Annotated in this window: 57 protein-coding genes (2 of these 57 running past the window's edge); 48 read left to right on the top strand and 9 right to left on the bottom strand. The window is 31.7% G+C overall.

Annotated elements, in window-relative coordinates:
* From Q2T46_RS07900 to Q2T46_RS07855, 10 genes are all read left to right on the top strand, one after another.
* A protein-coding gene (locus Q2T46_RS07900; RefSeq protein WP_303263466.1) for a glycosyl hydrolase crosses the window boundary here: on the top strand, nt 1–875 show its end. The gene continues 3,355 nt to the left of window position 1, outside the view; only the last 875 of its 4,230 coding nucleotides appear in the window; its start codon lies off the left edge, out of view; its stop codon occupies nt 873–875.
* A 651-nt stretch (nt 876–1,526) separates the two neighbouring features.
* Nucleotides 1,527–2,834, top strand: coding sequence for an ABC transporter substrate-binding protein (locus Q2T46_RS07895; protein ID WP_013296702.1), 1,308 nt, complete (start codon nt 1,527–1,529; stop codon nt 2,832–2,834).
* Nucleotides 2,835–2,994: 160 nt separating this feature from the next.
* Nucleotides 2,995–3,903 (top strand): carbohydrate ABC transporter permease, encoded by a 909-nt coding sequence (locus Q2T46_RS07890; RefSeq protein ID WP_013296703.1) that lies wholly within the window; start codon nt 2,995–2,997, stop codon nt 3,901–3,903.
* Nucleotides 3,904–3,906: 3 nt separating this feature from the next.
* A complete protein-coding gene (locus Q2T46_RS07885) occupies nt 3,907–4,755 on the top strand; it encodes a carbohydrate ABC transporter permease (RefSeq protein WP_013296704.1) in 849 nt (282 codons plus the stop codon).
* Nucleotides 4,756–4,775: 20 nt separating this feature from the next.
* Complete coding sequence (locus tag Q2T46_RS07880; RefSeq protein WP_303263467.1) at nt 4,776–5,792, top strand: glycoside hydrolase family 130 protein; 1,017 nt, start codon at nt 4,776–4,778, stop codon at nt 5,790–5,792.
* An 11-nt stretch (nt 5,793–5,803) separates the two neighbouring features.
* Nucleotides 5,804–6,778, top strand: coding sequence for an alpha/beta fold hydrolase (locus tag Q2T46_RS07875; protein WP_303263469.1), 975 nt, complete (start codon nt 5,804–5,806; stop codon nt 6,776–6,778).
* A 179-nt stretch (nt 6,779–6,957) separates the two neighbouring features.
* Nucleotides 6,958–9,147 (top strand): alpha-galactosidase, encoded by a 2,190-nt coding sequence (locus Q2T46_RS07870; RefSeq protein WP_303263470.1) that lies wholly within the window; start codon nt 6,958–6,960, stop codon nt 9,145–9,147.
* Between the two features lie 190 nt (nt 9,148–9,337).
* Nucleotides 9,338–9,706, top strand: coding sequence for a GntR family transcriptional regulator (locus Q2T46_RS07865; protein ID WP_303263472.1), 369 nt, complete (start codon nt 9,338–9,340; stop codon nt 9,704–9,706).
* 62 nt (nt 9,707–9,768) lie between these two features.
* Nucleotides 9,769–10,635: a phenol-soluble modulin export ABC transporter ATP-binding protein PmtA gene (gene pmtA / locus Q2T46_RS07860; protein WP_303263473.1), complete on the top strand. Its 867-nt coding sequence runs from the start codon at nt 9,769–9,771 to the stop codon at nt 10,633–10,635.
* Nucleotides 10,628–11,281 (top strand): ABC-2 transporter permease, encoded by a 654-nt coding sequence (locus Q2T46_RS07855; RefSeq protein ID WP_303263475.1) that lies wholly within the window; start codon nt 10,628–10,630, stop codon nt 11,279–11,281. Before pmtA ends, Q2T46_RS07855 begins: the two co-directional genes overlap by 8 nt.
* Before the next feature lie 132 nt (nt 11,282–11,413).
* Here the strand turns inward: Q2T46_RS07855 and Q2T46_RS15565 are convergent, their stop codons facing one another.
* Nucleotides 11,414–11,479, bottom strand: a complete 66-nt coding sequence (locus Q2T46_RS15565; protein ID WP_398506773.1) for a putative holin-like toxin — start codon at nt 11,477–11,479, stop codon at nt 11,414–11,416.
* A gap of 248 nt (nt 11,480–11,727) precedes the next feature.
* On the opposite strand from Q2T46_RS15565, the gene Q2T46_RS07850 reads away from it, so the two are divergent.
* A complete protein-coding gene (locus Q2T46_RS07850) occupies nt 11,728–12,384 on the top strand; it encodes an HAD family phosphatase (protein WP_303263476.1) in 657 nt (218 codons plus the stop codon).
* A 72-nt stretch (nt 12,385–12,456) separates the two neighbouring features.
* Nucleotides 12,457–13,821 (top strand): B12-binding domain-containing radical SAM protein, encoded by a 1,365-nt coding sequence (locus Q2T46_RS07845; RefSeq protein ID WP_311062212.1) that lies wholly within the window; start codon nt 12,457–12,459, stop codon nt 13,819–13,821.
* 17 nt (nt 13,822–13,838) lie between these two features.
* Here Q2T46_RS07845 and asrC read toward each other — a convergent pair whose 3' ends face one another.
* From asrC to Q2T46_RS07825, 4 genes are all read right to left on the bottom strand, one after another.
* The gene (gene asrC, locus Q2T46_RS07840) at nt 13,839–14,828 is read right to left on the bottom strand and encodes a sulfite reductase subunit C (RefSeq protein WP_303263479.1); all 990 of its coding nucleotides are present in this window, start codon (nt 14,826–14,828) and stop codon (nt 13,839–13,841) included.
* 12 nt (nt 14,829–14,840) lie between these two features.
* Complete coding sequence (gene asrB / locus Q2T46_RS07835) at nt 14,841–15,632, bottom strand: anaerobic sulfite reductase subunit AsrB (protein ID WP_303263480.1); 792 nt, start codon at nt 15,630–15,632, stop codon at nt 14,841–14,843.
* Nucleotides 15,633–15,638: 6 nt separating this feature from the next.
* Nucleotides 15,639–16,649 (bottom strand): anaerobic sulfite reductase subunit AsrA, encoded by a 1,011-nt coding sequence (asrA, locus tag Q2T46_RS07830; protein ID WP_303263481.1) that lies wholly within the window; start codon nt 16,647–16,649, stop codon nt 15,639–15,641.
* Between the two features lie 130 nt (nt 16,650–16,779).
* Nucleotides 16,780–17,079: a YmaF family protein gene (locus tag Q2T46_RS07825; protein ID WP_253666847.1), complete on the bottom strand. Its 300-nt coding sequence runs from the start codon at nt 17,077–17,079 to the stop codon at nt 16,780–16,782.
* A gap of 188 nt (nt 17,080–17,267) precedes the next feature.
* Between Q2T46_RS07825 and Q2T46_RS07820 the strand changes: the two genes are divergently transcribed.
* The 21 genes from Q2T46_RS07820 to Q2T46_RS07720 all read left to right on the top strand — a co-directional run bounded on the left by Q2T46_RS07820 (nt 17,268) and on the right by Q2T46_RS07720 (nt 41,077).
* Entirely contained in the window at nt 17,268–17,495 is a 228-nt protein-coding gene (locus tag Q2T46_RS07820; protein WP_303263483.1) for a hypothetical protein, read from the top strand.
* A gap of 192 nt (nt 17,496–17,687) precedes the next feature.
* Complete coding sequence (locus Q2T46_RS07815) at nt 17,688–18,944, top strand: hypothetical protein (protein ID WP_045409338.1); 1,257 nt, start codon at nt 17,688–17,690, stop codon at nt 18,942–18,944.
* 162 nt (nt 18,945–19,106) lie between these two features.
* Nucleotides 19,107–19,577: a hypothetical protein gene (locus tag Q2T46_RS07810; protein WP_311062422.1), complete on the top strand. Its 471-nt coding sequence runs from the start codon at nt 19,107–19,109 to the stop codon at nt 19,575–19,577.
* Nucleotides 19,578–19,604: 27 nt separating this feature from the next.
* On the top strand, nt 19,605–19,976 hold the full coding sequence (locus Q2T46_RS07805) for a hypothetical protein (RefSeq protein ID WP_303263486.1): 372 nt from the start codon (nt 19,605–19,607) through the stop codon (nt 19,974–19,976).
* Between the two features lie 119 nt (nt 19,977–20,095).
* Entirely contained in the window at nt 20,096–20,719 is a 624-nt protein-coding gene (locus Q2T46_RS07800; protein ID WP_303263488.1) for a VanZ family protein, read from the top strand.
* A 58-nt stretch (nt 20,720–20,777) separates the two neighbouring features.
* Complete coding sequence (locus tag Q2T46_RS07795) at nt 20,778–21,335, top strand: copper amine oxidase N-terminal domain-containing protein (protein ID WP_303263489.1); 558 nt, start codon at nt 20,778–20,780, stop codon at nt 21,333–21,335.
* 276 nt (nt 21,336–21,611) lie between these two features.
* Nucleotides 21,612–22,046 (top strand): hypothetical protein, encoded by a 435-nt coding sequence (locus Q2T46_RS07790; RefSeq protein ID WP_303263490.1) that lies wholly within the window; start codon nt 21,612–21,614, stop codon nt 22,044–22,046.
* Between the two features lie 48 nt (nt 22,047–22,094).
* Nucleotides 22,095–22,913 (top strand): AsnC family protein, encoded by an 819-nt coding sequence (locus Q2T46_RS07785; protein WP_303263492.1) that lies wholly within the window; start codon nt 22,095–22,097, stop codon nt 22,911–22,913.
* Nucleotides 22,914–23,101: 188 nt separating this feature from the next.
* Complete coding sequence (locus Q2T46_RS07780) at nt 23,102–23,881, top strand: hypothetical protein (RefSeq protein ID WP_013296724.1); 780 nt, start codon at nt 23,102–23,104, stop codon at nt 23,879–23,881.
* Nucleotides 23,882–24,250: 369 nt separating this feature from the next.
* Complete coding sequence (locus tag Q2T46_RS07775) at nt 24,251–25,435, top strand: PD40 domain-containing protein (RefSeq protein WP_096230084.1); 1,185 nt, start codon at nt 24,251–24,253, stop codon at nt 25,433–25,435.
* Between the two features lie 62 nt (nt 25,436–25,497).
* Nucleotides 25,498–26,058, top strand: a complete 561-nt coding sequence (locus Q2T46_RS07770; protein WP_311062395.1) for a copper amine oxidase N-terminal domain-containing protein — start codon at nt 25,498–25,500, stop codon at nt 26,056–26,058.
* 276 nt (nt 26,059–26,334) lie between these two features.
* Nucleotides 26,335–26,769, top strand: a complete 435-nt coding sequence (locus tag Q2T46_RS07765) for a hypothetical protein (RefSeq protein WP_303263494.1) — start codon at nt 26,335–26,337, stop codon at nt 26,767–26,769.
* A 192-nt stretch (nt 26,770–26,961) separates the two neighbouring features.
* Nucleotides 26,962–27,657: an AsnC family protein gene (locus Q2T46_RS07760; RefSeq protein ID WP_303263495.1), complete on the top strand. Its 696-nt coding sequence runs from the start codon at nt 26,962–26,964 to the stop codon at nt 27,655–27,657.
* A 1,501-nt stretch (nt 27,658–29,158) separates the two neighbouring features.
* Complete coding sequence (locus Q2T46_RS07755; RefSeq protein WP_303263497.1) at nt 29,159–30,262, top strand: hypothetical protein; 1,104 nt, start codon at nt 29,159–29,161, stop codon at nt 30,260–30,262.
* Nucleotides 30,263–30,321: 59 nt separating this feature from the next.
* Nucleotides 30,322–31,311, top strand: coding sequence for a hypothetical protein (locus Q2T46_RS07750; protein WP_303263498.1), 990 nt, complete (start codon nt 30,322–30,324; stop codon nt 31,309–31,311).
* 288 nt (nt 31,312–31,599) lie between these two features.
* Nucleotides 31,600–32,511 (top strand): 4-hydroxy-tetrahydrodipicolinate synthase, encoded by a 912-nt coding sequence (dapA, locus tag Q2T46_RS07745; RefSeq protein ID WP_303263499.1) that lies wholly within the window; start codon nt 31,600–31,602, stop codon nt 32,509–32,511.
* 1,229 nt (nt 32,512–33,740) lie between these two features.
* Entirely contained in the window at nt 33,741–35,036 is a 1,296-nt protein-coding gene (locus Q2T46_RS07740; protein WP_303263500.1) for an IS110 family transposase, read from the top strand.
* Nucleotides 35,037–35,708: 672 nt separating this feature from the next.
* The gene (locus Q2T46_RS07735; RefSeq protein WP_303263502.1) at nt 35,709–36,953 is read left to right on the top strand and encodes an ATP-grasp domain-containing protein; all 1,245 of its coding nucleotides are present in this window, start codon (nt 35,709–35,711) and stop codon (nt 36,951–36,953) included.
* Between the two features lie 387 nt (nt 36,954–37,340).
* The gene (locus tag Q2T46_RS07730; RefSeq protein ID WP_311062394.1) at nt 37,341–39,179 is read left to right on the top strand and encodes a hypothetical protein; all 1,839 of its coding nucleotides are present in this window, start codon (nt 37,341–37,343) and stop codon (nt 39,177–39,179) included.
* 150 nt (nt 39,180–39,329) lie between these two features.
* Complete coding sequence (locus Q2T46_RS07725) at nt 39,330–39,548, top strand: hypothetical protein (protein ID WP_303263505.1); 219 nt, start codon at nt 39,330–39,332, stop codon at nt 39,546–39,548.
* Nucleotides 39,549–39,823: 275 nt separating this feature from the next.
* Nucleotides 39,824–41,077, top strand: a complete 1,254-nt coding sequence (locus tag Q2T46_RS07720) for an MFS transporter (RefSeq protein ID WP_303263506.1) — start codon at nt 39,824–39,826, stop codon at nt 41,075–41,077.
* A 271-nt stretch (nt 41,078–41,348) separates the two neighbouring features.
* Here Q2T46_RS07720 and Q2T46_RS07715 read toward each other — a convergent pair whose 3' ends face one another.
* Nucleotides 41,349–41,507 carry a hypothetical protein gene (locus Q2T46_RS07715; RefSeq protein ID WP_311062393.1) on the bottom strand — a complete coding sequence of 53 codons (159 nt, stop codon included), beginning with the start codon at nt 41,505–41,507 and terminating at the stop codon, nt 41,349–41,351.
* A gap of 80 nt (nt 41,508–41,587) precedes the next feature.
* Between Q2T46_RS07715 and Q2T46_RS07710 the strand changes: the two genes are divergently transcribed.
* The 6 genes from Q2T46_RS07710 (at nt 41,588) to Q2T46_RS07685 (ending at nt 45,799) form a co-directional block, all read left to right on the top strand.
* A complete protein-coding gene (locus Q2T46_RS07710) occupies nt 41,588–41,713 on the top strand; it encodes a hypothetical protein (protein WP_311062392.1) in 126 nt (41 codons plus the stop codon).
* A 435-nt stretch (nt 41,714–42,148) separates the two neighbouring features.
* Nucleotides 42,149–42,967, top strand: a complete 819-nt coding sequence (locus Q2T46_RS07705) for an AsnC family protein (protein ID WP_303263507.1) — start codon at nt 42,149–42,151, stop codon at nt 42,965–42,967.
* A gap of 214 nt (nt 42,968–43,181) precedes the next feature.
* On the top strand, nt 43,182–43,433 hold the full coding sequence (locus Q2T46_RS07700; protein ID WP_303263508.1) for a hypothetical protein: 252 nt from the start codon (nt 43,182–43,184) through the stop codon (nt 43,431–43,433).
* Between the two features lie 365 nt (nt 43,434–43,798).
* Nucleotides 43,799–44,233 carry a hypothetical protein gene (locus Q2T46_RS07695; protein WP_303263510.1) on the top strand — a complete coding sequence of 145 codons (435 nt, stop codon included), beginning with the start codon at nt 43,799–43,801 and terminating at the stop codon, nt 44,231–44,233.
* Nucleotides 44,234–44,416: 183 nt separating this feature from the next.
* On the top strand, nt 44,417–44,962 hold the full coding sequence (locus Q2T46_RS07690; RefSeq protein WP_303263511.1) for a hypothetical protein: 546 nt from the start codon (nt 44,417–44,419) through the stop codon (nt 44,960–44,962).
* Between the two features lie 270 nt (nt 44,963–45,232).
* Nucleotides 45,233–45,799, top strand: coding sequence for a hypothetical protein (locus Q2T46_RS07685; protein WP_303263512.1), 567 nt, complete (start codon nt 45,233–45,235; stop codon nt 45,797–45,799).
* A gap of 31 nt (nt 45,800–45,830) precedes the next feature.
* Here the strand turns inward: Q2T46_RS07685 and Q2T46_RS07680 are convergent, their stop codons facing one another.
* Entirely contained in the window at nt 45,831–46,130 is a 300-nt protein-coding gene (locus Q2T46_RS07680) for a nucleotidyltransferase domain-containing protein (protein WP_303263513.1), read from the bottom strand.
* Nucleotides 46,131–46,297: 167 nt separating this feature from the next.
* Nucleotides 46,298–46,708: an Hsp20/alpha crystallin family protein gene (locus Q2T46_RS07675; RefSeq protein ID WP_303263515.1), complete on the bottom strand. Its 411-nt coding sequence runs from the start codon at nt 46,706–46,708 to the stop codon at nt 46,298–46,300.
* Nucleotides 46,709–46,828: 120 nt separating this feature from the next.
* On the opposite strand from Q2T46_RS07675, the gene Q2T46_RS07670 reads away from it, so the two are divergent.
* Entirely contained in the window at nt 46,829–47,776 is a 948-nt protein-coding gene (locus Q2T46_RS07670; protein WP_303263516.1) for a CPBP family intramembrane glutamic endopeptidase, read from the top strand.
* 96 nt (nt 47,777–47,872) lie between these two features.
* Nucleotides 47,873–48,886 carry a LacI family DNA-binding transcriptional regulator gene (locus Q2T46_RS07665; protein ID WP_303263517.1) on the top strand — a complete coding sequence of 338 codons (1,014 nt, stop codon included), beginning with the start codon at nt 47,873–47,875 and terminating at the stop codon, nt 48,884–48,886.
* A gap of 20 nt (nt 48,887–48,906) precedes the next feature.
* Here Q2T46_RS07665 and murC read toward each other — a convergent pair whose 3' ends face one another.
* Nucleotides 48,907–50,304, bottom strand: coding sequence for a UDP-N-acetylmuramate--L-alanine ligase (murC, locus tag Q2T46_RS07660; protein ID WP_303263518.1), 1,398 nt, complete (start codon nt 50,302–50,304; stop codon nt 48,907–48,909).
* A gap of 157 nt (nt 50,305–50,461) precedes the next feature.
* Between murC and purR the strand changes: the two genes are divergently transcribed.
* From purR to Q2T46_RS07625, 7 genes are all read left to right on the top strand, one after another.
* Nucleotides 50,462–51,310 (top strand): pur operon repressor, encoded by an 849-nt coding sequence (purR, locus tag Q2T46_RS07655; protein WP_303263519.1) that lies wholly within the window; start codon nt 50,462–50,464, stop codon nt 51,308–51,310.
* Between the two features lie 163 nt (nt 51,311–51,473).
* The gene (gene spoVG, locus Q2T46_RS07650; RefSeq protein ID WP_013296747.1) at nt 51,474–51,755 is read left to right on the top strand and encodes a septation regulator SpoVG; all 282 of its coding nucleotides are present in this window, start codon (nt 51,474–51,476) and stop codon (nt 51,753–51,755) included.
* Nucleotides 51,756–51,863: 108 nt separating this feature from the next.
* On the top strand, nt 51,864–53,237 hold the full coding sequence (gene glmU / locus Q2T46_RS07645; RefSeq protein WP_303263521.1) for a bifunctional UDP-N-acetylglucosamine diphosphorylase/glucosamine-1-phosphate N-acetyltransferase GlmU: 1,374 nt from the start codon (nt 51,864–51,866) through the stop codon (nt 53,235–53,237).
* A 2-nt stretch (nt 53,238–53,239) separates the two neighbouring features.
* Nucleotides 53,240–54,190 carry a ribose-phosphate pyrophosphokinase gene (locus Q2T46_RS07640; protein WP_209454118.1) on the top strand — a complete coding sequence of 317 codons (951 nt, stop codon included), beginning with the start codon at nt 53,240–53,242 and terminating at the stop codon, nt 54,188–54,190.
* Nucleotides 54,191–54,291: 101 nt separating this feature from the next.
* Nucleotides 54,292–54,975 (top strand): response regulator transcription factor, encoded by a 684-nt coding sequence (locus tag Q2T46_RS07635; protein WP_013296750.1) that lies wholly within the window; start codon nt 54,292–54,294, stop codon nt 54,973–54,975.
* Nucleotide 54,976: 1 nt separating this feature from the next.
* Nucleotides 54,977–56,398 (top strand): HAMP domain-containing sensor histidine kinase, encoded by a 1,422-nt coding sequence (locus tag Q2T46_RS07630; protein ID WP_303263522.1) that lies wholly within the window; start codon nt 54,977–54,979, stop codon nt 56,396–56,398.
* Between the two features lie 239 nt (nt 56,399–56,637).
* Nucleotides 56,638–57,671: the 5' portion of a S1C family serine protease gene (locus tag Q2T46_RS07625; RefSeq protein ID WP_303263523.1), read on the top strand. The gene runs 325 nt beyond the window's last position; 1,034 of the gene's 1,359 nt are visible here — the first part of the coding sequence; it begins with the start codon at nt 56,638–56,640; its stop codon lies off the right edge, out of view.

Raw genomic sequence — 57,671 nt, 5'->3', positions numbered from 1 at the left:
ATAAGTTGGGTAGCTCTGGATATGCAGGAGTTACAAAGACTTTAGGTGGTGTTGATTGGTCGGGATATAATAAATTGAAGTTTTATCTAGTGCCAGATGGAAGCAATCAGAAATTAGTAATTCAAATAAAAGTAAATGGAATTTATTACGAGGCATATCCGTCTCTTTCAGATAGTACACCGCGTTGGGAAGAAATTGGATTTAACAGTTTTACGGTTGCACCATGGGACATACAGGATCAAGGTAAAGTCATAACAAAAGAAGATCTTAAAAATGTTCAAGAGTTTTCTATATACATTAATGATGCTGGAGGTCTCAAAAGTGGAACGCTTTACTTTGATGGCATACGAGCTATAAATGATGGTACCGGCGGAGTACCTAATGGTGGTTCTGGAACTAACAGTACTCCTGCTCAGCCTGGTGTGTTGTATGATTTTGAGGATGGAACAGATGGCTGGACTGTTGATCAAAATAATGCAAATGCGACAGCAACAGGTATTACAACTGATTTTGCAAGTAGTGGCACACATTCACTTACATCTAATTTTGATTTAAGCAAGACAGATGGTTTTGAAATTGATAAGGTTCAGGCAATTGATTTATCTGCAGTTAAAAAGATAAGTATTGATGTTAAATTATCAAATGGTACTGCGACTGCAGCACTTTATATAAAAACAGGATCTAACTGGACATGGTATGATAGTGGTTGGCAGCCAATTAACAGTGGTGGATTTACAACTCTATCAATTGATCTAGATCCATCAAAGATAAATAACCTTGAAAATGTGCAGTCAATAGGCGTGAAGATTGTACCTGATAGTGGACAAACTGGAAACAGCAATGTTTATTTGGATAATGTTGTAATATCAAATTAAAAGCTTATGAATTAAAAGGAGGGTTACGCAACTAATCCTCCTTTATTTACAATTATTCAAACATTACTTCTATAAAAATCACAACACAAGACATATAAAATTAGATTATAAAATAAAATTTATAACTATAAATAAAACTAAAGTAACGGTTAAATAATTTTAGCAGCTAATTGTATACGTTAAGAATTAAGAATACATGTAAATAAATGAAAATAATGATTTCGTATTGACATTTTGCTATAGTTATTTTATACTTTAATTAAGGTTAAAAATTAAGTCCAAATTGCATCGATATAGTGATAATTAAATATGAAGTAACTTTACAATATTAAAGAAAAGAGACAATTATGTGAAGCAATAAAGTGAATAATATGTGATTTTTAAGCTTATAATAGTTGATTGGGTATAATGTTGTAAATTGTAAGAGCGATTGGTTTGAATAATATTACAATTTTTGTGTTACTTTTAAAAAGACATTAAAAAAATATATTTAATATTTTTGTTTTATGTATTTAAAAATTTGTATAAAAGGTGATATAAACCTTTTTATAAAATTTTATTAAGCAAAGGAGGATTGAGAAAATATTTTATGTAAACATTTGATTATGTTCAAATCCAATCTAAAAATAAAATTTGGTGGGAGGAACGGCTATGAAAGCAAAAAAAGTGTTGTCACTGCTACTGGCTACCGCTGTAATATCTACTTCACTAGCAGGATGTGGCAATTCAAGCAATAACAGCAATAGCAATAGCAATAAGACAAGCAGTTCAAGTAATGAGCTAAAAGGGACTATTACTGTATTGACACACAGGACTGATATGACAGATACATTTAACAAATATGCTGATGAGTTCGAAAAATTGCATCCTGGGACTACAATAAAGTTTGAGAATCTAAATGATTATCAAAATGCAATTTCTACAAGAATGTCTACAGGTAATTATGGCGATGTTTTGATGATACCTGCTAATATAACTAAGGATAAATATAAAGACTTTTTTGCGCCTCTTGGGACAAGAGATGAGCTGTCAAAAACTTATAATTATCTTGACAATTTTGATGTAGATGGTACAATTTATGGCATTCCTACAGGTGCGAATGCGACAGGTTTTGTATACAATGCAAAGGTTTTAAAAGATGCCGGTGTAACAAGCCTTCCAACAACACCTGATGAATACATCAACATGCTAAAGGCAATAAAGGAAAAGACAGATGCTATCCCATATTATACAAATTATACATCTGAATGGGCTTTGACAAACTTCTCAAATGCGTTGCAGATCGGTATATCTGGTGATCCGGATTATATGAATAAAATGATTTATAATCCAAATGAATTTACAAAAGGTACTGCAACGTATACTTCATTAGATCTTCTCTATGAAGCAGTAAAGAATAAATTAGTAGAACAAGATCCTATGACATCTGATTGGGAATGGTCTAAGCAAGCTATGGCTGATGGTAAGATTGCTGTTATGTGCTTAGGCAGTTGGGCAATTGGACAGATTCAAGCAAAATCAAAGACACCTGATGATATAAAGTTTATGCCTGTTCCAGTTCGCCATGATGGTAAAGCAATAGTTCAAGTAGGACCTGATTATGGTATGGGCGTAAATGTTCACAGCAAAAATATAGCATTGGCGAAAGAATTTTTGAAATTTTTCATAACAAAATATCCACAAGATTCTAACATGTTTTCACCTATTGTAGGTGCAAAACTGCCTGACTATTTAAATGGTGCGACAGATATTGAATTAGTCGAAGCAAAACCTGGTACAACAAAACAAGCACAAGATTTAGATACAGTTCAGAAAACTTCTTTGATTAATTTAAATGATGGCAAGTGGATAAAGAAAATCATAGAGATTGGATTAGGTGTAAGTAATGAGACATTTGATCAATATATGTCAGAACTAAATTCAAAATGGGCACAAGGTGTTAATGCTGTTAAAAAGTAATTAAAATTAAAGCAATTTAAAAGTTGGTTTAGATATTATGTTTCATGTATATTTAAAGGTACATGAAGCATAATCTAAACCAAATTATTATAATAAAATATAAATTAATTATGTAATATCGCAATATTTATATAATCTTAAAGATTGAGAGGATGATTATATGGAAGCCAGCGTAAAAAGGAAGAAGTTTAGCATATCTTCTCTAACGTATAAACAACAGAAAATCCTTATTTCTATTACATTTTTATTTGTACCTGTATTGTTGCTTATATTATTTACTTATGTTCCATCAATATTTATGTTTGGTTACAGCTTTACCGATTGGGATGGTATTAGCCCTACGAAAAATTTTATTGGTTTAAGTAATTATAAATTAATATTTAGCAGTCCAGATTATTTTAGACCTTTTATTGTCAGCTTGTATTATATTATAGCTGCTTTTATACAGATTGCTTTAGCAGTATGTATTTCATACTTAATTAGCTTTAGATGCAGATTTGCAAATTTATTTAAAGGAGTTTATTTTTTCCCTTCTTTAATCAATAGTGTCGCAATAAGTTTTATATTTATATTTTTCTTTCAGCCAGGTTCTACACTTGATACGATTTTAAAATTGCTAGGATTAGGGCGATATATACACTTTTGGCTTCAGGATCCACATCTTATAAATGTATCACTGGCATTTGTTTCAGTGTGGCGATATATAGGATATGATATTGTAATGTTTTCGGCAGCTATGCAGTCGATTCCTACAGACATAATTGAAGCTGCAGAGGTTGACGGTGCGAATAGATTTCAACAATTTATTCATATTATAATACCTGGAATATCAACGATATTAAAATTGCTAGTGTTTCTTTCGATAACCGGTTCATTGGCTGCATTTGAAATTCCTTATATAATGACAGGTGGAGGAAATGGCAGTATGACATTTGTAATTCAAACAGTCAATTTTGCATTCCAAAACTACAGAGTTGGATTAGCATCTGCCTTAGCTGTTATCCTGCTTATAATAAGCATTTTGGTATTTGCCATTCAAAGAGTTGCTTTACAATCGAGGGGTGCGTAAAACATGATTATGAGAAAAATGAACATTAAAGATATTATTTTAATTACATTGAAATATGCTATACTAATATTGTTACTTTTTGTATTTATAGTGCCTGTATTAGTAGTTTTCTTTGCGGCATTTAAAACTAATGCTGAATATGCTTCTACAGGTGTATTGACATTACCTTCAAATTTTTTGAACTTCAAAAATTTTGTGGCGGCGTTTACTGAAGGACACATGCTGACAGGGTTTAAAAATACTATAATAATATTAATTTTTTCATTGGCTGGTTCTGTCCTTACAGGTTCAATGTCTGCTTTTGTGTTTAGCCGTTTTAAGTCTAAAATCAGCAAAGTTGCAAATGCTCTATTTTTGGTTGCAACAATGATTCCTATGATTTCTACCCAGGTTGCAACATTTCAGATTATAAATGCTTTAGGATTATTTAATACAAGACTTGCTCCAATAATTCTATATTGCGGTACAGATATTGTATCCATATACATTTTCCTTCAATTCATGGAGAATATTTCCGTATCATTGGATGAGTCTGCAATAATAGATGGTGCAAACTATTTTCAAGTATTTTTTAAAATTATTTTTCCATTAATAAGACCTGCAGTGGCAACCGTATTAATCACAAAGGGTGTGGCTATATACAACGACTTCTACATTCCATTTCTCTACACACCGGACCAAAGCCTACTTACAGTATCAACGGCACTATTTGCTTTTAAAGGTCCGTATGGTGCCCATTGGGAAATAATATCTGCAGGTGTAATTCTCATAATGATACCTACACTTATTATTTTTCTGGCGTTGCAAAAGCAGATCTACAATGGATTGGTTGTTGGATCTGTAAAAGAATAATTTAAAAGGAGAGATAGTTTATGAGTAAGATAATAGGAAGCAGTTTGAAGAACATTCCATGGCAGGATAAACCGAAGGGATTTAACGGCCCAATATGGCGCCACAGTGAAAATCCAATAATAAACCGCAATCCAGTGAATGGAGTAGCGAGGATTTTTAACAGTGCAGTTGTTCCTTATGAAGGTGCTTTTATCGGGGTATTTCGCGGTGAAACTATAAATGGAAGGCCCCACATATATTTGGGAAGAAGCCAGGATGGACTTCACTGGGAGTTTGATGAAGAAAAAATTAAATTCTTTGATGAAGACGGAAAACCGTATCAACCGCTATATGCATACGATCCAAGGCTTGTAAAAGTAGAGGATGCTTATTACATCATATGGTGCGGTGACTTCGATGGCGCATCAATTGGGCTTGCTAGGACAACTGATTTTAAGACATTTACGAGACTTGAGAATCCATTTTTGCCATTTAATAGGAATGCGGTTTTATTTCCACGGAGAATAAATGGCAAATACGTAATGCTGTCACGTCCCAGTGACAATGGACATACTCAATTTGGAGATATTATGCTAAGCCAAAGCCCTGATCTAAAATACTGGGGTGAACACAGGCTTGTCATGCAGAAAGGCGGCAATGGATGGTGGCAATCTGTTAAAATTGGATGCGGCCCTGCACCTATTGAGCTAGACGATGGATGGCTTATTTTCTACCACGGTGTTACAGGTACATGCAATGGCTTGGTTTATTCTATGAGTGCGGCGATATTGGATAAAGATAATCCTGCAAAAGTGTTGTACAGGGCAGGAAGTTTCATGCTGACACCTGAAGAATGGTATGAGGAAAGAGGATTTGTGCCAAATGTAGTATTTCCATGCGCTGCTTTATGTGATGCTGATACAGGTAGAATAGCCATATACTACGGTGCTGCTGATTCTTATGTAGCGGTTGCTTATACGACATTAGATGAGACTTTAAACTTTATAAAAGAGTACAATGAAATTTTGCCACTTGATGCAACAGATGGGAAAATATAGAGGTGTAGCCGATGAATAAGCTTTACGAGTGTCAAATAGAGCATTTAAAAGACTACAAAGGAATAGGAGATCCGCCTAAAGATTATGATGAATACTGGGCAAGAGCAAGAAAAGACCTCGAGAATGTGTCTTTAGAATATGAGCTTAAAAAAAGTGACTTTGTTTCAAGAAGTTGCGATGCATACGATTTATACTTTACCGGTGTTAGTGGAGCGAAAATACACTGCCAGTTTTTAAAGCCCAAGAGGATAGAGGGTAAGATACCTGCTGTTGTTATGTTTCATGGATATTGGAGTAACAGCGGCGAATGGAGTGGAAAACTTCCATATATCGCAGAAGGTTTTTGCGTGCTGGCGATGGATGTCAGGGGTCAAGGAGGCTTAAGTGTTGACAATGGCGTATACAAGGGAAATACGCAGAGTGGCCATATTATAAGGGGTTTAGAGAGCGACAATCCTGATGACCTTTTTTATAGAAATGTCTACTTAGATACGGCACAGTGTGTGAAAATCTTAAAGACAATGGATTTTGTGGATGAGAAAAATATTTTTGCTACAGGAGCATCCCAGGGTGGTGCACTTACTATCGCATGTGCCTCTTTAGTAGATGATTTGAAGGGGGCTGCTGCTATTTATCCATTTTTGTGTGATTTTCAAGGAATATATCAGAACAATTTTAAAAATCCCACTTATGAAGAGATTACGTGGTATTTTAGGCAGAGGGATCCAAATCATCTAAGAGAGGATTTCTTTTTTGAGCGGCTTGCATACATCGATATAAAGAATCGAGCAAAAAATGTTAAGTGTGATGTCCTCTGGATGACAGCTTTAATGGACAACGTGTGTCCGCCATTTTCACAGATGGCAGCATACAACAATATTACATCAAATAAAAGAATTGTGTTTTTTCCGGAGTACCAGCATGAATACCTTCTGTATTCAGGCGACATAATTCTTAAGTTCTTCTTAGAATTATTAGAATCATAGTGAAAGTATACATTTAAAGCAAAAGTTATGAAAAGATGCTCATATGCCTCACCGCACTGCGTTCGCCTAGTATATAACGAAAACGCAATTAATAGTTCACTTATGATAATATTTTTCAGGAATAATATTCAAGTAAATAAGCGTTGACAAATTTTTCAAATAAGTGGAGGATTTTTATTATGCCGATACATTATTATGAGAAGTCGAAGTCATTTAAGCTTGATGCTAAAGATACAAGTTATATAATGGCTGTCGTTGATGAAGAAAAGTTTTTAGGCCATGTCTATTTCGGAGAGAGGATTCCTGATGAAGATGTGAATTACCTTTTAAGATTGGATGAACCTCCTTATGTTCCTTCAAAGAATGGAAGAGACAGGATGTCGTTTTTAGATAGCTTTCCTACAGAATACCCTACAAGTGGCTTAGGGGATTTTAGAGAGCCATGTTTAAAGGTTCTGACAAAGTCAGGAGCTACTGCGTGTGGGATTTTTTACAAGTCTCATAAAATATATAAAGGCAAGCCAAAATTAAATGGCTTGCCATCAACGTTTGGCAATGAAGACGACTGTACTACGCTTGAAATAACGTGTATTGATAATCATTTAAATATGGAAGTTGTTTTGATTTATACTGTTTTTGAAGATTTAGATGTAATAACGAGAAGTGTAAAAGTGAAAAACTGCTCTGATGAAGATATCATATTGACAAGAGTGTTGTCTGCATGTGTTGATTTTGACCGAATTGACATGGATATGGTAACTTTGCATGGCTCGTGGGCCAGAGAATTTCATGTAAAGAGAAGGAAAGTTGAGCTTGGGAAACAAGCTGTTTCATCATATAGAGGTGAGACAAGTCATCAGGCAAATCCGTTTTTAGCTTTAATGGATAGAAATGCCACTGAAGATTTTGGTGAAGTTTATGGGTTTAACCTTGTCTATTCTGGCAATTTTTTAGCACAGGTAGAAGGATGTCAGTTTGATACAACTCGCGTTGTTATGGGTATAAATCCGTTTGATTTTGGATGGAAACTTGAACCTCAGGAGGAATTTGTGGCACCAGAAGTAGTGATGGTCTATTCAAACGAAGGCATTGGAAAAATGTCACGAACTTTTCACGATCTATACCGCAATCATCTTATACGAGGTGAATATAAAAATAAAAGAAGACCTGTCCTTATAAATAGCTGGGAAGCTGCATATTTTGACTTTGATACAGATAAGCTTTTAAGATTGGCAAGAGAAGCATCGAAGCTGGGGATTGAGATGCTTGTAATGGACGATGGCTGGTTTGGGAAGCGAAACAGTGATAATTGTTCTTTGGGTGATTGGGTCGTAAATGAAGAAAAGTTAAAAGGAGGGCTTAAATATTTAGTAGATGAAGTAAATAAACTTGGCATGAAGTTTGGGATATGGTTTGAGCCTGAGATGGTTTCGCCGGATTCTGACCTTTATAGGGCACATCCGGATTGGTGCATACACATAGATGGAAGAGAAGGTACACTGTGCCGCAATCAGTATGTACTGGATTTGTCCAGAAAGGAAGTCAGAGATTACGTATATGAAAGCGTAAGCAATATTTTACGCAGTGCAAACATAGAATATGTAAAGTGGGATATGAATAGGCAGCTTAGCGATGTCGGAAATTGTGTATTGCCACCCGATCGTCAGAGAGAAATATGGCACAGATATGTTTTAGGTGTATATGAGCTTATGGACAGGCTTACGACAGAATTTCCGCATATCCTTTTGGAAAATTGCTCTGGAGGAGGAGGGCGCTTTGACCCCGGAATGCTGTATTTCAGCCCTCAGATATGGCTTTCAGATGATACAGATGCGATTGAGAGGCTTAAAATCCAGCATGGTGCCTCATATGTATATCCTGTATCAACAATGGGTGCTCACATAAGCGACTGTCCAAACCACATTGTTGGAAGAATCACTCCTTTTGAGACGAGAGGACTTGTGGCATTGTCCGGGACTTTCGGATATGAATTGGATGTTACAAAGATATCTCAGGAAGACAAAGATATGATACCGAAGCAAATAGAGATGTACAAAAAGTACAATAATTTGATATTAAGCGGAGATTTATACCGGATAGGAAATCCATTTGAAAATATAGAGTTTGTATGCGTAGAGTATGTTTCGAAAGACAAGAATGAGGTACTTGTTATATACGTTCAAATCTTGAATAGGCCCAATTACCATAGCAGAAGAATCCGATTGAAGGGTCTTGAGAAAGATGCTTTTTATCGCAATGAAGAGACAGATGAAGTTTTTTCAGGAAGCGCTCTTATGAACGGTGGAATCCTCATAAAAGGATTGGAAGGAGACTTTAGAGGGAAATTGTTTCACTTTGTACGCGTATAAAAAATGTGATTTTGTAATATTAAATAAAATTTTACCGCTGTAATGGAATGTATTTTATATGCATTCCTTTTTTTATGATGTTTAAGTTTATAAATACATTAGATGTGATTGACATTGATGTTAATACTGTATATAATATGTATATACAGTATTAACTATATATAGTTAAAAGAAGGAGATTTGCATGTAAATGAATATTGTAATTTCAAATTCATCTGATGAACCAATATATGAGCAAATAAAAAGGCAGATTAAAAATTCAATCTTAAGTGGCGAACTTAAAGAAGGAGAATTGATGCCATCTATTAGAAATCTTGCAAAAGAACTTATGATAAGTGTTATAACGACAAAGAGAGCTTATGAAGATCTAGAAAAAGAAGGCTACATTGTTACAAAGCCTGGCAAGGGGTCGTATGTAGCTGCTCAAAATAAAGAATTTATGAGGGAGATGAGGTTAAAAATTGTAGAGGAGAAACTTTCTGAAGCTGTTGAAGCGGGTAAAGCTATTGATTTAAAGCTAGAAGAAATGGAAGAGATGCTAAGACTTTTATATGAGTAAAATTTATCTTACAGATTAAGATGAATAATGCATTTCTATTGTGGAGTTTTAGGAGGTATATGATGGAACCGATATTGGAGGTTAAAAATCTAAGAAAAAATTATAAAGATTTTAGCTTGAAAGATGTAAGTTTTAAACTTGATAGAGGATATATAATGGGATTTATAGGACAAAATGGCGCTGGCAAGAGCACCACTATAAAGCTTATAATGAACTTATTAAAAAGGGATGGCGGTGAAATAAAGATCTTTGGCAAAGATAATATAAAACATGAGATAGAAGTGAAAAATAAGATAGGTTTTGTGTACGACGAGTGTTATTTTTATGAAGAATTGACTGTTTTAGAGATGAAAGAAATAATTGCACCCTTTTATAAAGAATGGGATGATGATTTGTTTAATAAGTACATTAAAGAATTTGATATACCGCCCAAAAAGAAAATAAAAGATCTCTCAAAGGGAATGAAGATGAAGTTTTCACTGGCAATTGCTCTTTCTCATAATGCCGATTTATTGATAATGGATGAGCCTACGTCAGGACTTGATCCTGTTGTCCGCAGTGAAATTTTAGACATTCTTTCGGATACTATTCAGGATGAAAATAAAAGCGTGTTTTTTTCTACACATATAACATCAGATCTAGATAAGATAGCGGATTATATAATTTTAATTGATAATGGTGAAATAGTGCTTTCAGCAGCTAAAGATGATATCTTGGATAATTACGGTTTAGTTAAAGGCAGTAAAGAATTGATAGACAACGATATTAAGAAAAATTTTGTAGGTATAAATATAAATAAATATGGTTTTGAAGGCTTAGCATATAATAAAAACAAAGTGAAAAGGATTTTTGGTGAGAAAGTAGTAATCGAAAAACCAACATTAGAAGATATAATGCTTTATCATACCAGGAGGGATTTTAATGTATAGTTTATTGTTGAAAGATATATTAGTGCAGAAGAAGCAATTTTTATACGGCATATTGTTAGCAGCGATTTATTCATTTGCCTTCAGCAGCAATAATTTGGGTGGCGTGTTGACTGTTTTTGTATTTCCATACATTTTCGTGCTTACTGCAGCTTCCTATGAAGAGAAAAACAGATCCGAAATTGTTTTAGCCAGTCTTCCAATCAAGCGCTCCCTTTTAGTAATGGAAAAATACGTATCTGTTTTTTTGTTTGCTGCATTAGGTGCAATAGAATATATAATAGTAGTGGGTATTGGAAATTTGTTTCAGCTACCTATAAAGTTTTCTACATTGACTATCGAACCAGTTTTGATTTTTGGATTAGCTATGTATTACGGCATATACCTGCCTTTGTATTTTAAGTTCGGATACATTAAAACGAGGTGGGTAAATTTTGTGATGTTTTTTGGATTATTTTTTGGTGTTCCAAGTTTAGTAAGTGCCATAAACAAATATGGAATAAATTTTAAAATATTAAATCCTTTAATCACATTTTTTAAGAATCAATCAAATACAGCTGTGGCAAATGAACTGATTATAATGGCACTTCTCATTTACGCTCTTTCATATATGATTTCAGTGAAGATTTATAATTCACGTGAATTCTAAGGTTTAATTTAAAATTTTAGTTTATTTTTTTGAAAATTATGCTATAATAAAAATAAAGAGGCAGCCGTCCGCAAAATGCGGTTGCCCCAAAAGACGGTTTAAATTTTAACCGCTCTGGGTTCAGCAGGGCGGTTATTTCTTCCTCTTAAAATCGAGGATTGCTATAATTAACATTCCAAACATTATCATCAAAGACAAGCCTTAAATGTATTTATCATAGCAACCACCTCCTTATAAGGATAGTGGCAACTGCACCCTGCTTGTTCGACTACCTCAAGTATAATTATAACATATTTAGATATATCTAGTGTCTAAAATTTTTTTGCAATAGTAAAGCACATCATTTGTATCGAGGAAAACGACAGTAATTATATGAGGACTTCACAAGAGATTAGATAATATATATACTATATGTGTAGCAAATAAAGGGAGAAGGAGTGCTTAAAGTGTTTGAAGCAGTTATTTTTGATATGGATGGCGTATTAATCGACAGTGAACCGCTGCACTTAAAATTGGAGGAAGAAATTTTTAAAGAAATTGGTGCAAATGTATCTTTAGAAGAGCATAGTTCATTTGTGGGGACTACATCCCATTATATGTGGGAATACATTAAAACTAAGTACAATATACCTTATACAGTCGATAAACTAGTTGAGATGGACAGAAGAAGATATTTTGACTATATATTAAAACACGAAGATGCAGTAAAACCTATAGAAGGCGTAGATGAACTTGTAAAGGAATTGTACTCAAAAAAATTGAGACTTGCAGTTGCTTCATCATCCCCCATTGATGTAATAAAGCTTGTGGTAAAAAGGCTTCATCTTGAGGATTATTTCTGTGAACTGGTATCAGGCGATTTTGTAAAGAGAAGCAAACCATATCCTGATATTTTTCTTTATGCGGCAGAAAAACTTAATGTTGTACCTGAAAAATGCATTGTTATAGAGGACTCAAATAATGGTGTGATGGCAGCTAAAAGTGCTGGCATGAAAGTAATAGGTTTTATAAATCCTAATTCAGGTAATCAGGACATAAGTATGGCAGATATGGTCATACATTCATTTTCTGAATTGAACTACGAAAAATTGCAAAGTATATAAAGTTATGACATATATTTGGAGGATTTTTAAGATTTGTGTAGAAATATATATTTGTTGTGTATTGTTTAAACTTTGAAAGGAATTGATATAATGGAGCAGTATGATGTTTTTCTTATAAATCCTCCATCGTCAAATATGAAAGATAAATACGAACATTTAGGACTTGCATATATAGCAGCTTATCTTAGAAAAGAGCACATCAATGTAAAGATAATGGATATTCCACTATATGATTTATATCCTAATGACGTGATTTATGAGATTAAATCAGACAAGCCAAAATTAATTGGAGTAAGCATACCGTTTCAAGATAGCGCCAGTGAGGCTCTTGAATTCGTAAAAAGCATTAGAGAAGCAGGTTACAAAGGACATATTTCTATAGGCGGAATATACCCTACTTTTTCATACGATGAGATTTTGTCAGTATGTCCTCAAATTGATACTGTTGTTGTAGGTGAAGGGGAAATTACGTTTTTAGAGCTTGCTAGAAAAGTACTATCAGATGAAGACTGGAAAAATATATCAGGCATAGCATATAGAGATGATGGTACTTTAAGACTAAATGACAAAAGACCACTTATAGATGATTTGGATAGTATGCCATATCCTGAAAGAGATACACTTCCGATTGTAATCTTGAAGTCAGGCTTTGCGTCAATGCTTACATCGAGAGGATGCTATGGAAGATGCAGCTTTTGCAGTGTTGGACCATTTTTCTCTCAGTTTGGCCAAAAGTACAGGCAAAGAAGCGTAGAAAATGTCATTGACGAGATAAGAATACTATATGAAAAATACAATGTAAGAAATTTATTCTTCAATGATGCTGAGTTTATAGGTGGGAAAGGGAAAAATTACGAGAGAGTCTATAAATTGGCTGAAGAAATTATAAAAAGAGGCATGGATATTAATTTCAGCATACAATGCAGGGTAAACGATGTCGAACATGAACTTTTTACTATTCTTAAAAAAGCAGGATTGAGAAGGGTATTCTTAGGTATAGAATCAGGATCTCAAACAGTTCTTGACCGTTTTAAAAAAGATGTAAGCGTTGAGGACAATATAAAGGCTTTAAAGATTTTAAATGATTTAGATCTTTATATATCGATGGGATTTATCATGTTCGATCCGCATATAAATTTTAAAGAGCTTAGCGAAAACATTTCTTTTATAAATAATGCTGTAAAGTTGATAGGCAAGGAAAGGCTTGACTATTACCCTGTAAGCAAACTCTTGCCTTTAGCAGGCACAGAAGTTGAGCGGGAAATGAAAGAAGCTGGAAAGTATAAAGGTAATACATTGAACTATTCGTACGAATTTGATGACAAGACTATTGGATATATTTACAATTTATCACATAGTGTGTACAATTTAGTCGGGAATTTAAAATCAAGGTTTAAAGGAAATAGTGAAAGTAATACTAAATGGATAAAAAGATAAGCCATAAGTGGCTTATCTTAATCATATATTGTATTTCTTTCATATCTATAACCTGTGTAATCTATGTGGTTTGCGACTTTAGCTTTTTTAGGCAGTTTGACATCTTTTAATACCTCTTCTTTAAACTTTTTAAAGCCTTCTCTGTCAACAATATAGCCAACATGCTCTTTATCTAAGGTTTTGTCAATGTATTTATCAATAAAGTCGTACATGTTTTTTATTATTTTTAGTACGGATTCTTCGTCTGCCCACTCGATAAATGTCTGCGCCAGTCTTGGGTTTTTCTTGCCTGTTCTACCCATTATGACGATTCTGTAATATTTTTCACCTCTTGTCCAAGCAGATGTAGGACACTTTAATATGCATTCACCGCAACCAATGCATCTATTGGGATCTCTTACGACCTTGAAGTTTTCAAAAGTAAGCGCACCAGTTACTCTTCTTTTGCAATTTTTCACACACGCTTGACAGACGATACATCTTGATGGATCGTAAATTGGCTCAACCTGACCTATGATGCCTATATCTTGCATGTGGGCTTTTATGCAGTCATTTGGGCAACCTGTAACTGCAATTTTTACGTGATAGTCATTAGGGTATATTAGCTTTTCTATTTTTAACGCAAATGCTGTTGTATCGTAATTAGCAAATGGACATACGCGGTTTCCGATGCAGGCTGATACGTTTCTTGTACCTGCGGCGGGGTATCCTCCTTCTTCATCTTCTATTTGGACACCTTCATCTTTAAGCCCTCTTATAATAGGAGATATAAGCTCATTTATCTCGTCAATTTTCTCCATTGATATTCCTGGTATTTCAAAACCTTGACGTGTTGTAATGTGAACAGTTCCATTGCCGTACTTTTCAGCTATTTCTTTTATTATGTCGAGATACTTTATATTTAGATCTCCTCCGGGGACCCTTATTCTAAGAGCCGTTATGCCTCTTTGCTTTGTTACTCTATAAGCATTTTTCTTTAAAAGTTTTGTATCAATATCGAGAAGCATTATTTCACCCCTTTAATCGAGAAGTTGTTTAGATTTTGTGTAATTGAATACAGGACCTTCTAAGCAAACGTATGTTTCATTTATCTTGCAATGGCCACATTTTCCTATGCCACATGACATTTTTCTTTCGAAAGATACCCAAATATTTTCCTCTGGTATGCCGCGTTTTAAAAATTCAAGGCATGTAAATTTCATCATCATAGGCGGACCTACGACAATTACGATCGTATCATTTGGGTTTTCGATTTTTAATTCTGGTACAAATTTTGTGATTAGACCTGTATTTCCTGTCCATGTTTCATCTCCATTGTCAACGGTCAATAAAACATCAAAACTTTTTTCCCATTTTTTTATCTCATCTTCAAAAAGTATGTCTTTCGGGGATTTAAAACCTACCAAAATATTGAGGTTTTTTATTTCTTTAGGATTTCTGTTATACCTGTTTATTATGCTTTTGACTGGTGCGAGACCTGTACCGCCAGCGGCGATCACTACATTTTTATTTTTAAAATTTTCCACAGGGAAGCCGTGACCATATGGGCCTCTTATAAACAAGAAATCTCCCGGTTTTAATTCATGTATAGTGTCTGTTACAGTGCCTACTTTTCTTATGGTAAGTTCGATGTATTCATCAGTGTAATCGCTTATCGATATTGGAGCTTCACCGATTTTAGGTATAGATACTTGTAAAAACTGTCCATGTTGTGGCAAAATATCGGATTTTAGCCTAAAAGTATAATCGATATCTGTTTGAGGAATTATCGAAATAATTTCTGCTTTTCTTTGCATGTACACATTTGTCATTTTGATTCACCTCTCTACTGCATCAGTGACTTTTGATACGATTTTTATAAATGAAATGTACTCTGGGCATACATCGTCACACCTTCCGCATCCAATGCACATGGTTGTGCCGAAGCGCTTTTTATAGTCGTATATCTTGTGCATTACCTTAAATCTCATTCTCTCACCGTATTTTTGCCTGTAGCTGTGACCTCCTGCCACATCAGTAAATCCATCTATCATGCAGCTTGCCCATACCCGCCTTCTCTCTCCGCATTTGGGATTATCTTTGTAAAATATATCTTGCATTGAAAAGCAACTGCATGTGGGACACGACGCAGTACATCTTCCACAGGCTATGCATCTTTTTGTGTATTCGTCCCACAATTCATGATTAAATACATACTCTAGATTTTGAGATATTTTGTCTATATCAGGCAGTTTCACATCGATTTCATTTTTTTCTATAAATTCTGGAGCAAATTCCACTTCTTTGCCTGAAAAAGCATAGCTAAACTCGTCGTTTTTTACATCGCATGTTATTTTGTCATTGTCAAACCGGAAAAAGACATCATAATCTAAAAACTTGTTAGAACCTGTTGACACACAGAAACAAGTAGAAAAGCCTTTTGTGCATTCTATGACAAAGAACTTGACTTTATCTCTTAGTCTTTTGTAGTAATTATCTTCATAAGGACCATTTTTTAAAAAAATATTATCTAACTTTAGATATGAATTAGCATCACAGGGTCTTAAAAAAACAATGATTCTCTTATCGTCAATTTCAGGTTCTCTGTATTCATCTTCTGTAAAGTAAAATAGGGTCTGCGTTATAGGGTAAATCACCTCTTTTGGGGAATACCTTGATTTTTCGTTTAATTCTATATCTTTATATGAAGAGATTTCTCCGTATGTCACAAGGTCTGTGTCTGAAAATGCTCCTTTCCCCTTTAACCTTATAGGAGCAAATATTTTGTAATCTTTGCTTAATATTTTCAGGGCATCATCAAAACTTTTTACATCTAATTCAATACCCATTATATCACCTCGTATTACTGTTTTCATGTCTAATGGTTATTTATTTAACAAAATTTTATCATAAAATCGAAAATTTTTATGTGATATATCTCACAAATAATATAAAAACTCCCTCAAAAGAGGGAGTACATTAATTGTATATTTGCTTTGAAGTGCAATTGCTGTAATTATGATAGTGGTCTTTATCGTAAGATGTTCTGCTATCCATCTTATGAACGTGGCCATCTTTAGTCCTTATAGCAGGTCCTGTGTATCCATTTACATAGTGTTTATGATTTTTGGCTATAGACGTATACCCAGAGTAATAGTGTATATGGCTTGTGCCATATGGTATGGCATAGCTGGTACATCCTTTGTAATTGTGGTTGTGTTCTAGCACTGTATTTGTAGTGCCAAAATAATCATGGTAGTGTTTATCTCCATCTGACATAATATATACCTCCAAAATATATTGTTGTATTTTACATTATATGTTTGATGTTGATGTAGTGATAATATATACTAATAAATAATTTTGATATATCCCGCATAAAGATCCCCAGTATAAAAGAGCAGAGCATCACTCTAAAAAACATAGCAATTTACCTTGAAAATTGTATATCGTGTAGAAGTGAAAATATGTCTTTTGTAGGAGAAGAGATCGATGATACTGATAAGCTTATCCTATCATCATTAGTCCGAAATGGTGTAAGGAAAGCAATAATGGACGAAGTAGGCATATCTGACAGAGCATTGAGAAATCATCTAAATAAATTAGGCAAACTATTTGGAGAGAACAATGACATAAAAATAATAATGACAGCCATAAACATAGGCATCATAGACACACATGGCAATATATTATAGTAATGATGTGCCGGAATTCGGCACTTACTTCATAAAAAATGTGCCGAATTTCGTAACTTTCCAAATGTTGGGCTTGGAGTTATAATGTAGTCAAAAAGATGAATGGCCATTCGATTTTTAATAAAAAAGTAGTTAGCATACTGTTTTGGTACCTAGATAGTGTTACTAACTATAAAAGGGAGATGTTTAGAAATGAAAAGGTTCTTAGTTTCACTTCTACTGTGCTTGACATTAGTTTTTTCGACAACTGTTGGTTTTGCGGCAAGTAATAGTAACCAAGATTTGTCCGCTGATAATAACAAATTTTTGACGCAAGATGAAGTATTAAAATTGGCTGAATATGATTTAGCTACATATGTAATCCCTGAGTTAAATAATAATATAAAATTGCAAGTTGATCGATCATTAATAGAACTAAAAGATGTGAATGAAAACAAATATGTATATCTTCTATCAATACAGGACGAAGGCAGAAATATAGGTTATATGATAATTGATGCAAGAAAAAATGGTTATGGTGTTATAGAGAGGTCATTAAATAACAATGAATTTAGTTTAATACGAATGAATTTTTCTGAACTAAAAAGTGGGGATAGTATGTTATATATGTTTCCTTCATTATTTATAGTAAAAGAAAAAATTGGTGATAACATAAATTATAAACAAATAAAAGAAAATGGAGAAAAGAAAGATATAACAAATTTTATTAATGCTCGAAAAAACGATATAAAAGAGTCTATTAATGAATTATATAAAAATAGAAGCAATATAAGAATACCCACTTCGCTTAATGCAACATCCCAAAATGAAAGCGTATCAGTTTTAGACGAACCAAATTTTGTACCAGTATATGGATACGATGAAAATGTTGGATATGTTCATCAAATGTATGGAGGAAATCAAATATGGTTTTCTGAAAAATTAGGCCAAGATGAAGGATGTGGAACTGTCGCTGCTGCAAATATAGCATATTATCTTGCAAAGTACAGATATGGATATGAAAATCTATATAAATATTCAGATATAACAAAAGATAATTTTATTAAACATATGGAAGAAGTATATAAGTATGTTACACCAAGCACATCAGTTTTACCGGGTATACCTTCAAAAAGTGATCTAGTAATAAAATTTGAATCATTCGCTAAAAGTAGAGGAGTGAATCTCAAAGCTGATTTAAGTGATATTCCACATAGTATTGAGCCAGTATCAACGTATATTAAGGCTGGTTTAAGTAAAAACTCACCCGTAGCTTTTTTAATGAATTATAATTCAAAATATCCAGAATTTAATTTTCATTGGATGACAATAACTAAATATTTTAGAAATGTAACTACTGATGAGAGAGATATAGCAGTTTCATCATGGGCAACGAGATATTCATTAAATTTAAAATATATTTTAGATTATGATCAATATCTGAGTGTTGCTTTTGTATACTTTGAGTAATTGGTTTTTGATTCTGCTGCATAAACTCAATTTTTTATTTCTACCATATTATTTATAGGAATATTGAATAAAAATAGCCATTATATTATACTTGCAAAACATTATATTTTTTGGCAGCAGAATCTTTACTTAATTTTACATTAGTATATCATTTTGATAGAGGTGATTAAAATAAATAAAGATAAATTAATCTCGTTAATAGTATTAATAATTTTGTCTTTATCAATTTTAATTGTCATAAGTGCAAAATATATTATTAGTCATAGATATATATATAATGAAAATATCAATACAAGTGCCATAAAAGCATTAAAAGAAAAGTTAAATGAATCTAACTGTATTACCGAATATAAAATTTATTATTCCAGACCTTATTTATATTTTTCTATAATTATTGATTCAAGGTGTAAAAAAGAAGATGCATTAAATGTTTTACATATAATTAGATATTTTGCGATTAAAGAAGGTAATATGGAAGAATTAGAAGACAAATTTTATATACTGTCTATAGATGCCAGATTTTATAAAGATAAAAATATGAATAGCAAACCTATTTATTGGTTTTCTGGCAGTAGCAAAGATGGGTATAAAGTATGGTATGATGAAATTGAAAATGTGAAATTATTTGATTAAAGTATAAAATTATCGGGTGGTGATATAGTGAATTTTGTGGCAATATTAGTTATGTTACAAGGGGCCTTGTATATATTAGACTCAATTATAAGGATGTTTGAAAGAGTAAACTTTAAAATTGGCAGTAATGTCATACTAAGCACAAATTTTTATTTTATTGGTATTATATTTGGAGCTATATTTATTATATCTTCAATTGGGCTATTAAAGAAAAGGAAATATGGATATTTTTTAGCATTATATCTTTATGCAATATTGATTATTTACTATTTAATGGCTATAGCATATTTAATTATTAACCAGCAGTATTTTTTGGCATTTTACTGTATTGCTGTAATGGCTATTTTTTATATGATTATTAATTATGTCAGGAAGAATAAATCGGAGTTTACTAAATGATTATATATTTTTTAATACTCTAAAATTGCATTAATTTTAGCGAAATATGCAACAATGAACAATGACATGTCTATACAGTTTAAATAGACTAATTTAGGTATTGTGAGGAGTTGTTGTAATTGGGATTAGGTATAATGATAGACATTAAAACTATCATGCCGGTGATAGTTTTAATATATGGATGGCTAATTTTTTATATGTGGAGAAAGAAACAACGCAGTATTGGATATATATTATGTCTTTCGATATTTTTCATATATTTGCTCTCTGTAGCTCACTATACTTTATTTCCCATTCGATTGTTCCAACACAATGACTTGATTAAAGATGGAGTTGATTGGAAAAATGGTTTAAACTTTATTCCATTTCGTGAATTGACATATTCTTATCTTAATTCAGTACAAGTATGGGGAAATGTGATAATTACCATTCCTTTTGGTTTTGGACTGCCTTTTATAAGTAATGTCGATCTGAAATCAATTATATGGAAAGGAACCTTATTTTCTATTTCGATAGAGCTTCTACAGTTTTTAGAAAACATATTTTATTTATCTGGTTATGTTGCCAGAAGGGTTGATATTAACGATGTAATACTGAATGCCTTAGGAGTATTATTAGGTTACTGTTTATTTTGTATACTTTCTTGGCTTTATATTAAAAGCATACTGCCAAATGAAAAGGTGAAAGGAGTGTGGGATCATATTCATAAAGTTTTAATAAGAGAGAATTCTAGAAGTATATAATATTTGCCTTTACATGGGCTGGTTTGGATAATGTGATTAAAGAGGAGTTGGTGTGAGAATGAAATTTGTTTTTCTTAAACGTATTTTGTTTGTTGTTATTTTTGCTGTTGTATGTACAGGCTCCATCGCTTACGCTGTACAAGATGATGGAAAATCTGTAACCAAAGAAACTGTCCTTCCAACAGGATATTCTCAAGAAATGGACAATGGCATAATCATTTATAAAGATTCAGGTGGAGGCACTGTAATACATTTTCCTTATGTCCCGAAAATCAAGTTAAACGGGCAAGAGATAAAATTTACTAAGGAGCCATTTACTTTAATAGACGGCATTACATTAGTGCCGGCCCGTGAATTTTTTGAAAAATTAGGTGCAACAGTGAATTGGCATAATGGCAGTCAAACAATAACAGTAGAAAAAGGTAGTACGACTGTAGAGTTGACAATAGGATCAAAGGTAGCAAAAATAAATAAAAAGATCGCTGAACTTCCGGTGAATGTGAGATTAGTCGATAATTGCACATATATTCCACTAAGGTTTATAAGTGAAGCCTTTGGATATAAAGTCGATTATAAAGATGGTGTTATAACAGTAGATGCTGCTCAAGGTAATTAGATATAGTGCATATCTAAAATAAGCTGTTGACAAATGTAACTTACAAAATAAGGACAGAAAATGCTCTGTCCTTATTTTTTTATCTTGCAATTGAAGAAAAATTAAGAGCTAAAAATGCTTTTTTGTTCTCTAAAATGATATTTTCGTTCCTAAATTGATAATATTTAAATGAAATTTTGTATGCTGAAATTAATAAAAAATTTTTATAAAAACTGTAACGAATCCCATTTTAATTTGTTTTTATTTATGAAGGGAAAAAATTAGTGAGGTGATAGTATGTTTAAAAAATTTTTGTCTATTTTTGTGTTGACAATAATAATGATGACATTACTTTCAACCACTGGTTTTGCAGATGATGGCATTTCAAAAAAATTAGTGACAAGTCCAATAACGCCTAATTGGATAGCCATATCCCAGTTTACTAACACATTCGACATATCATCAATGGGAAAATCGACCGTCGACAGTGTATTATATGCTTTCAGCGTCGACAAAATCAGAATTGATGCGTATTTGCAACAGTACAAGAACGGAAACTGGGTGACAATCAAAAGCTGGTCAAACACATCGACAGATATTAGCTGCTCCATAAGTGAAATATGGTATGTAGAAGAAGGATATTATTACAGACTTGTCACGAAAGGTACAGTCTATAGAAATGGAGTTCAATTAGAGCAAGCCAATTATACAAGCGATGCACGCTGGTATTAAAAGACGATATTGCGATTAACGGAAAGATAAAATGATGGAGTGATATTGATGAACGATGACATGTTTATAAAAAGAGGAAATGGTAAGCTGACTGTGTCTTATGGGGAATCATTGCTTTTAAATATCAATCCTGACAAAAACTCTTTTGATAGAACAATCGATGATGATGCATTGTTAAAAAAGAAAAGAGAAAACAACTTTTTAATATTGTTGTTAAACAACTTTGTAAATCAATGTTACAGATACAGAATACTTATTGAAGAGGGATATTTCTTTATTCTGTGTGATAAAGACGGTTATGTGATTGAAATTATAGCTAATGACCAATTAAATGAAGATTTCAAAAAGCTGCAATTTAAAGAAGGCATAAGCCTAAGGCTTGAAGACAGTGGCACAAATGCAGTCAACATAGCCATGGAATACAAAAGCCTTGCACAGTTATACGGAAAAGACCATTATTGCGACTTGTTTAAGAACTGGTATTGCACTGCAATGCCTATTACAGATCATTATAGCAAAGAAATAGTTGCATATCTTGATATATCCCGCATAAAGATTCCCAGCATAAAAGAGCAGAGCATTACTCTAAAAAACATAGCAATTTACCTTGAAAAATGCATATCGTATAGAAGTGAAAATATGTCTTTCATAGGAGGAGAGATCGATGATACTGATAAGCTTATCTTGTCATCATTGGTCCGAAACGGAGTAAGGAAAGCAGTAATGGACGAAGTAGGCATATCTGATAGAGCATTGAGAAACCATCTAAATAAATTAGGCATATTGTTTGATGCAGACAATGATATAAAAATAATAATGGCAGCCATAAACATAGGCATCATAGACACACATGGCAATATATTGTAGAATGATGTGCCGAAATTCGGCACCTATTTCATAAAAAATGTGCCGAATTTCGGAACTTCCCAAATGTTGGACTTGGAGTTATAATGTAGTCAAACAGAATGGCCATTCGATGTTTAATAAAAATGTAGTTAGTATGCTGTTTTGGTACCGAAATAGTGTTACTAACTATAAAAAGGAGATGTATAGAAATGTTAAAAAGACGTATGTTAATTGTGTATATAATCAGCACAATGTTAGCTTTATCAATTGGAATTTCAGCGAAGGCATTTCAGAAAGAATCAATGGCATTAAATGATACACATTCTAAAATTAATATAGATACTGGTAGTTATAGAGAACTTGAAGATGGGATAAAAGTTTATACAGATACGTTGGGAGGAATAGTATTACATTTTGCGGGAACGAAAGAAATTACTAAAGAGGAAGTAGATAAAGGGAAAAAGATTCTAGAAAACCAGGACACTGAAAAAAGTGCAATGGAAAAAGATTTAGAGGTCAGAAAAAATAATCCTGACAACTATACAATGATTTCTGGAAACTATTATGATATTGAGTATTATCCAATTTATATTGGAACTTGGGGTAATGTAGATGTTTATGCTAGACATACAATAGGTACTAGATCAACATATAATGGTCAGGATTATTTGACATCCTATGGTGATGTTACATGGTATAATACGAGTGGATATAATGCATTACCATATAGAAATGGAAATGCAACTGTTCCAAATCAGAAAGTTGTTGATGTGGCTCAACCGGTACTTTTTAGTATTAGAGATTTAGGAACAAATAGAGCAAAAGAGATAACTCGAAATGATTTTGGACCTAACCAAGTTGGCATTGCAACAAGAAGAATTGCTGATCTTGATAAATATATTTTTAATGATTTGCATGGGAATACTAGTGATGGCGTTTTTTATAGTCGTACATTTGTACCGCTAACTAATTATAATCCAGAACCATGATGAATTATTATTAAAGATTAAGTAGCATAATTTAAAAATTAATGATTATATTTAGTTATAAACAGTATATAGTATGATGTACATTTAAAAAATTAATAGAAAGATTTGTTAAACTTATTTTCAAGAATGTTTATATTTGTTTAAATATGAATACGAAATTGTAAAATTGCTAGTATTTTTCTTATTTGACCAAACTTCGTGTCTAAATTTTATGTGAAAGGATAATGAAAATTCGAGATGGGTTTATGTTAACTTAGCTTAGACACGAAGTTTATGATCTTTAATAAATATAAAGTATATTTTTAATAAATTTTGACAAAACGAAAATAAATTATAATTATATCTTAAGATTAATATAGGGGAGTTTTTATGAGTGCAGGCGAACAATTAAAAAATAACCATGGGAAAAAATTTACAAGTTTAGTCATAATTATAATTGTAGTTTTTATTAGTTTTATCATTTGTTTATTTAACTATTCATATAAAAATCAATATAATGGATGGTTAACAGGCCTTATACCTGACAAGAAGGGCTCGGACCTTATAGTAGTTAACCCAATAAGTCATGATGTAAAGAAAATATTGACATTACCGGATATAGCTCCAGATCAATTTGGAGCAGTTAGTCCAAATGGTAAGTATGCAGCATACACACAAGTAGATCAGAAAAAAGGGATAACTTATATCAATATTATGGACTTAAATAAAAAAAATTATATAAAAAAGTACCTTGATGATGTATATGGAATGCAAGCTGTATTTTATTTATCTTGGTTTCCTGACAATCAAAATTTGTTACTAGTACGTATGACGCGTAATAAAGATTTGAATAGCAATCAAGAAATATGTATACTTAATATTAAAAACAATAAGCTAAAACATTTGGTAAGTGGAGGTGAATGGGATGGCGTTGGACTAACTGATGATAATAAAATTAAATATTATATGTCGCAGGAAGAATTAAATAAATTAATAATGAAATATGGTGGACCGAAGACTATTCCAATCGAGAAAGTTGGAACTAAGTTGTTTGTGAGATTTTCTAGCCCTTCGATATCTCCTGATGGTAGTAAAATAGTATATAGTGCGACATTGTATCGTAATCAAGCAGATGAGGGTGATCCTATTAGGCTTTGGCTTGCGTCAAGTATATGGATGATTGATCTTAAAGATGACAGTTTAAAAAGAATATACTCCGATCAAGAAGTATCAAATGGAAGTGCTATTGGTCACGTTACTTGGAGTTCTGATGGAAAGCGGCTGGTTTTTTATCGGTATAGAGGGTCAAACGGATCAAATGGCAGACTTGATTGCCTTGATTTGAAAAGTATAAAGGTTAAAACAATAGTACCTGTAACAGAAGAGAATTACACAAATATAAGTCCGCATTCTTTACCTAATAATAATATATCATTTATCTCGGTATCCAAGCAAGGCAGCCCAGAAAATGCTAAACAATATATTGTTAATTTGAAAACTGGAAGCATAAAAGATAATGAAATAAAATTTAATAAAAGAAGTATAATTATGTGGAATTTTACTGATTTGCATTGATAAGTAGTAAACATTTATTATAATTGATACATAAGTAAAAAGAAAGGAATGAATGATAAATGATGATGAAATTTGTTTTTCTTAAACGTATTTTGTTTGTTGCTATTTTTGCTGTTGTATGTACAGGCTCCATCGCTTATGCTGTACAAGATGATGGAAAATCTGTAACCAAAGAAACTGTCCTTCAATCAGGATATTCTCAAGAAATGGACAATGGCATAATCATTTATAAAGATTCAGGTGGAGGCACTGTAATACATTTTCCTTATGTCCCGAAAATCAAGTTAAACGGGCAAGAGATAAAATTTACTAAGGAGCCATTTACTTTAATAGACGGCATTACATTAGTACCGGCCCGTGAATTTTTTGAAAAATTAGGTGCAACAGTGAATTGGCATAATGACAGTCAAACAATAACAGTAGAAAAAGGCAGTACGACTGTAGAGTTGACAATAGGGTCAAAGGTAGCAAAAATAAATAAAAAGATCGCTGAACTTCCGGTGAATGTGAGATTAGTCGATAATTGCACATATATTCCACTAAGGTTTATAAGTGAAGCCTTTGGATATAAAGTCGATTATAAAGATGGTGTTATAACAGTAGATGCTGCTCAAGGTAATTAGATATAGTGCATATCTAAAATAAGCTGTTGACAAATGTAACTTACAAAATAAGGACAGAAAATGCTCTGTCCTTATTTTTTTATCTTGCAATTGAAGAAAAATTAAGAGCTAAAAATGCTTTTTTGTTCTCTAAAATGATATTTTCGTTCCTAAATTGATAATATTTAAATGAAATTTTGTATGCTGAAATTAATAAAAAATTTTTATAAAAACTGTAACGAATCCCATTTTAATTTGTTTTTATTTATGAAGGGAAAAAATTAGTGAGGTGATAGTATGTTTAAAAAATTTTTGTCTATTTTTGTGTTGACAATAATAATGATGACATTACTTTCAACCACTGGTTTTGCAGATGATGGCATTTCAAAAAAATTAGTGACAAGTCCAATAACGCCTAATTGGATAGCCATATCCCAGTTTACTAACACATTCGACATATCATCAATGGGAAAATCGACCGTCGACAGTGTATTATATGCTTTCAGCGTCGACAAAATCAGAATTGATGCGTATCTTCAACAGTACAAGAACGGAAACTGGGTGACAATTAAAAGCTGGTCCAATACATCAACAGATATTAGCTGCTCTATAAGTGAAATATGGTATGTAGAAGAAGGATATTATTACAGGCTTGTCACGAAGGGTACAGTCTATAGAAATGGAGTTCAATTAGAGCAAGCTAACTATACAAGTGATGCACATTGGTATTAAAAGAATAAGAATTATGTTCAATGATTTACGGAAAGATAAAAGGATGGAGTGATATTGATGAACAATGACGCATTTATAAGACGCATTTATAAAAAGAGGAAACGGGGAACTGATCGTGCCTTATGGGGAATCATTGCTTATAAATATCAATCCTGACAAAAACTCCTTTGATAGAACAACGATGATAATGCATTGTTAAAAAAGAGAAGAGATAATAACTTTTTAATATTGCTGTTAAACAACTTCGTAAATCAATGTTATAGGTACAGAGTACTTATTGAAGAAGGCTACTTCTTTATTCTGTGTGATAAAGACGGTTATGTGATTGAAATTATAGCTAATGCCCAATTAAATGAAGATTTCAAAAAGCTGCAATTTAAAGAAGGCATAAGCCTAAGGCTTGAAGACAGTGGCACAAATGCAGTCAACATAGCCATGGAATACAAAAGCCTTGCACAGTTATACGGAAAAGACCATTATTGCGACTTGTTTAAGAACTGGTATTGCACTGCAATGCCTATTACAGATCATTATAGCAAAGAAATAGTTGCATATCTTGATATATCCCGCATAAAGATTCCCAGCATAAAAGAGCAGAGCATTACTCTAAAAAACATAGCAATTTACCTTGAAAAATGCATATCGTATAGAAGCGAGAAGATGTCTGCCATAGAAGAAGAGATCGATGATACTGATAAGCATATCCTGTCATCATTGGTCCGAAACGGAGTAAGGAAAGCAGTAATGGACGATGTAGGCATATCTGACAGAGCATTGAGAAACCATCTAAATAAATTAGGCATACTATTTGATGCAGACAATGACATAAAAATAATTATGACAGCCATAAACATAGGCATTATAGACACACATGGCAATATATTATAAAGTGATGTTCCGAAAAACGGCACCTACTTCATAAAAAAATGTGCCGAATTTCGTAACTTCCCAAATGTTGGACTTGGAGTTATAATGTAGTCAAACAAATGAATGGCCATTCGATGTTTAATAAAAATGTAGTTAGTATGCTGTTTTGGTACCGAGATAGTAGTACTAACTAAAACTTTGCACTTATAAAAGTAGCTCTGTGCCTTGATAATTCAATATTGTTGGGTTATAAAATTTTGAAAAAAAATTTACCAACAACTACTTTACACACTTTTTTTACAGAAGGTATTGACAATTTATTTTAAATAATGTATCATTTACTATAAAAGTGTAAATAGTTAAGAATAGTGTGATTGTATTAAAAATGTGTTTTTTCTTTTACATATTGTGTAGTACTATAAAGAGTATTCTTGTTATAGCAATAATTGTCGTTTTGTAGCCGCGACGCTTTTTGATGTGTAAATAGCAATTACAAATTTCAAAGTGTTTATCCCATTTAACTAAGATTGTAGCACACTACACAAGCAGCGATTTTATGACATCTTGCTTTGGAAATCCTGGCAGATTTTTCTTGTCTTACTCCAATTATTAGTTAAAGTGAGTCCAGCCCATCAGCATAAGTGTTTCCCGAAAAAGCTTTCATATTTACACCGATTTCAGATATTATAGTAATAGTGAAAAAATATTTTTAAACGATGGAGCGGTTAGGATTAGATCGAGTTCTGTGGATAGGAGGTGGTGAGTACAAGAATCAGGTTTTTTAACGATGAAAATTTCTTAGCATAGAACCATGAAGTAAATATCCAATATAAAAGGATGTATCAAAGAGCTTGTTAATTATCTTTTGAGAATTTTTACCATAAGTATCAAAAATGATGTTGCCCAACTGTATGTTAGAAAGCATGGGACAATTTTGAAGTTTGTTCTTTTCATTAGACATAAAAGCAAATAAGCTTAAATCGATGACTCAATAAGTTGTCAAAATTGTCTATTATCAGCATGAGACATAAAGATAGCACAAATAGGTTGTGCTTAAACAGCTCAGAAGTCTATTTTTGTATTTTTCTTGTCAGTTTTTTACCACGAATAGCCTTCACACACCTAGGATGTACAGGTATGATGGTACATAAGCTTTATGATATATTAAACACGGAAATACAGTACTTCTTAATAGATTCTGTGTAAATAGTGTTATTGTCATTGTCAAAAAATTATTGTGACTGCTCTTTCAGACCTTTGTTTCAGGTGGAAAAGTAATGGCTTTTGTGGGTAGTAATGTTTTATTTGCTGGTTAAAACGATGCAAGAAATTAAAGGGTTTTGTGTACATCAATTCCATACCAGATTTTATACACAATTAGAAATACGATCATTACGCGCTGGCGCAGTAACCCGCTTACTTTTTCGTGATTTGTGTTTACTAGTATTTCGAAATTAGTTATAAATGGCATATTTTATTATGTTTTGAGCTTTGAACGAACCGGAGGGAATGATTATAAAAAATGAATGAATTAAATAATAAGCATTATGAATGTATCTATGAAATAATTTGTGTAAATCAACATGAAATGCCTAATGTAAATGTTGATAAACTTTATATCAAAGATCAGATATTAGATTATTTAAAGGAGAAAATTAACTATATTTTATTTATAGGAAATGAAAAAACGGAAATTGTGACAAAAAAACTTGGAATTTCAAATGGAAATGAAGATATTAATAAAAATTTAAAAGTATTAGATAAAATAGTACGTATATTATTTTCAAGAGATTTTAATTACCAATCAATGAAAAGCATAAAACATCATATAAATAGGGTTAATAATATAATTACTAGACATATTGTTAATTGTGAGCCAATACCTTTATATATTGACTTAGGAGGAGGATATCATGCTAGTACAGACATAGAACATGAAGGTTCTATAAGCTTTGATATAAATATTGGTGAAGTATTACTCCTATATCAAATAAAAAAATTATATAATAGAATAAAGATGATTTATTCTCCTGCAATAAAATTTACTATTGTCATAGATAATATTGTGGCTAATTTTGTTAATGATATTTCAATTGATAAAACCTTGTCTTATTGCAATAAACTTATGGAATTGATAAAAATACTTGGTATGGATGATATTGTAAATATGCTTATTGAATCAGAGCATTGCAACTGGATATTTGAATATAAAAAAAATGAATATAAGAAGAAAGATTTGGTTGAATTCAAAGAATATTTAAACGTAATGAGATTTTTGGGTAGAAATTGTAGTTTGGAGGAGGCGGTTGATAGAATTAGTAGATATGAATTTGCAATTAGAATATCAGATAATAAACTTAACCTTTTAATAGGTGATGAAATTAGGTTTGTTCAAAGGTCGAATAGTGGACAGTTAACGTTTCGTTCTTTCCCAGGAGGAGCAGCACGAATTCAATGTGGCTCAGTTGGATTTAGGGTAAATGAAAGGAATAAAATAGTACCAATTTTAATAACATATGAAAGTAGAGAAAAATATTGTTGTAAGCAGGTTTATATTGATTTAATGGATCTAATATATGAATTAAAAAATAATTATATAAAACAACATATAACGGTTAGTTTATAAAAACTTATTAACAGTAAATATAAAGTAAATGGGTGTGTTTATTATTAGGGGGTATTATAATGGAAACTTTTAAAACATCAAACGGAATCGAGTATCAATTTGTTCATGGATTAGAACAAGCAGAGGAAATAACTGATTTTAGACAAACGTCAAGTTGTTTTAATGCACATGAGGTAAATCCAGCAATTGGTTGTGATTTTCTTTGTAGATATTGTTCAATGTATTCTCAATATGATAAAGAAGAGCATGTACCAGTAAAGATTTACAGTGACTATCCAAATTACTTAAGAGATTATATAAAAAAACACAAGAATAAGGAAAATCTAATATTTAATTTTTCACCAAAGACTGATGCTTTTTCTTTATCCATGATAGAAAGTGGAATGACAGAAAATATATTAAAAATTTTCGATGAAGAAGGGGTAAAGTATTATATTCTAACTAAATCAGGATTACCTCCAAAAGAAATTCAGAATTTGCTTATTAAATCAAGAGATAAAAATCAGATTATAATTTCTTCAGGATTACCAAATGAAGAAATAGAAGCTGTATTAGAACCAGGTGCACCTCCTTCATCAAAAAGATTAGAATTTGCTAAGTTTTGTTCCCAAAGTGGTATTATGGTTACTGGAATTGTTGCTCCATATTTACCAATTGATGATGATAATGACTATGCATATAAGGTGTTTAATCGCTTCTTAAATTCAGGAATCAGACACGCTTCGGTTCAAGTGCTAAAACTTTCAGTAGAATGTTTAAATAGAATGTGCAAGTTATTGCCAAAATATGAACAAAGATTAAACCAATTATTTGACATTAATAACGCGAAGTCAATAGAGTGGAAACTGCCAGGAGGGAAGACAGTTATTAGATATTATGCAGATTCGTCTTATTTAGAAAAAGAACTTAAAAAACTAAAATTAATAGCTAAAAATATGAATATTACTGTAAGTACATGCAAAGAAGTTTGCATAAATATTAATGATGTTAATTATAATGCTGAGGCACAACAGAGAGGCTATAACTGTGTCGGCTTTACAAAATACTAATTAAATTCTGCGTATAGAGAAGCATTAAAATATTTTATATAGAGTAATCTCCTAATATTGAAGAAAAGGAATTTAAAATATAGCAATATAAACTTTGTAATAGGATCAAATTAAATTTATTTAGCATAATAAGTTAGTGTGATCTTAAATTTTAATAAGGTAATCCATTATGATTTATGCTTTATGTTAAAAAATGGATGATGGTTTACATACTAATATTTTTCTTTTAACGGTGAACTAAATTTTAATAATATATTAAAATAAAATTTAAAGAGGAGTGTGTAGTAATTGAATAATACTCATAAGTTGGAAGGCTTAGTTATTCCATGCATTACACCATTTACTGATGATTTGAGTAAAGTTGATTTTGAAAAGTTTGATAAATTGGTGGATTACTTGATAGAAGAACAATGCGCAGATGCAATAATTCCAATTGGAACAACTGGGGAATCGACATCATTATCACATCTTGAAAAGGAGTTAGTTATAGAAAGAGCAGTAAAACGAGCTAATAAAAGAGTACCTATTTTTGTTGGTGCTGGAGGTGCAAACTTGGATGAAACAATAAGTTTGACTAAATATGCTGAAAATATTGGAGCCGATGGTCTGTTAATAGTTGTTCCATATTATATTAGACCAGATCAGGAAGGTATTTATCAATTTTTTAAGGCGGTAGCCCAACATACAAATTTACCAATCATGATTTATAATATACCATCTAGGACAGCAGTTAATATGAGTATTGATACAATTATTAAGGTAGCAAATATTGACAATGTAATCGGTATAAAAGATTGTTTTAACGACATTACAAATACTTCCGAGATGATAAGGATATGTCGGAATGAATTAAAAAAAGAATTTTCTATCTTGACAGGTGAAGATACTAATATATTTATAAATCTATGCCTCGGAGGAAATGGTGCAGTTGCTGCAACAGGTCATGTTGTTGGTAAAAAAATAAAAGAGATGATAAATAAATATAAAGCTGGAGATATAATAGGTGCAAGAAAAATTCAATTTGACATATGTACACTTCAAAAGAGTATGTTTAAAGCTCCTAATCCTGCACCAATCAAAGCAGCATTGGATATATTAGGTCTAAATTTAGGAGGTAAAGTAAGATTGCCCTTAGTAGATATAAATGATGACATTAAAGAACTTATAAAGTCAGAGTTGCGTAAATTTTGTGATTTTTAATACATGAGGAAATTGTATAATTCAAAAATCGAATGCAATTGAACAACATATAGTGTTATAACTATAAATAAACGACAATATGTTGATATATTTTGATAAGAAAGTTAATTATGAAATTCGCTCACATAAATAGCTTATGGCAATAAATGTGCAAAGCTTACAGATAAAATTATTAATAAATAATGGCATTCTATTTTTAATAAAACTTAATTTAACTCGTGTAATAGATTATAAAATAAGAAAAATATACTAGAAAAATCCAGTATATTATGCTTCTTATCATTGAATCTTGAGTTACAACAAACAATGATTTAAAATTATTATATGCTGGATTTAAATAATATTATTTTATGAAGGTTATCGAAAATTTGAAAAACTATAGACTATAATATATATAATTTGCCGAACACAGAAGAGTTATAGCAAAGTAAATCTACAGAGAAGATAAGAATGGTAAATAGGGTAATTGATAACGAGGAATTTAAAAAGATATTATCCTACTCATTAATGAAGAAAATCTATCAGTAAATAAAGTAGCAAAGGATTTTGGAGTTAGTGATTGCATTAGTTCTTATGAAGTAAGGCTTCATTTAGCAATGGTAAAGAATATATTCGCGAAAGAGATTGTGTCAGATGGATGACAGATGAAAATAACCATGTATTAAAAGTTCTTGAAAATGTGGTATGCATCGTCATAAACTGTTTGACACTTGTATATTTAACATTGCACGAAATTAAGCAATAAGTATTTGAGCAACAATGTGAGAATTTTCAATGACGAACATGGAGTTTATAAAATATCTTTTAGAGAAAGTTATATCAAGACTTTAAATGGGTCTTATTACCATAAAAAGCATCAAGTGGCTTAATTCAAAATAGGAAATAAAAATAGAGGTAACTATAAAATTACGCCTCAAAATCTAACTATGAGTGTCTGATTTATTGAGAAAAGCTCATGATTAAGTGTTACTTGATAAAAGATTTAAATAATACGAATAATATTATTTTATTTATTACAAATTACAATAGTAAATAGATATATTTTTTATAAAATATTAAAACTGTATTAGAGTAATCTTGGAGACTAATTTCTATTAATTAAACTGTGACAAATGGAGCATTCCTGTAATAAAAAAATATAAGATTTGAAATAAAAAGTACCTCCTGATAAAATACAAGATGTCGATTGTTCATGAACACGACTCTCAAATAACAAGGAGGTACCTAATATGAAGTATAGCCAAAATTCAAAGATATTGCAAATAACAGAAAAGACATTAATTATAGGTGTAGACATTGCTAAAGAGACACACCACGCCAGAGCTTTTGATTTTAGAGGAATAGAATACGGTAAGCGTATTGAATTTAGCAATGACATTGATGGAATTGATGGAATGGAAAGATTCTTTAAATGGGCTGTAGAGATTATGAATAAAAACAACAAAGAGCATCTAATGGTTGGCATGGAACTAACAGGCCATTATTGGCTCTGCTTTGCGCAGTTTCTTAAAGATAAGAACCATAAGGTGGTACTGGTAAATCCATTCCACGTAAAAAGAAGTAAGGAATTTGATGATAACTCGCCAACTAAAAATGACAGGAAAGACCCTAAGACAATTGCAATGCTAGTTAAAGATGGAAGATATGTTGAACCTAATATACCTGAGGGTATATACAGTGAGCTTAGAATTGCAGTGGACATAAGGGAAATGCTTACAAAGGACTTAAATAAGATAAAGAACCGGGTTGCAAGATGGCTTGATATATACTTCCCTGAGTTTAATAAAGTTTTTGCAGATTGGGAAGGGAAAGCAGCACTGATAACATTAAAAGAATTTCCAACGCCTGCAAAGATATTAGGTATTGGAGCTGAGGAAATACTTGCAGCTTGGAAGAAGGAAGTTAATCGTGCTGTAGGTATAAAGAGGGCTTTAAAGCTTATAGAAGCTGCCAGTCGAAGTGTTGGTAAAAGGGATGGCATTGAGATGGCAGAGATAGAGATAAAAATTATACTTGAACAGTACGAAATGCTAGTAAAGCAATTTAAAAAAATAGAAAGCAAAATAGAAGAGCTTTTCATGCAAGTACCTGATGCTAGTGAAATGTTAGGTATAAAAGGTGTAGGAGTAATAACAGCAGCAACATTTATTGCTGAAGTTGGCGATATAACAAGATATGAGCATCCAAAGCAAATCCAGAAGCTTGCGGGTTACAATCTGGTCGAGAATAGTTCAGGGCAGCATAAAGGGCAAACCACCATAAGCAAAAGAGGAAGAAGGAGGCTAAGAAGTGCTCTATACAAAATGGTGATGCCAATACTTGCAAACAATAAAGAATTTCAGGAATTGCACAAATACTACACCACAAGAAAAGAAAACCCGCTTAAAAAGAAACAGTCCATGATAGTTTTATGCTGCAAGCTAATCAGAGTATTTTTTGCCATACTGAAAAAAGGAGTAAAATACAACGGAAATAAGATGTTAAGAGACATAAAAAGAGCAGAGAAGATTAGGAATGCTGCATAAATTGCACCGCCGTGGTGATGATACACCGCAGTCCCTCGTCAGTCAAGGGCAAGGACCACGTCTCAGCTTTGCTGTGTTTCGCTTCACAAAGCTGACCCTTGACAGCCTCGCTCCTACGATGGTTTGGATAATTAAGCGGTGCCAAAAATAAAGCAAATAAAGATTTAAAACTCAATTTAAAAATTCGAAGATTGACAAAGAGAGCCGGAATTGTCAGGTTGGTAATTTCACCATAAGGGCTTAAGACCCAGCAAGGGAGCATAACTGACATCCACTTCATGTAAGGCAGAACGAAGGAATTAAGGACAAAGATCCTGTGAGACATGGGAGGGTATGCCACATAAGCTTAAGTGGAATCCATAGGCCAAAATATGGAAAAAACAATAGAAGCTTATTTGGGTTACCTATCACATGTAAAATTCATGAATAAATAGCATTGATATACATGAGGGCTTATTTGAAGATCGCGAGAATCTGAGAATGAGTGAGATATTAAAAGAAAATCAAAGATTATAGAGGGAGGTGATAATAAAGAAAAAATTAATTGGGGATCTAAAAATGATTTTAGAACAAAATTTTGGGGAATAAAAGTAAGATAAATCTCCTTCCATTCAGATATATCGAATAACATAAGTTGGAATAAATAACTTATATTATATGAGGAGGATAAATATGACTAAAAAGAAGCTATTATTTATTCGTGGAGGTATTCATAAAGAATTTGCTTATAAGACTTTTTTTAGAAAAAATTATGAAATGATTATGATGGATACTCCTTCGTGCGATCAGCTTGCTATTGCTGATTATCCATATATTATTAGTAATAATAGAGATATTAATGAAATGTTTGATTTATCGTTAGAAATATATAGAACTAAAGGCTTTGATGGTGTTTGTACATTTATGAATAGCCCAGTAATTACAATTGGTATGCTAAGTGACTACTTTGGTTTCGATTATTTTAATGAAAAAATAGCAAGAATATTATGTAATAAATATGAAGTAAGAAAATTTTTAAAAAGTATTGGTGATGATTCTATTAAATTTTTTAAAATATGTAATTATGAAGATTTAGAAAAATGTGCTGATATATTAAATTATCCCTTTATATTAAAACCAACGGATAATGCATCTAGTAAAGGTGTAGTCATAGTAAAAAAGCCAGATGAACTAGAATCAAGTTATAAATTTTCATTAAATTCATCTTTTAATAAGGAATTAATTGCAGAAGAGTTTATATATGGGGATGAATATTGTGCAGAAGTGCTTATTTATAACTATCAACCTTATGTGGTTGCTATTTCGAAAAAATATGTAACAGCAGAAAAATACTGTATAGAACTTATAGATATTACGCCCGCGCCTATAACAGATGAATTAAGAATAAAAATAGCAAATTATATTAGTGATACGATAGCAAAATTTAAGATAGGTAATTGGATTTTACACATAGAGTTTAAAATTAATGATAATTACCAACCATTAATAATTGAGATAAATCCTAGAGCTGCTGGTGGAAATCTTATTGAATCGATTTACCATTTAAAAGGGCTAAATCTATACGACTATTTTTTTGATATTGTTTTAAAAAATGAAATTAATTTAGAAAAGTTAATAATGCAAATCCAAAAACCTTACACTAAATATTCATTATTTTATACTTTTATAAATCCAACTAAATCAGGCGTTATTAAGAAAATTGAAGGAATTGAGAATGTAAGAAACAAATTTATTAACGACTCAGAAAGGTTAATTTTATTTTATAATGAGGGTGATTTTTTGCCGGAGCCTACTTCAAATTTAGAATTTAGGGGAAGTTTATATCTTTTTGGAAATGATAGTAATTTTCTATTTGAACGTGCAAAAGAAATAGAGAATTTAATTCATTATGATTTTGAAAGAGGTTTATCGTTATGAATATAGAGTTATATAAAGTGCATAAAATGAATGATTTCTTTTTTAATTATATAGATAACCTATATGCTAATAATAATTTAATTGTTCCAATATATGAAGAAGTTATTCCTAGATACATAAAAAATATGCATCTAGTGAATACAAATATTGTTTTAAAGATGTTGATTTTTACAATACTATAGAATATGATATGAATTACATAGAAGCACTAGTATGTAAGTACAATAACTCATGTGATAGTTTTGATATTATTTGTTATTATAGTTCGAGAATAGGTGAATGTATTGAAGAGTTATTAGAAAGTTTTCTTTTGCTAAATATACAAATAGAAGGTTTATTTATGCTTTTAATAAAGCTAAATTATTTCAAACGTTAATAGACAATAGGGTGAAAAGCGCTTTAATTATACTTCCACTTGATGAATTTAATATTATTGAGCGATTTTTATTAAGGCTTGAGAATGAATATATTAATATTGGATATTTACCGTATTATGATAAATATACTATTAATTTTTTTATGTTAAAGTATCTTATGTATATAAATAATAATCAAGGTAACAATTCTATTATAATTAATAGAGTTGATCAAGATAATGATATTACATATTCAAATTTGCAGAATTGCTATTATTTTTCTAGAAAATTATGTACAAAGGATATGATTTTAAGTATTATGAATAGCCAGAACGAAATACTTGAATTTAACTATTTATCTCATTGCAGAGAATGTGTGCTTAGATTTAATGATTTTATTTTTTGTGGAGCTTACAATATTATAGAAAAACATAAAGATTCTAATAAACATTTACCTTGTTGCTATTATAATGCAGATGATTGTTATATCACTAATGTTGAAAAGTATAATGTATCAGAATTAAATGCACATTTTTATTTCTTAAATGGTTGTAATATAGGGGACTTTAATCAAAGTATTGTTCCATTCAATTATACAGTGGTTTCAAATTTGATTGAAAATAATGCTATTTCTATTATTACAAGTGCGAGCATTAAAACAGGCAATATAGCTGAGAATATTTTGGCGCATAATTTATTAAACAATGGATATACAGCGGGTCAAATTGAATTTCAGGTGAATAAATTTTTGGAATACAGTAAAATAGAAACAAATAATTATTTTTTATTAGGGGATCCCTTATTTAGAAAGTTACCTAATTCTTTTGAACCTAAATATAAACATAAGAAAATTTTGGGAAATGGTACTATTATTGTTGAATTTAATAGCATTCAAGATGAAACTTATCTTGAAATAAGTATAGAAGAATTATATAAAAACTTATACGTAAACGAAATTAGTTTTGACAAAAGATTTTATGATATAAAAAATAATATTTATTATTATTTTAGCAAAAATTCAAAAGATGAATCACAAAAGTTAATAGTGTTTTCATTAGAAAAGTTTTCTGTTGATTCAATTAGTATAGTAATTTCTAATAATGATACTGTAGAAAATCAAATTAATGAAATGCTAAAATATTTGGATAAAGTTATTTTCTTAAGAGATCATTTTAAATTAGAGAATTTGTTGAAAGGAAAAATTATAGATATTGAAAATAATTTAAAAAAAATATTATCTAGCAAAAATTATAATTTTTCAGTTAAAGAATTTGTAAATACTAATAACGTAGTTTATAAATTAAGAATAAAATTTATGCAAATTTTTAAAGATATTTTTAACATGATAACAGATTATACACTCAAATATCAAAATAATTTCTATGAAAACATAACTGACAAACGAACATCTATTTGCAAAATAACCTATGATAACACATGCAGTAATTGTCATAACATAACTTTGATGACTAAATATAGTATTAAAACTACGAGAAAAACATACGTTAGAACAAGTATCAAATGTTATAAATGTGGAATTATTCAAGATGTACCTAATTTTAAAATAGGTATAAGAGGTTATACAAATTTGAAATTTGATATTAATGGGAATATTATTAATGTTTTAGAACTAAGGAACTATAGCAATAAGAAGTTAAAACTATTCATTTCCGCAATTTGTATTGATTCTAAAGATGTGTTTCTACAGATTGAGGACAATGAAATAGAAATTGATCCTAATGAAAGTCATATTGTTAAATTATTTGTAAAACCGACAGCAAATCTTAAGAAACATTATTACTTAACTGTTTTTTATATTATGGTTGATGGGGATTTTTACTTTGTTTCTAATACATTAAGTTATATTTAATTTTTGAAGCTGTTTATGATACACTAAAAATACCCTGATATTTCAGTTGAATAATCCCCTACTTTAAGATAAAATTTCCCTCATGAAATAAGATCACATGAGTGAGATGAAATAGAAGGAATAAAAAAGCAGCAAAATATAACTAGAAAGATGTACCATCATCTAGTAGAAGAAAAAGAATTTAAAAGTGAAGAATCCACAGTAAGATTGGCTGTACAACAACTTAAAGATGAAATACCAAAAACATTCGTACCTTTTGAATTTAATCCAGGAGAAGCAGTACAAGTAGATTGGGGTGAAACTACTGTGTACGAGAGTTGCGGTAAAGGAAGATTTTGGAATTCGTGCAAAACTCAGGCCTGTTATTAAGTATTAAGTGCACATTATGCATTTAAAATGAAATTCTGTAAGGAAAATTCGTTGAAAATTGGTAGATCTTTCGCTTGAGGAAATTGCATAATTCAAAAATCAAATGTAATTTAACAATATATAGTGTTATAACTATAAATTAACCACAATATATTGATATATTTTTAATAAGAAAGTTAATTATGAAATTCGCTCACTTGATAAGTGCCACAAGATATTTAAAATATGAAATTTGCTTAAAAATTGAAAATTCAATATAGAAAAGAGGTATTGTCTTGAAGAAATTAGACAGAATTATTAATACTGTAAATTACAAAAATTTTGATATAAATTTATGGGCAACATTAGCTTCAAGGGTACTATCAGCTATAGGCTATACGATGATTATGCCATTTCTGGCTGTTATGCTTGCAAGGTATCATAACTTAAACACAAATCAAGTTGCTATAGTTGTAAGTATTTATGGATTTTCTCAAACAGGTTTAATGATTCCTGCGAGTTTTATAGTAGATAGAATAGGTTATAAATTAAGTATGATAATAGGTAGGATATTAGGAGGTGTGATATATATACTATATTTATATATTTCAAATGTTCAACTATTAGCATTGATAAGTATAACAATTGGGTTAGGTACTTCAATGTTTAATTTGGCATGTAAAAGTTTTGTATCTCTAAATACAGCGTCTGATGAACAAAAAAAGCTACAAGCATTTACTCTTTATAATTTGTCGTTAAATATTGGAGGTGCTTTAGGTACACTTATTGGTGCAATATTTATGGATAAGAATGGTATAGTAGTATTGTTATATGTTGTATCAGTATTAAATATTTTTGCCGCTATTATAATAGATAGAATAGTTGTACTTGACTTTGATAATAGAATTAAAAACAAAATTAAAGACAGTTTATTAGGGTTTGTTACTGTTATTAAAAATAAAAAATTTTGCTTATATTTTGTTGTAATAATTCTTATACACATATCCTATAGTCAGTTTTTTACAGTATTACCTATTTACTTTTCAAAATATAATGTTTCTATGCTGGTATATTCTATTATGCTTGTAATTAATACAATTATATCCGTATTATTTCAAATACCTTTAATGGTTATTATTAATAAAAAAATTAAGAGTAATAGTATGCTAGGATTGGGTTTAGGTTCATTGTTAATAGGATTTAGTATAGCTATACTTTTTTTAAGTACTAATATGTTCATATTGTTTTTTGTTGCAATTGTGTTTACACTAGGAGAATTAATATTTACGCCATTTGAGGATAAAGCTATTTCTGATACAATTAATAATGTTCAATATACATCTGCATATTTTAGCATTGCTAGTCTAGGTTGGTCTTTGGCAAAAGGTTTAGGAAATTATGTTGGAATAAGAATGTTGTCTGTTTTGCATAAGAATTTATTTAGTATATTTATTTCAAGTTTTTCTTTAATAGCTTCTATTTTGCTCTTTTTTATTTATTTTTTTAAACAGGATAAGATTATAGAAACTTTTTCAGAAAATAACTTATAATAATATCAGTTGTATATGCTAATATAAAAGTGAGCCAAAAATTGGCTCTGTGTTAACGGAAAAGTGATCCACTTTTCATAAAAAAACCTGTAAAATTTATTATACAACTATAGATGAGAAAAATTAATAACAAATATTACCATTAAATAGATACACTATCCCTATGCTAAACGTAGTTGTTCTAAAATTGCATCAATAGATACAGTGTTGTTATTAGCTTGTTCAAATATCCATTGAATAAGCTGTTTTTGTACCTCTTTACAAACTATTTTTATTCCTTGCCCAAATTTGCAATATTCATCGCCTGAAGCTTAAGATACAGGTATATCAATGATATAAGCCATAATAATCTATCTATTGATTTTGTTGAGTGTACTTGATACATATTTAGTCCAAGATTATTTTTTGTATGCCTAAAGAATATTTCCATAGGCAATCTCTGACTGTAATAATTTAGAATAGTCTCGGTATCTAATTCAGCAAAGGTGGAACTTTGCTCTTTTCAATATATTGGGCAAAATCTTTTATTTGGATTCTGATGCTGTTATACACCTAAGGTTTATAAGTGAAGCCTTTGGATATAAAGTCGATTATAAAGATGGTGTTATAACAGTAGATGCTGCTCAAGGTAATTAGATATAGTGCATATCTAAAATAAGCTGTTGACAAATGTAACTTACAAAATAAGGACAGAAAATGCTCTGTCCTTATTTTTTTATCTTGCAATTGAAGAAAAATTAAGAGCTAAAAATGCTTTTTTGTTCTCTAAAATGATATTTTCGTTCCTAAATTGATAATATTTAAATGAAATTTTGTATGCTGAAATTAATAAAAAATTTTTATAAAAACTGTAACGAATCCCATTTTAATTTGTTTTTATTTATGAAGGGAAAAAATTAGTGAGGTGATAGTATGTTTAAAAAATTTTTGTCTATTTTTGTGTTGACAATAATAATGATGACATTACTTTCAACCACTGGTTTCGCGGATGACGGTATTTCAAGTGACGCCCATTGGTATTAAAAGATGATATTGCAATTAACGGAAAGATAAAATGATGGAGTGATATTGATGAACAATGACATGTTTATAAAAAGAGGAAACGGGAAACTGACTGTGTCTTATGGGGAATCATTGCTTATAAATATCAATCCTGACAAAAACTCCTTTGATAAAACAATCGATGAAAATATACTGTTAAAAAAGAAAAGAGAAAACAACTTTTTAATATTATTGTTGAACAACTTTGTAAATCAATGTTACAGATACAGAATACTTATTGAAGAGGGATATTTCTTTATTCTGTGTGATAAAGACGGTTATGTGATTAAAATTATAGCTAATGACCAATTAAATGAAGATTTCGAAAAACTCCAATTCAAAGAAGGCATAAGCCTAAGGCTTGAAGACAGTGGCACAAATGCAGTCAACATAGCCATGGAATACAAAAGCCTTGCACAATTATACGGGAAAGATCATTATTGCGACTTGTTTAAGAATTGGTATTGCACTGCAATGCCTATTACAGATCATTATAGCAAAGAAATAGTGGCATATCTTGATATATCGCGCATAAAGATTCCCAGCATAAAAGAGCAGAGCATTACACTAAAAAACATAGCAATTTACCTTGAAAAATGCATATCGTATAGAAGCGATAAGATGTCTCTTGTAGAAGAAGAGATCGATGATACTGATAAGCTTATCCTGTCATCATTGGTCCGAAACGGAGAAAGGAAAGCAGTAATGGACGAAGTAGGCATATCTGACAGAGTATTGAGAAATCATCTAAATAAGCTTGGCACATTATTTAAAGCAGACAATGACATAAAAATAATAATGACAGCCATAAACATAGGCATTATAGACACGCGTGGCAATATATTATAGGGTGATGTGCCGAAAAACGGTACCTACTCCAGCAAAAATGTGCCGAATTTCGGAACTTCCCAAATGTTGGAGTTAGAGTTATAATGTAGTCAAACAGATGAATGGCCATTCGATGTTTAATAAAAAATGTAGTTAGTGATACTGTTTTGGTACCGAGATAGTGTTACTAACTATAAAAAGGAGATGTTTAAAAATGTAAAAAAAGGTTGTTTCATTGGTTCTTGTTGTAGTGCTTCTTTCAGTTTCATCATTCGGTTATGTTTTTGCTTCAGAAATTTCTTCAAATGAAAAGGCAATAAATATTTCTTCAGATACTGTAATTACAGAAAATAATATTTTAGATGTTTGCAAATATTTGGGCATTGATGCAAAAAATTTTAAAAAAATGAAAGTGACAGGGAAAAATGTTTATACTGATTCTATGAAAACTATTTTTTCTCTTTTCGTAATTGTAATAAGTGCATAAAAAACTCTCCAAATCTTAATCTTTCACCTATATAATTTGCTATATTCATTAAAACTTTAATAATTATAATAAATAAAAGTAAAACATATATGAATTGTAAAATATACATAACATTATCCATAATTTTCCTCCACTTCAAAAGTATTATTGTGTTTTTATATATTATACAATTTTTATATATTATACAATATAGTTCAAAAAATGTATACATTTTTTAGAAGTTATAAAATCAAGATTTGATAAAAATTTCCTTTAAGATCTATGATTTTTTACTTTGATTTAAAAAATTTTTTTAAAAAACTGTAACGAAATCCAGTGTAAGTTGTTTTATATTTATGAAAGGAAAAAATTAGTGAGGTGATAGTGTGTTTAAAAAATTCTTGTCTATTTTTGTGCTGACAATAATAATGGTGACATCACTTTCAACCACTGGTTTTGCAGATGATGGTATTTCAAAAGAATTGGTGATAAGCCCGGTAAAGCCCAATTGGATAGCCATATCCCAGTTTACTAACACATTCGACATATCATCGATGGGAAAATCAACTGTGGACAGTGTATTATACGCTTTCAGCGTCGACAAAATCAGAATTGATGCGTATCTTCAACAATACAAGAACGGAAACTGGGTGACAATCAAAAGCTGGTCAAACACATCTACGGATATTAGCTGCTCTATAAGTGAAATATGGTATGTAGAAGAAGGATATTATTACAGGCTTGTCACGAAAGGTACAGTCTATAGAAATGGAGTTCAATTAGAGCAAGCTAACTATACAAGCGACGCCCATTGGTATTAAAAGAGGATGGATCGCGATTTACGGAACGAGCCTCCCATATACATGGTCAAGATAAATAATTATGTAACTTCTGCTACTAAAATAGCAGAAGTTACATAATTTTCATAAACTATTTCAAATTTACTGCTAGTAATTTTATATATTTTTATATATATTATAGCAACGAAATAGGGGGTTGAGTAATTGTTTTATTCTTGTAAAAAAATAACATATTTTTATGTTATAATTATAATAATATTTATATTTATATCGGGGTGTAGCATTAATAAAACCGTGATTAAAAATAATATTGAACCAAAGAATATTGGATTAACCCTAAATTATAAATATAATCATGGTATAGTAGAGCCTACAATTAATATAGAATGGTCGTGGAGGCAACCTAAAAAGCAGTCAGATAAAAATATACAAGATATAGTTGCAATAATGTGGAATGATGAAAATGGCAATTGGGTTGGTACAACAATGTTAGGAGAAAGTGGTGGTGGACCAGCTATGAATTATTTTGATTATTTAGTAAAAAAGGCAAATAATAATGAACAAGGTTATTCTTATTTTGGATATCCAGCGGGAAGTAATAACAAAGTAACCTTTAAATTACTTTCTAGTAAAAAAAAGCTAAATACTAAAATTCCTGATAAAATTTATATTTATTTTATACACCCGGAACGTACAATTGTTGGGAAAACGACAATTTATGTAATAAGGGAAATTGCTTTTCCATCATAGTATTGATGATTTTTTCATCCTGGGTGTCCTAATTGCACTTACAACAGTAAATTGTACAGGCGTGGTTATTACTGCAGGGATGCCCTTATTGAGCAGCAATGATGAGTAAGGATTATGGAATTCTTATTAATTGTAAAGGGATTTGTTGTTGCATGTGCGAGATAGGCATATACGAATTTTGCTATAGTCCAAATCTTAGCAAGAGACTACACAATTATTTGTTATTGATACTATCAAAAAAGCAATGTTTATAGTGTTAGGTGGGATGATATGAAAACAAATATATCTAAAAGAATAATAATTTTAATTATTTGTGTAGTAACTATTTTATTTGTTGGCTGTTCTAAAAGCAGTATTAGTATGAACTATGTCAAAACTCCAGATAAAATTTATTTAACTGGAGATTTACATAGACAGGAAATCATTGAATTAAATAAAAAATATGAAGAAACAAAGGATTATAATGAAAAACAAAAAATATTACAAGAAATTGCCCAGCTTGAGGTTAGATCTACAATAATGATCGATGATAAAGTGTTTATTAATAAGTTGTTAAATTATATCCACAATTCAAGAGGAAAAGATGAAAATATAATTTTGGATAGGTCGAGTAAAGATTATTATTCAATGCAGTTTGTATATAATGGTTTAAAAACAATGGATGAAAATAAGCTGAAAGAAGGATATATTATAACAAATATTAATATTTACAATGGCTATGCACTGTTCCCTAAATATGATAAAACTTCAAGTAACAATATAACTTTCATAAGTGTTAAATTAAGTGATAGTATAATGAATTATTTAAAAGATTATTACAAATCAAAAGCGAGATGAAGGGTTTGCCTTTATGAAATTTTCAAATTTATTATTGCTTTTCATATATAATAACACCATCCCGGTTAATATTATCTAATAACTTTTTGTCAGTATTATCATCTATAAATACTATATCAAGTTTCAATAGAGTATTTATATCATCTAAATCGCAATAAATTGCGCCTTTATTGTAGTTATCTTTGCAATATACGGCAATATCTATATCACTGGTCTTTCTATTGTCTCTTCTTGCTCTTGAACCATATATTACAATTTTATCAATATTATTATATTTTTCACCTATAAATTTAATTGAATCTATTATTCTATTATCTAGATCTAATTTCATGATATGCCTCCAAGTGTCGTTCTTTAGATTGATTATACAATAATATGGAATACACTACAATTAGGATTTTACCAAATCTATTTACAATGTAACAGTGTTTGAGACATTTTCTTTGCCACAAAAAATATTATAGCCAAACACAGGATATTCCTGCGTCTGGCTTTATTTTATTGGATATCGATTCTTCTTCCTTTTGGTTTGTCAGGATGCAGTTTTGGCATTACAATAGTTAATATGCCGTTTTCGAATTTTGCTGTCGTTCTTTCAGAGTCAACCTCTGTTGGAAGTCCTATTCTTCTTTCAAAAGACCCATAATACCTTTCGTTTAAATAATAGCTTTGATTTTTTCTTTCAGTCTCCTTTGATGTCTGTCCTTTTATTTCAAGCACATCACCGTGTACGTTTATTTCTATGTCTTTTTTATCAACGCCAGGTAATTCGGCTGTCGCTGTAATTTCTGTCTCTGATTCCGTAATATCTATTCTGGGACGTGCAAATATATTTGACAATGCAGGCAAATTAAAATCAAAATTAAAATCCGGCCACATGTCGTTGCCACGCCACTTTATCAAGCTCATAAATGACACCTCCAATAATTTTTACAAAAATATTTTGTGAAAAATATATTTTTTTATTCTTACATTTTTAATATATGTATGGTAAAATCTTTTGTAGACAAAATGAAAAGGAGTTTTAATATGAGGCCGTCTGAGAAAGATGCTAACAAAGTTTATTTGTTTATCTTGGTTCTTTTTGTCATCGTCGGTTCATACGTTCAGAGAAAATCATTGTACGTAGGACTTATCATAACGGAGTTTGGTATCGTTCTACTACCTGTTATACTTTTTTTGCTTTTTAAAAAATATGATTTGAAATATGTATTGAGATTTAATAAGCTCGAATCCAAGCACATATTTTTGATAATTTCGATAATGATATGCGGTATGTTTGTATCCAGCTTTTTTAGCATTTTGACGAATTACTTTTTAAGCAAGTTTGGCAAGATACCGATTCCTCCAATAAGTGCTGCAAGTGATATTGGAGGGCTGATAAAGCAGATATTAATCGTATCGGGCAGCGCTGCTTTGTGCGAAGAAATACTTACAAGAGGACTTATATTAAGAAGTTACGAAATGAGGGGGTCTATAAAAGCTGTAGTAATATCAGGCTTAATGTTTGCTGTATTGCACCTGAATGTGCAGAATTTTTTAAGTGTAGTTTTTTTAGGGTGTTTATTAGGATATCTGGTACACAGGACTGATTCTATATACGCCAGCATGTTGGGCCATTTTACAAACAATACACTGGTATTAGTAATACAATATGTGTCGTATAATGTATCAAAAACAATAAGCCCAAAGCCGGGAACGCTGGTAAAAATGAATATACCATTTGTATCTGTTATTGTATATGCTATTGTAGCATTAATTGCAGGAATGATTCTCTATTTGCTTCTTAAAAAGCTTATTAAGACTACAAATCCATATATTATTCACAGTACTACAAGATTAAGCGATGATGTCAAGATACTGCTTCAATGGCCTGTTTTTATATCTGCATTGATTTTTTTAGCTATAATAATTTTAGAGTTATTGGGCATATCAGGTTCACCGTATTACGGCAAGGTTCTTAAATTTATTTTCTAGTGCATTTACATTTTGAGGCTTTCAAAAGTTGACAACAATTTTAAAATGGTATAAAATATAATTAATTGCAATCGGTTTCACTAAGGTGGTGTTTAAATGAATGTAACAATAAAAGATGTAGCGCAAAGAGCACATGTTGCACCTTCGACTGTATCAAGGGTTATTGCGGATAATCCCAGAATCAGCAAAGAGACAAAGGAAAGGGTCTTTAAAGCGATGGAAGAGCTGGGATATTATCCAAATGCTATTGCTAGGAGCCTGGCAAGTAAGATGACTTATACAATAGGGCTTATAATGCCTCGCTCTGCAGAAGATGCATTTTCTAATCCTTTTTTTCCGGAAGTTATGAGAGGCATAAGCGTTGTTGCACACAATGAAAAATATGATTTGCTTATATCGACATCAGGCAATGAAGAGGAAGAAAAGCAAGCTGTTATAAATATGGTTAAAGGTAAAAGGGTGGATGGGATTGTTCTTCTTTGCTCAAGGACTACAGATGAGCTTATACCTTGGCTTAGAGAAGAAAAGTTCCCTTTTACTGTAATAGGGAAACCACTAGATTCAAAGGGCGTATGTTGGATAGATAATGACAATATTGGAGCATCAAGACTTGCTACAAATTACCTTATAAAACACGGTCATAAAGAGATAGCATTTATAAGCGGCTCGCTAGAATTCGTAGTAAGCTTAGACAGACTTGATGGTTATAAATTGGCATTGGAAGAGAATAATATACCGTTTGTAAAAGAATTGGTTGCTCAAGATGAATTTTCAGAAGATGGTGGATACAATGCAATGATGAGGATTTTGAAGCAAAAGAAGCCGACGGCAGTTGTTGTGACAGATGACATAATGTCGTTTGGTGTTATAAGGGCGGCGATAGATTATGGATTAAAGGTACCCCAGGATGTATCCCTTATTGGGTTTAACAATATACCGCTTTCTGCTTATGCTAATCCGCCGTTGACTACAATAGATATTTCGACGTTTGAATTAGGAGTGAAATCAGCGGAGCTTTTGCTTAAGATCCTTAAAAACAAGGATTATATTGCAGACCACATAATTGTGCCTGTTAAATTGATTGAGAGAAAATCCTGCATAAAAAGATAAATAGGCCATTTGGCCTATTTTTATGCTCCAACTGCGGCTTTTTTATTGAAATTCAAAAGCATATTACCTACTTCGTATACATCACCTGCTCCTATTGTTATCACCAGATCGCCACTTTTAATTATGCTTCTCAAGTAATCTACAATATCGGTAAATTCCTTGATGTAATATGTTTCATTTCCTCTATTCCTGATAAGCTTAGCCAAATCTTTAGCATTGACAATACCTGTATCTTTTTCTCTTGCTGCATATATATCTGTTATTATTGTTATATCAGCGCTGTCGAAGGAGGTGGCAAAGTCCTGCAGCAATGAATAAGTACGTGAGTAAGTATGCGGCTGAAATACGCATATTATCCTGTTGTGAGGGTAATTTAATGCGGACGACAGCGTAGCTTTGATTTCCGTTGGGTGGTGTGCGTAGTCGTCGATTATGATAGCACCATCTAAAGTGCCTTTGAATTCAAATCTTCTATGTGTACCTTTAAATTTTTTGATTATCGAAGGAGTGCTTTTTATATCTACTCCTAAAAGATGACAAACAGCCAATGTTGCTAACGCATTATATATGTTATGCTTTCCTACGATGGATAGCTCAAAATTTTGAATGAATGTACCATTGTAATACACATCAAATGAAGGAAATCCCTTTTCATCAAATTTTATGTTTTTTGCATTCCATGTACAGTTACTGTCAATTCCAAATGTTACAATATTCCGATTAACATTTTTAAGTACGCTCATAGTATTTGAATCATCACCGCATGCTACTACATATCCATTCTTTGGCACAAGGTTTGCAAACTGTGTAAATGACTGCTTTATGTTGTCGATGTTTTTAAAGTAATCGAGGTGATCTGAATCCACATTTAAAATGACAGCAATATAAGGATAAAATTTTAAAAAGCTGTCTGTATATTCACATGCTTCGGTCACAAAATAATCTGATTTTCCTACTCTGACATTTCCACCGATGACGTCCACTTCACCGCCGACTAAAACTGTAGGATCGTAATTCATCTCTTCCAGTAATACAGAAATCAATGATGTTGTGGTGGTTTTTCCGTGGCTTCCAGCTACACCGACGCCGTATTTGTATTTTTTCATTATCTCACCTAAAAGAGTTGCCCTATCTATTGTTGGGATGTCAAGCTCCCTTGCTCTAATCATTTCGGGATTATCTTCTTTTACTGCTGCTGTGTATACAACTAGATCAGCACCATCCACATTTGAAGCGTTATGGGGAATATTTATGATTGCGCCTTCATCTTTCAACTTTTGAATTATGTAGGAATCTTTTATATCAGAACCTGTAACGATGTGGCCGGCATTTAGCATTATATGAGCAAGACCGCTCATGCTAATACCACCAATGCCTATAAAATGTACTCTATCGAAATTTTCAATATTAACTTCCACTTTTATTACACCTCTTTCAAATTTTGTTATTATTATTACCAAAAAACAGTCACTTTATAAAGACAAAATACTATACAAAAAGATTATAACACATATTGCAAATTTGTGAACTTTAAAATATAATGTTAAGTAAAAGTTTGTCTTTGGAGGTTTTTCGATGAATGCATACAAAAGGTACGAAAGAATCAGTGTGATACTTAAGATACTGACCGAAAACCCCAATAAATTATTTAATTTAAATTATTTTATGGACTTATTTAATGTGGCAAAATCAACTGCATCAGAAGATATAGATATAATTAAAAGTATATTAGAAAAGTTCGGCTTAGGTGATATAAAAACAGTTGCAGGAGCTGGTGGAGGGATTAAGTATATTCCTATAAATAATATAGATAATTTTCATGAATTTATGATAGATATATGCAGAAAGCTTGAAGACCCTAAGAGGATAATTCCGGGAGGTTTTTTGTATACTGCTGATATTATATATTCGCCACAATATGCAAATAAAATAGGTGAAATTCTTTCGTATCCATTTCAAGAAAAAGATGTTGATGCTGTTGTGACGGTGGAGACAAAAGGTATACCTATTGCTATGATGTGTGCAAGAGCTTTAAATGTACCTTTAGTTATTATAAGACAGGATAATAGAGTTACTGAGGGCTCGTCAGTTTCGATAAACTACGTTTCAGGTTCTCAAAAGCAGATAAAAGCCATGTCCCTTTCTAGGAGATCTTTAGAGAGAAATTCAAAAGTAGTTTTAATAGATGATTTCATGAAAGCTGGAGGTACTATAAAAGGCATGATTGAGCTTATGAATGAGTTTGATGCGGAAGTATTGGGTGCGGGTGTAATGATTGCGACAAAAGAGCCTGAAGTTAAAGTTGTAAAGAATTATTTTTCTATATTTACGTTGGTTGAGATGAATGAAGATAAAGAAACTATAAAGATGGAAATAAGTGATTGGATTATGTATAAAATGCATAAAAATGGAAATAATAGCTAAGACGACATAAAATGAAATTTTTTATCATAATTTTTCTAAATTTTAAATTTTGATGGAGGAAATTTTGATTTAATGGCGAATAATATTAAGGTAAGAAATTTTTCTTAAGTACTTTCTAAATATCATATATTATTGGCTTATTTTGCAGGAAGGTGGTGAGCTTATGGAAATTACAGACGTTAGGGTGAGAAAGATAAATGAGGAAGGCAAGATGAGAGCTGTGGTTTCTGTAACCTTCGATAATGAATTTGTTGTTCATGATATAAAGGTTATTGAGGGACAGAATGGTTTGTTTATAGCTATGCCTAGCCGCAAGACACCCGAAGGAGAGTTTAAAGATATTGCACATCCAATAAATTCGGAGACTAGAGCAAAGATTCAGACTGCGATACTTAGCGAGTATGAGAAAGCAAAAGAGCAGGACAAGCCACAGGGTCAGGAATAAAAAGGAGATTTCTCCTTTTTATTTTTTTGTTGAACTTTGTTTAAATTATAGTTAAAATAGTATAGGAATGTGTAGAAAATATAAATGAAAATAGTAGAAGGTGTCGCAATGGATAATTTTTATACGCTTATACTTGCTGCGGGACTTGGGAAGAGGATGAAATCAAAACATCCAAAAGTCCTTCATAAAGTTTGCGAAAGACCTATGGTGGAGTGGGTTGTAAGAAGTGCCAAAGAAGCTGGGTCAAAAGATGTAGTTGTTGTTTTGGGACATGGTGCTGAAGAGGTTAAAAGCGCCTTAGGCGATAGTGTGAAATATGCATATCAGGAAAAACAGCTTGGCACAGGACATGCTGTCATGGTTTCGAAGGATTTGTTGCCAGATACAGGTAATATTATGATTTTAACTGGTGATACACCACTCATAACGTCAGAAACATTGAAAAAATTCTATAACTTTCATTTAAAAGAGCAAAATTCTATTACTGTATTGTCTTCATTTTTTGATGTTCCGGATGGTTATGGAAGAATTGTAAGGGATGTAAATGGGAATGTTTTAAAAATAGTCGAAGACAAAGATGCAGATGATGCGATAAAAGGCATCCATGAGATAAATTCCGGCATGTACATTTTTAATTCTGACTATTTAAAGAAATCGCTTCAATATATAAACAATAGCAATGCACAAGGGGAGTATTATCTGACGGATGCCGTAGAGATTGTAATAAGACTTGGTGGAAAAGTAGGCGCATATTCAGCTCCAAATGAAGAAATAATGGGAGTTAATACGAGAGTGCAGCTTCAAGAGGCAGAAAAGGCGATGAGAAGAAGGATTAATAAAAGACTTATGTTAGACGGTGTAACTATAATTGATGCTGATAATACCTACATCGGTCCTGACGTAGTAATAGGTATGGATACAATAATTTACCCCGGTACACGCATAGAAGGTAAGACTTTCATTGGTGAGGATTGTGAAATTGGTCCTAATTCATACATCATTGATTCAGAGATAGGAAATGGATGCAGAATAATATTTTCCATGATAACTGAATCAAAACTTTATAATAATATAAAACTTGGGCCATTTGCTCAGATAAGACCTGAAAGTGTAATACACAATAATGCAAAACTTGGCAACTTCATCGAGATAAAAAAATCTGTTATAGGTGAAGGAACGAAAGTGCCGCATTTGACTTATATAGGTGATGCAGAGGTTGGAAAGCGTGTAAACATGGGATGTGGTTCTATAGTTGTAAATTACGATGGCAAGAACAAACATAAGACGATTATAGGTGATGACGTTTTTGTAGGATGTAATGTAAATCTTGTGTCGCCTGTCAAAATTAACAATAATGCGTTTATAGCTGCAGGATCGACTATAACCGATGAGGTACCAGATGGTGCACTTGCGATAGCAAGGTGCCGCCAGACAAATAAAGAAGGCTGGGTAGAAGAAAGAAGAAAAAAAGGAGGACTATAGGAGTGGTAAGACACGGAGGAGCTATAAAAATTTTTAGCGGCAATTCAAATCCCGTATTGGCAAAAGAGATTGCTGAAAATTTAGGCCTTACATTAGGCGATTCGGAAGTTGGGACTTTTAGTGATGGTGAGATAAGCGTTAGAATTAAGGAAAGCATAAGAGGTGCAAATGTATTTGTGGTTCAGTCCACTTGTTCGCCTGTTAATGATAACTTGATGGAGCTGCTTATAATGATAGATGCGTTTAAAAGAGCATCGGCAGGTGAAATCACTGCAGTTATTCCTTACTATGGGTATGCTAGGCAGGATAGAAAATCAAAGCCTAGGGATCCGATAACAGCCAAGTTAGTGGCTGATCTCATTACAGTTGCCGGGGCTGACAGGGTTCTCACGATGGATCTTCATGCAGCGCAGATTCAAGGCTATTTTAATATACCTGTTGATCATCTTCTTGGTGGTCCAATACTTGCAAAGTATTTTATGGAAAAGGATCTTGGTGGCGACGTTGTTGTAGTATCACCGGACCATGGAAGTGTTGTAAGGGCTAGAAATTTTGCAGAGAAGCTTAATGCTCCAATTGCTATAATAGACAAAAGAAGGCCAAAGGCAAATGTGGCAGAGATAATGAATTTGATAGGTGATGTTAGAGGGAAAATAGCAATACTGGTAGACGATCTAATTGATACTGCTGGGACATTGCAACAAGGTGCACAGGCTCTCATTGACAATGGAGCAAAAGAGGTTTATGCATGTGCAACGCATGGTGTTTTATCTGGTCCTGCGATAGAGAGGCTAATTGATTCTCCTATCAAGGAATTGGTAATAACAGATACAATTCCGTTACCAGAAGAAAAAAAGATAAGTAAAATCAAAATAAGGACTGTGGCTCCACTGTTGGCAGAAGCAATAATGCGCATATATGAAGGTATGTCTGTTAGTAAATTGTTTGTATAGGCACTAAGGTGCCTTTTTTTTGTAACCTAAATGTCTTCCATCATTGCGGTTTTATAATCTATTTTGTATAATAGTTTTAAGGTTTAATAAGGGGTGTTTATATGGGCGAAAATAAAAAAATATATATAGTTGACGATGATAGAAATATATGTGAGATAATTTCATTATATCTTGAAAAAGAAGGCTTTGCTACAGTAAGAATTGGTGACGGGGTGACAGCACTGAATAAAATCAAAGAAGAACTTCCATTGCTTATTATACTTGATTTGATGCTTCCAGGCATTGATGGAATGACTTTGTGCAAAGAAGTGAGAAAATTTACGGATGTGCCTATTATAATGCTTACAGCAAAGGGTGATACATTTGATAAAGTATTAGGTCTTGAGATAGGTGCGGATGATTACATCGTAAAACCATTTGATGGAAAAGAATTAGTTGCTCGTGTAAAGGCTGTTTTAAGAAGGTATGAACATGAGGAGAATGATGGAGACAGTGTGACGTATCCTGACCTTTCCATAAGCCTAAGCGAGTACAAAGTAAAATATAAAGGAGAGAATGTTGATCTTACGCCAAAAGAGTTGGAGCTTTTTTACTTTTTGTGTACGCATCCAAATAAAGTTTTCACAAGAGATCAATTGCTGGAAAATGTTTGGGGATATGAATATATGGGAGACAGCAGAACTGTAGATGTTCATATTAAGCGATTAAGAGAAAAAATAGGGGACGGTCCAAACTGGAAATTGACGACTGTATGGGGTGTTGGATATAAATTCGAGGTGAAATGATTTGAGCAGGAACAGGCTTTTTAGAAGGCTGCTTTTTACCAATATAATGATAATATTGCTGACGATGGCAATACTGTCTGTACTTTTTTATATTATGTTTGAGAATTATTATTTTCGAGATAAAGAGAAAATAATGGTTGAGGAAGGAAAGCAGATAAACACTATTTTAAATGATTACTTGATAGGGGACATTGATATTGACAGATTAAATCAGAATTTAAATGTTGTTGATAGGCTTATAAATGCTTCAATCTGGGTTGTAAGCACAGATGGATATATATATATACAATCGAGGGATTTTGAGAAGAACTGGACAGGTGTAACATTAAGCAGAGATGATATCAGAAATATATTAAAAGGCGAGACGATTGTAAGAAGAGGTTACTTCGGTGGAAGGTTTACACAGCCTGTTCTTACTGTTGGGCTTCCTCTTGTATTAGGTGGTAAAATACAAGGTGCGATATTCATGCATTCACCAATTGTAGAGATGCAAAAGACCCTTATGGATATTTTTTTCATAATGCTTTTAGCTATATCAATATCTATATTTATTGCATTCATACTAATTTCTTACACGTCTAAGAGAATATCTAATCCACTAAAAGAAATGAGCATTGCTACAGAAAAAATGGCTAAAGGTGATTTCTCAACCAAGATAAATGTCGTAGATGACGATGAGATAGGAGATTTAGCAAAATCATTTAATGCTATGTCCAGCGAATTAGGAAGAATGGATAATGCAAGGAGGGAATTTGTTGCTAACGTTTCACATGAGCTCCGATCTCCTTTATCTACAATTCAGGGTTATATAGATGGCGTTGTGGATGGTACGATACCGATGGAGAAATCGAAATTTTATCTGGAAATTGCTCAGAAAGAAACGAGACGTATGTCTAGGCTTATATCTGAGCTTTTAGATATAACAAAAATGGAATCGGGGGCTTTTCCTCTGAATTTAGTCGAGTTTGATATAAACGAGCTTATAAGATTGACTATCATAAAGATGGAATCAAGGATAAACGATAAAGATCTGATGGTTAAGGTTGATTTTGAAAGCGACAAAGATATTGTAGAGGCAGACAAAGATAAAATAGAGCAAGTGCTTACCAATTTGATAGATAATGCAATCAAATTTTCAAATTCAGGTGGTTATATACACATATCTACGGAAAAGTCAAAAGAAAAAATTTATGTAAAAGTCCACAACAAGGGGAAGACGATACCGAAAGGCGAAATAGATCATATATGGGATAGGTTTTATAAAGTTGATAAATCTAGAAGTGGAAGTCCAGGAGTCGGATTGGGGTTGTATATTGTAAGAAGTATTATAAATCTTCATAATGAAGATATTTGGGTTACCAGCAGTGATGAAGAAGGTACTACTTTTACTTTTACACTGAAGTTGAAAAAAGTTAAGCAATAGAATAAATTTTTTACAATTTGTTCATAATTTATTCATAAATTAAAGATATAATAATACTTGAGAGAGAGAAAAGCCTCTCCTTGACCTCCCTTATTATAGCAGCTCGAGCCACCCCTCGGGCTGCATTTATTTTCCCTATTAACATGAAATTATTAAAAATTATTTACAATATGTTCACAGTTTATTAAAAATTCTAATCTATAATGTAATCATGAGAGATGATAAGGAGGATGATCGATATGGATTTTGAAAATGAACAAAACAAAAACATAGACGAAAATGAAATAGATAATTTCAAAATTGACAGCGACAGTGTGAGTGGCGAAAATATAAGAAGCGATAGTATGAATGATACTCAGGAGATTCCAGCAACATATAATCAGCAAAACAGTGAAATCAATCATGAGATGCCAAGAGTTGAATTTAGAAGCAATAAAAAGAGTTTAGGCAAGATGGTAAAAAGATTCAGAAGAAGGATGTTAGTATCATTTGTAGCTGTTGCTCTTATTGCAGCACTTATTGGAGGCGGCACAGTTGCAGGAATTATGAAATACACTAATGTAGGTCAGCAGACTCAAGTTATAAACAGATATTTGCCGTTGTCATCTGACAACAATAATTTTAACTTGATTACTAACATTGCAAAAATTGTGAGCCCTTCTGTAGTTGGAATTGATACAAGCGTGTCATATTCCAATGGCTATAGAAGTGCCCTTGTACCTGAAGGAAGCGGTTCGGGCATAATTATCAACTCACAAGGCTATATAGTAACTAACAACCACGTCGTAGATGGTGCTTCCAAAATAACAGTAAATTTATCTGACGGAAGAAAATTTCCTGCACAATTGATAGGTAAAGATGCAAAAACAGATCTGGCAGTACTAAAGATAAATGCTACAAATTTGATACCTGCAAAATTAGGTGATTCATCAAAGCTTGAAGTCGGAGAACTTGCTGTGGCTATTGGAAATCCTCTCGGTGAAAGTTTTGCTGGAACAGTAACAGCCGGTATAATAAGCGGTTTAAATAGAAATCTTCAAAGCGATTATGGACCAGTTAATCTCATACAAACAGATGCGGCCATAAATCCTGGTAACAGCGGTGGACCTCTCGTAAATAGTAATGGTGAAGTAATTGGTATAACCAGTGTAAAGCTGACATCAACAGGTGGCTCTGATACACAAGATCCATTTGGTATGTTCCAAAGTCAAAGTACACCTGTTGAAGGAATGGGATTTGCGATTCCAATAAATGAAGCAAAACCTATAATTGA

It is taken from the genome of Thermoanaerobacterium sp. CMT5567-10 (genome assembly GCF_030534315.2).
In the GTDB taxonomy this organism is placed as follows: Bacteria; Bacillota; Thermoanaerobacteria; order Thermoanaerobacterales; family Thermoanaerobacteraceae; genus Thermoanaerobacterium.
Note: the sequence above shows the minus strand (reverse complement) of the source record. Positions and strands in the feature narration are given on the sequence as shown.

Excerpts from the sequence above, each read along its gene's own strand:
- Q2T46_RS07680 (WP_303263513.1), bottom strand. The coding sequence starts at position 46,130 with ATGAAATTAGATCTAGATAATAGAATAATAGATTCAATTAAATTTATA.
- Q2T46_RS07885 (WP_013296704.1), top strand. The coding sequence starts at position 3,907 with ATGATTATGAGAAAAATGAACATTAAAGATATTATTTTAATTACATTG.
- asrC (WP_303263479.1), bottom strand. The coding sequence starts at position 14,828 with ATGCTTCTCGATATTGATACAAAACTTTTAAAGAAAAATGCTTATAGA.
- Q2T46_RS07755 (WP_303263497.1), top strand. The coding sequence starts at position 29,159 with ATGAATGAATTAAATAATAAGCATTATGAATGTATCTATGAAATAATT.
- Q2T46_RS07795 (WP_303263489.1), top strand. The coding sequence starts at position 20,778 with ATGAAATTTGTTTTTCTTAAACGTATTTTGTTTGTTGTTATTTTTGCT.
- Q2T46_RS07715 (WP_311062393.1), bottom strand. The coding sequence starts at position 41,507 with ATGGAAATATTCTTTAGGCATACAAAAAATAATCTTGGACTAAATATG.
- Q2T46_RS07775 (WP_096230084.1), top strand. The coding sequence starts at position 24,251 with ATGAGTGCAGGCGAACAATTAAAAAATAACCATGGGAAAAAATTTACA.
- spoVG (WP_013296747.1), top strand. The coding sequence starts at position 51,474 with ATGGAAATTACAGACGTTAGGGTGAGAAAGATAAATGAGGAAGGCAAG.
- Q2T46_RS07750 (WP_303263498.1), top strand. The coding sequence starts at position 30,322 with ATGGAAACTTTTAAAACATCAAACGGAATCGAGTATCAATTTGTTCAT.
- Q2T46_RS07675 (WP_303263515.1), bottom strand. The coding sequence starts at position 46,708 with ATGAGCTTGATAAAGTGGCGTGGCAACGACATGTGGCCGGATTTTAAT.
- Q2T46_RS07785 (WP_303263492.1), top strand. The coding sequence starts at position 22,095 with ATGAACGATGACATGTTTATAAAAAGAGGAAATGGTAAGCTGACTGTG.
- Q2T46_RS07820 (WP_303263483.1), top strand. The coding sequence starts at position 17,268 with ATGTCTTTTGTAGGAGAAGAGATCGATGATACTGATAAGCTTATCCTA.
- Q2T46_RS07735 (WP_303263502.1), top strand. The coding sequence starts at position 35,709 with ATGACTAAAAAGAAGCTATTATTTATTCGTGGAGGTATTCATAAAGAA.
- Q2T46_RS07855 (WP_303263475.1), top strand. The coding sequence starts at position 10,628 with ATGTATAGTTTATTGTTGAAAGATATATTAGTGCAGAAGAAGCAATTT.
- Q2T46_RS07895 (WP_013296702.1), top strand. The coding sequence starts at position 1,527 with ATGAAAGCAAAAAAAGTGTTGTCACTGCTACTGGCTACCGCTGTAATA.
- asrB (WP_303263480.1), bottom strand. The coding sequence starts at position 15,632 with ATGACAAATGTGTACATGCAAAGAAAAGCAGAAATTATTTCGATAATT.
- purR (WP_303263519.1), top strand. The coding sequence starts at position 50,462 with ATGAATGCATACAAAAGGTACGAAAGAATCAGTGTGATACTTAAGATA.
- Q2T46_RS07705 (WP_303263507.1), top strand. The coding sequence starts at position 42,149 with ATGAACAATGACATGTTTATAAAAAGAGGAAACGGGAAACTGACTGTG.
- asrA (WP_303263481.1), bottom strand. The coding sequence starts at position 16,649 with ATGGGTATTGAATTAGATGTAAAAAGTTTTGATGATGCCCTGAAAATA.
- Q2T46_RS07740 (WP_303263500.1), top strand. The coding sequence starts at position 33,741 with ATGAAGTATAGCCAAAATTCAAAGATATTGCAAATAACAGAAAAGACA.
- Q2T46_RS07670 (WP_303263516.1), top strand. The coding sequence starts at position 46,829 with ATGAGGCCGTCTGAGAAAGATGCTAACAAAGTTTATTTGTTTATCTTG.
- Q2T46_RS07870 (WP_303263470.1), top strand. The coding sequence starts at position 6,958 with ATGCCGATACATTATTATGAGAAGTCGAAGTCATTTAAGCTTGATGCT.
- Q2T46_RS07825 (WP_253666847.1), bottom strand. The coding sequence starts at position 17,079 with ATGTCAGATGGAGATAAACACTACCATGATTATTTTGGCACTACAAAT.
- Q2T46_RS07880 (WP_303263467.1), top strand. The coding sequence starts at position 4,776 with ATGAGTAAGATAATAGGAAGCAGTTTGAAGAACATTCCATGGCAGGAT.
- glmU (WP_303263521.1), top strand. The coding sequence starts at position 51,864 with ATGGATAATTTTTATACGCTTATACTTGCTGCGGGACTTGGGAAGAGG.
- Q2T46_RS07815 (WP_045409338.1), top strand. The coding sequence starts at position 17,688 with ATGAAAAGGTTCTTAGTTTCACTTCTACTGTGCTTGACATTAGTTTTT.
- Q2T46_RS07770 (WP_311062395.1), top strand. The coding sequence starts at position 25,498 with ATGATGAAATTTGTTTTTCTTAAACGTATTTTGTTTGTTGCTATTTTT.
- Q2T46_RS07765 (WP_303263494.1), top strand. The coding sequence starts at position 26,335 with ATGTTTAAAAAATTTTTGTCTATTTTTGTGTTGACAATAATAATGATG.
- Q2T46_RS07635 (WP_013296750.1), top strand. The coding sequence starts at position 54,292 with ATGGGCGAAAATAAAAAAATATATATAGTTGACGATGATAGAAATATA.
- Q2T46_RS07790 (WP_303263490.1), top strand. The coding sequence starts at position 21,612 with ATGTTTAAAAAATTTTTGTCTATTTTTGTGTTGACAATAATAATGATG.
- pmtA (WP_303263473.1), top strand. The coding sequence starts at position 9,769 with ATGGAACCGATATTGGAGGTTAAAAATCTAAGAAAAAATTATAAAGAT.
- Q2T46_RS07865 (WP_303263472.1), top strand. The coding sequence starts at position 9,338 with ATGAATATTGTAATTTCAAATTCATCTGATGAACCAATATATGAGCAA.
- Q2T46_RS07685 (WP_303263512.1), top strand. The coding sequence starts at position 45,233 with ATGAAAACAAATATATCTAAAAGAATAATAATTTTAATTATTTGTGTA.
- Q2T46_RS07890 (WP_013296703.1), top strand. The coding sequence starts at position 2,995 with ATGGAAGCCAGCGTAAAAAGGAAGAAGTTTAGCATATCTTCTCTAACG.
- Q2T46_RS07725 (WP_303263505.1), top strand. The coding sequence starts at position 39,330 with ATGTACCATCATCTAGTAGAAGAAAAAGAATTTAAAAGTGAAGAATCC.
- Q2T46_RS07780 (WP_013296724.1), top strand. The coding sequence starts at position 23,102 with ATGTTAAAAAGACGTATGTTAATTGTGTATATAATCAGCACAATGTTA.
- Q2T46_RS07875 (WP_303263469.1), top strand. The coding sequence starts at position 5,804 with ATGAATAAGCTTTACGAGTGTCAAATAGAGCATTTAAAAGACTACAAA.
- Q2T46_RS07665 (WP_303263517.1), top strand. The coding sequence starts at position 47,873 with ATGAATGTAACAATAAAAGATGTAGCGCAAAGAGCACATGTTGCACCT.